Source organism: Streptomyces sp. NPDC006283, from assembly GCF_040613325.1.
GTDB lineage: Bacteria > Actinomycetota > Actinomycetes > Streptomycetales > Streptomycetaceae > Streptomyces.
Genome location: NZ_JBEXRZ010000046.1, coordinates 1 through 41843, shown reverse-complemented (window position 1 = coordinate 41843; position 41843 = coordinate 1). Strand labels below are relative to the sequence as shown.

Below are 41843 nucleotides of genomic sequence, written 5' to 3'. Positions count from 1 at the left end.
GGCACCGGGCGTCAACGCCGAGGCCGACTGGCAGCAGACCATCGACGTCTTCACCACCCGACGGGAACGCCGAAGGGGCCGTCCGCACCACGGATGGCGGACGGCCCCTTCGGAGGGACACCGGTGCTGCTAGGAGGCCTTTGCCTTCTCGGCCTCCGGCTTGGCGACGGCCGGAGCCGGCTTGGCGGCCTCGTAGAACTCCTCGCGCGGCGTCTCCATCGCGCCGAGGGAGACGACCTCGCGCTTGAGGAACATCGCCAGCGTCCAGTCGGCGAACACGCGGATCTTGCGGTTCCAGGTCGGCATGGCCATGCCGTGGTAACCACGGTGCATGTACCAGGCCAGCCGGCCCTTGAGCTTGATCTTCATCTTGCCCATGACGATCATCGCGACGCCCTTGTGCAGGCCGAGACCGGCGACCGCACCCTTGTTCGCGTGCTCGTAGTCCTTCTGCGGGAAGCCGCGCATCCCGGAGATGACGTTGTCGCCGAGGATCTTGGCCTGGCGCAGCGCGTGCTGGGCGTTCGGCGGGCACCAGGCGTTCTCGACACCGGCCTTGCGGGCGGCCATGTCCGGGACCTGGGCGTTGTCGCCCGCGGCCCAGATGTAGTCGGTGCCCTTGACCTGGAGCTTCTCGGTGCAGTCCACGTGGCCGCGGGGGCCGAGCGGGAGGCCGTAGCGGGCGAGCGCCGGGTTCGGCTTCACACCGGCGGTCCACACGATGGTGTTGGAGTCGACCTCGAGGCCGTTCTTCAGCACGACGTGGCCGTCGACGCAGGAGTCCATGGAGGTGGAGAGGTAGACCTCGACCCCGCGGCCCTCCAGGTGCTCCTTGCCGTACTTGCCCAGCTTGGGGCCGACCTCGGGAAGGATCTTGTCCGCGGCGTCGACGAGGATGAAGCGCATGTCCTCGCGCTTGACGTTGCTGTAGTACTTCGCCGCGTCGCGGGCCAGGTCCTCGACCTCGCCTATGGTCTCGGCGCCGGCGAAGCCACCGCCGACGAAGACGAAGGTCAGCGCCTTGCGGCGGACGTCCTCGTCGGTCGTCGAGTCGGCCTTGTCCAGCTGCTCGAGGACGTGGTTGCGCAGGCCGATGGCCTCCTCGATGCCCTTCATGCCGATGCCCTGCTCGGCGAGGCCGGGGATCGGGAAGGTGCGGGAGATCGCACCGAGGGCGATCACCAGGTAGTCGAAGGGCAGCTCGTACGCCTCGCCGACGAGCGGCGAGACCGTCGCGACCTTGCGGTCCTGGTCGATGGTCGTGACCCGGCCGGTGAGAACCTCGGCCTTGGGCAGCACGCGTCGCAGCGGGACGACGACATGCCGAGGCGAGATGCTGCCGGCAGCAGCTTCGGGAAGGAAGGGCTGGTACGTCATGTACGACCGCGGGTCGACGACCGTGACGGTCGCCTCGGCGTAGCGCATCTTCTTCAGAATGCGCCGAGCCGCGTACAGGCCTACGTACCCACCGCCTACTACGAGGATCCTGGGACGCTCCGTGGTGCTCATGCCATCGAGTATCCACCCCCCTCGGAGGGGACGCTCGTGAGCCCCTTCACAAGGTCCTGGGTGCACTCTGCTACACTCCGCCGCCCACGTGACCGAGGTCATGGCGCCGAGGGGGAACCACGGTGTATCCGAGGACGTTGATCACCCCTCTGAGCTGGCCCGCTGAGCCAAAGGGCGGGTGAACCACCGGCCCTTTCGCTCTGGGGGCGGCAGCCGCCGAACGCCTTCGAATGTGCCCGTCCAACACCAACAAGCGGTCAAGAAGGGGCGTTCGGGCCCCGAGAGAGCCCCTCAGGGCCTTTTTCCTTGTGAAGAACTTCACGAACTTTTCCGCCAGAGGCGCGCCGGAGCGGTCCGGGAGGCCCCGCCGAACCCTCCGGACACCCCCGCGAACGGGATCCCGCGGCACGGGGAGGCCGCCCTGCCGGCGGTGGCTCGTCTGCGCGAAGCGGCCCCCGACCGCGTGGGCAGCGCCCCCGGATCAGCGCGTGAGCAGTGCGATCACGCCCGTGCCGTCCTCTTCGCCGTGCCCCTCTTCGAGGTGGCGCGCCATCAGTGCCATGTAGGGGGTCAGCAGCTCCGGGCTGACCCCCTGCTCGTCCGCCGTGCGCAGCATGGTCGTGTTGCCCGAGACCATCATGGCGAGGTTGGAGACGACGCCCGTGGTGTAGTCACCGCTCTCCAGCCGGTCGCCGGTCGTGCGCACCATGGGCGCCATGGCGACGAGCCAGTCCGCGAGCAGCGCGGCGAACTCCTTCGGCGCGATGTCCTCCTTGCGGATCAACGCGAACGCATGGTGGATTCCGGCGAACATCCCCGTCATCGCGCTCAGCAGCGCCACGTCGTGCAGAGCGGCGAAGCCGTGGTCCTCACCCACGTACGTCGCGCCGGTCGGCACGGCCAGGGTGTCCCGGTGCTCCTCGAAGAGGGCGCGTGGGCCGCTGTAGAAGACATAGCCCCCTGAGTCCGGCACGCCGATCATGGGCGGGACCGCCATGATCCCACCGTCCAGCAGACGCGCCCCGCGCTCGGCCGCCCATGAAGCGCGGCCCCGCGCGTCACCGGGGCTGCCGGTGGTGAGGTTCACGAAGTCCTTGCCGGTCAGGTCGGCATCGGCGAGTACCTCTCCGACGGAGGCGTCGTCGAGCAGGCAGAGCACCACGAGGTCGTTGGCAGCGACGGCCTCCGCGGCGGAGGCGGCGACGGTCGCACCCTCGGCCGCGAGCGGCTCGGTCCGGGCGGTGGTGCGGTTCCAGACGGTGACCGGATGCCCGGCGGCGAGCCAGGTGCGCGCCAGGGCGGTGCCCATGGCACCGAGGCCGAGAACGGAAAGGGGACGCTTTTCAACGGCGTTGTCAGTCATGCGCTTTAGCCTTGTCGCAGGCCCCGCGACCATCAAGTACGCACTTTGAAGTGGGTGGTTACCCCGGGGTCAGTGAGCAGGCAGGAGGGCCGTGAGATGGCGAGCGCGCGAAGGCCGGGGGCGTACCAGTGCGGGGTCGACGCAGCGATGGACGTGATCGGCGGGAAGTGGAAGGTGCTGATCCTTTGGGCGCTCCACGACCGGGCCTGCCGCTTCGGCGAGCTGCGCCGGCTGCTGCCGGGGGTGACGGAGAAGGTGCTCGCCTCGCACCTGAAGGAGCTCGAGGCGGACGGCATCGTGCACCGCGAGGAGTACGACGAGGTCGTACCGCGCGTCGAGTACTCGCTCACCCTGCGCGGCAGGACGCTCAACACGGCGCTCGAGCCGCTCGCGGCATGGGGGGAGGAGCATGTGCTCTCGGATGCGCCGGAGGCCGCCGAGGCCGCGTCGTAGCGAAGAGCGCGGCGGCGCCCGGTGCCGGTACGGGCCGCGCGTCGACGCGCGAGCGCCCGTGCCCGGTGCCAGGCTGAGCCACGCAGGATCCCAGACATCTGCAGAGCCCCGGACAAGCCCGGGGAAGTCCCGGAGAAAGGGAAACGCGTGATCACCACTGACTTCGTGCCCGGCTCCCCCTGCTGGCTCGACCTCGGCGCCCCGGACGTCGACGCGGCTGCCGCCTTCTACGGCGCGGTGTTCGGCTGGCAGGCCCAGGCGTTCGACGAGCAGACGAGCAGTTACAAGTCCTTCCGCCTCGACGGCAAGGTCGTGGGCGCGGTCGGACAGCTCACCGAGGAAGGAGCCCGCTCTGCCTGGATGATCTACTTCAGCACTCCGGACATCGACGCCACCGTCAAGGCCGTCGAGCAGGCGGGCGGCTCCGTCCGCTCCGCGCCTTCCGAGGTGTCGAAGGAAGGGCGCTTCGCCCAGGTCACCGACCCGCAGGGCGCCCAGTTCGCCCTCTGGCAGCCCGGCTCGTACGCGGGCGTCGAGGCGGCCGACGGCCCCGGCAGCCTGGGCTGGGTCGAGCTGTACACCACCGACTCGGCCGCCGCCCAGGCGTTCTACGGCACCGTCTTCGGCTGGACCGGCCAGGACATGGAGCTGCCGGGCGGCGGGGGCACGTACACGATGGTGACGCCCGAGGGCCAACCGCCGGAGCGGATGTTCGGCGGTGTCATGGCCGTCCCGGACATGTTCGCGTCCGGGGACGCCAAACCGTACTGGCACCCCGTCTTCGGCTCCGCGGACTGCGACGCGACGGTCGCCCTCGTACGGGAGAACGGCGGCTCTGTGTCTATGGGCCCGGAGGACGCGGAGGGCGTCGGCCGCTTGGCCGTGTGCAACGACCCGGCAGGCGCGGAGTTCGTCGTCCTGACCCCGTCCGAGGGCTCCTGACCCGGCGCGCGGGCGCCTGAAGCCGGAGCTCAGGCAGCGCCCTCGGCAGCGATGCTGTAGGCGATCCCGTCGAGGATGTCGTGCTCGCTCACGACCACCTCGCGGGCGCCGATACGCCGCATGATCGTCAGCAGGACGAGCGCCCCGGCCCCGATCACGTCGACGCGGCCGGGGTGCATGACGCCGATGGCCGCTCGCTCGTCGTGCGTCGAGTCGAGGAGCATGGTGGTGACCTCCTCGACCTGCTCGTAGGAGATCCGCGAGTGGTGGATGGCCTGCGAGTCGTACTCGTCCAGGCCGAGCGCGATCCCGGCGACCGTCGTCACCGAGCCGGCGAGCCCGACGAGGGTGTGCGCCTGACGGATCGGGACCGTCTTCTCGACGGTGTCCAGGGCCGCTTCGACGTCCGAGGTGATCGCGGCGATCTGCTCGGCCGTCGCAGGGCTGCTCGGCGTGTGCCGCTCGGTCATCCGTACACAGCCGATGTCGACGGACAGGGCGGCGCGTGCGTGCTCCTCGCCGTCGACGAACTCGGTGGAGCCGCCGCCGATGTCGACGACCAGATACGGCTTCGCCAGATCGGGGCGCGTCGTCAGCGAGTTGGTGGCGCCGGTGAAGGAGAACTCGGCCTCCTGGTCGCCGCTGATCACCTCGGGCTCGACGCCCAGGATGTCGAGGACGCCGCCGACGAACTCGTCGCGGTTCTCGGCGTCCCGCGAGGCGGAGGTCGCGACGAAACGGACCCGCTGCACGCCGTGCTCCTTTATGGCTGCGGCGTACTCACGGCAGGCCGCGAAGGTCCGCTCCAGCGCGTCGGGCGCGAGCCGACCGGTGCGGTCCACGCCCTGACCGAGGCGGACGATGGTCATCCGGCGGTCGAGATCGACGAGTCTTCCGGTGGCAGGCTCCACGTCCGCGATCAGAAGGCGGATGGAGTTGGTGCCGCAGTCGATGGCGGCGACGCGCGTCATGGGGTGGGTCTCCTCGGGATGGGTTCTCATCCCCACCCGGCCCCTTGCCGGACAAGGGCAGGACATCGCACGGCACGCGGTGGCCTGCCCCGGTCCGAAGGTCGGCAAGGGCCCTGGTGGGGGCGGTCAGGCTTCGGGGGAAACGCAGGGGCCCTTCGCCCACCACTCCGGCAGCATGGCGATCGCCTCGTCGCCCAGCGGGTTCACCCCGGGGCCGGCCGCGAGCGAGTGACCCACCAGTACGTGCAGGCACTTCACCCGGTCCGGCATGCCGCCCGCGCTGGGGAAGCCTTCCAGGACCTCGATGGCGTCGCGTCGCGTGATGTAGTCCTCGTGCGCGGCCCGGTACGCGGCGGCGAGTTCCGGGTCGGTCGCCAGGCGTTCCGTCATCTCCTTCATGACGCCGTTCGCCTCGAGCGTGCCGATCGCGGAGGCTGCCCGCGGACACGTCAGGTAGTACAGCGTCGGGAACGGTGTGCCGTCGGGCAGCCGCGGGGCGGTCTCCACGACGTCGGGCTGCCCGCAGGGGCAGCGGTGCGCGATCGCGCGCAGGCCGCGCGGCGGCCGGCCGAGCTGCTCCTTGAACGCGGCGATGTCCGCGTCGGTGGGCTCGGTGGGTTCGGTGGTGGGAGGAGGGGTTTCCATGCCTGCCTTGTTCGCTGCCTGTTCGCTGCTGGTTTCGCTGCTTGTTTCGCTGCTTGTTCGCCGACCTGCCGGTGCCGCGGGTCTACTCGCGGTCGGCCCCGCCGGCACCGTCGGCGCTGTCCACGCCGTTCCATACGTTCGAGTACCACGGCCGGTCGGCCGCGCCGTCCTCTTCGCGCTGCTCCTCCGCGGCTTCGGGGTCGATCACGGTGTACCCGGTCTCCCCCGGCTGCACGTAGTGCAGGTGCTCGCGGGCGAGCCGCCGGATGTACATGTCGTCCTGGAGGCGCGCCTTTTCGTCCCTGAGCTGCTCCACCCGCTCAGCGGCATCGTCCATCATGCGTTCCTGCTCGGCGATCTCGGCGCGCTGCGAGACGTACTGGCGCATGGGATAGGCGAGAGCCACGACCATCGAGCAGACGACCAGGGCGAGGAAGGCGGCGCGTCCGGTCAGCCGGGAGCGGCGGGCCTGACGGCGGTTCTGGGAGCGGTAGACGCGGGCGGCGGTCTGCTCTCCGAGCAGCCGCAGCCTGGTCGAGGTGGAGAACCGGTCCTGGTCCCCGGGCGGCCTGCGTGCCATGGTCTCTCGCCTCCCCGTTACGCGCGTACGTCCCCGGACACGGTACGGGACCGCGGCCGGGGACGTACGGAGGCGAGGGTGTCAGCCCTCGAACCGACTGTGTCTACTGGTCCCTCTACTGGTCCGCGAAGCGGAACCGCGGGAACGCGGAGCGACCCGCGTACACCGCGGCGTCGTCGAGGATCTCCTCGATGCGCAGCAGCTGGTTGTACTTGGCGACGCGCTCGGAGCGGGCCGGGGCACCGGTCTTGATCTGGCCGCAGTTGGTGGCGACGGCCAGGTCGGCGATGGTGACGTCCTCGGTCTCGCCGGAGCGATGGGACATCATGCACTTGAAGCCGTTGCGCTGGGCGAGCTCGACGGCGTCGAGGGTCTCGGTCAGCGAACCGATCTGGTTCACCTTGACGAGCAGCGCGTTCGCGGCGCCGTCCTCGATGCCGCGGGCGAGGCGCTCGGGGTTGGTGACGAACAGGTCGTCGCCGACGAGCTGCACCTTCGAGCCGAGCTTGTCGGTGATGGTCTTCCAGCCGGCCCAGTCGTCCTCGAACAGCGGGTCCTCGATGGAGACCAGCGGGTAGGACTCGACGAGCTCCGCGTAGTACTCGGTCATCTCGGCGGCCGAGCGGGACTTGCCCTCGAACTCGTACGAGCCGTCCTTGTAGAACTCGGAGGCGGCGACGTCGAGCGCCAGCGCGATGTCCTTGCCGGGGGCGTAACCGGCCTCCTTGATGGCCTCGAGGATGAGGTCGAGGGCGGCGCGGTTGGAGTCGAGGTTCGGCGCGAAGCCGCCCTCGTCGCCGAGGCCGGTGGACAGCCCCTTCTCCTTCAGGACCTTCTTGAGGGTGTGGTAGACCTCGGTGCCCCAGCGAAGGGCCTCGGAGAAGGACTCCGCGCCGATGGGCGCGATCATGAACTCCTGGATGTCCACGTTGGAGTCGGCGTGCGAGCCGCCGTTCAGGATGTTCATCATCGGAACGGGCAGCAGGTGCGCGTTCGGGCCGCCCAGGTAGCGGAAGAGCGGAAGGTCCGAGGCCTCGGAGGCGGCGTGCGCCACGGCGAGGGAGACGCCGAGGATGGCGTTGGCGCCGAGGGAGGACTTGTCCGGGGTGGCGTCCAGGTCGAACATCGCCTGGTCGATCAGGCGCTGCTCGGTCGCGTCGTAGCCGACGAGCTCCGGGCCGATCTGCTCGATGACGGCGAGGACGGCCTTCTCGACACCCTTGCCCTGGTAGCGGTTCTGGTCACCGTCGCGGAGCTCGAGAGCCTCGAACGCACCGGTGGAGGCGCCGGACGGAACTGCAGCACGACCCGTGCTGCCGTCGTCGAGGCCAACCTCGACCTCGACCGTGGGGTTGCCTCGGGAGTCCAGGATTTCCCGGGCTACGACGACGTCGATGGACGGCACGAGCATCTCCTTCTGGGATGTGACGCGAGAAAAAGTGCAGAGGTCTGCTTGGCCTTGCGGCAAGAGCCTAACCGGCCCGGGGGCAAAGGCAGGCCGATGCCCGCCCGCTGGGACGAAAAAGGGCATCAAGACTCTCGTCACCGGACAAACAGGGTCGGATCTACCTGTCGGTAACCGATGTTGGGCCCCTCTCCGGCCTCGGAGGACCCGCAAGCGGGCCGCAGTTCCGGCCCCGGAAGGCCGACCCGGGTCCGCGGTTCCGGCCCCGGTCCACGGTTCCGGCCCCGGACGGACCGAACCCCGGCCCGGCGCGTTCGGGGGAAGGTGCGCCGGACCGGGGTGCTCGGATCCCGTGAGACACGAGGGTGCTCTCCTGCCCTGTCGGTGCGGGAGGTGCCCCTCACTCACCGGGGGAGGTCAGCTCAGGTGGAGCTGCTGGCCCGGGTGGATCACGTCGGCGTTCTCGACGATGTCCTTGTTCAGCTCGAACAGCTTCTCCCAGCCGCCCTTGACCTTCTCGGCCTCCGCGATCGAGCTCAGGGTGTCGCCGGCCTTGACCTTGTACTCGCCGTCGCCCTTCTTGAAGGACTTGGCCTTGCCGGCGGCCGTCTCGGCCTTCTTGGCCGGGGCGGGGGCCTCGGAGCGCTCGGAGCGGGTGGTGGGGACCTCGGAGCGCTCGGCGGAGGGCTGCGACTGCTCGGTGGAGCCGCTCTCGGGCGAGGCGCTGGACAGGCCGACGCCGCAGTGCGGCCAGGCGCCCTTGCCCTGGCCGGCGAGGACCTTCTCGGCTATCTGGATCTGCTGCGACTTGGACGCCTGGTCGGCACTCGAGGCGAACGCGGTGCCTCCGTAGGCGGCCCAGGTCGAGGCGGAGAACTGCAGGCCGCCGTAGTACCCGTTGCCCGTGTTGATCGACCAGTTGCCGCCGGACTCGCACTGGGCGACCGCGTCCCACTCCGAGGTGGTCGCGGCGGAGGCGGAGGTGGCGCCGAGCATCGGTGCGGCGATGGCGGCACCGGCGACACCGGCGAGGGTGGCGATACGGACGGCCTTCGAGGGGCGACGGTGCTTGGCCTTGCTGGAACGCAGCATGAAGCTTCTCCTCACCGACGCCTACGAGGTGAGCTGTCGGGTTCGGACCTGTGAGTGCCCGGCCGCGCGTCCTTGCGCGCGGCTCCACCCCTAGCCGTTCACGGCCGTCCTCCGCGGACGGCCGGGACCGGCACTTACCTTGGGTCCCCCGCTCCTGCCTTCGGCGCTGTGAGCGACGAGTGTTACCCCCGACCGACGGCAGGATTCGGCGTGACGGTCGACGGTGCCCGCGGTGGCGAGCGTTCAGACCGTAAACACAGCGCTCCCCGATGTTCAAAGACGAACATCGGGGAGAAATCGCCCAATTCAACTGCCGGAGTGTGTCCGTTTTTACAGGTGAGGGGCAAAGTGGCCGGAATCGGGGGACGATGGGGGCCAGTTGCCGCAAAGAGACGCTTGTCTCACTGGAACAGAACGGACATAGAGCCGCGAATCACCCCGCCGAACTGACCCTACTTCAGACCCAGGTCGAGCTGCTGACCAGGCAGGATGAGATCGGGGTCGGACCCGACGATCGTCTCGTTGGCCTCGTAGAGCGCCGGCCACCCACCGGGGACCTTCCGCTCGGCAGCGATGTCGCACAGGTTGTCGCCGGGCTGAACGGTGTACGCACCGGGGCCGTTTGCCTCGTCCACGCCGTTACGGGCGGAATCGTCACCCCGTGAGGCATGGCGACCGGTTTCACGCGCTTCGCCTGTATCGCCGCTTTCCGTCTCGTCGTCGGCCGGCTCGCCGCGGTGCTTGCCGGAGCCGCCGGCGGCATCGTCGGCCGGGTCCGCCCCGGTGGCACCTTCCGAGGCGTCGGAAGTGCCCGTCCCGGCAGGGTCGGTCGCGTCGCCATCCTTCGGGGCCGGCTGCCCGGTGACGTCACCCGACGGCTCGGCCGTGCCCGCACGGTCCTCCTTGTCGGCCTCGCCCGAAGAGTCCGAAGTGTTCTCGGATTCGGCCGGCTCAGTCGATTCGGAGGGGCCCGTCGACGGCTCGTCGGCGGGCGCGTCGCTCTGCCCCGGCAGCGGCAGGAGGCCCGGGTCGACACCGGTGTCGGCACTGTCGCCCGTCAGCCCGGCGAGCGGGCCACAGGCGGGCCACGCCTGCGGGCCCTGATCGGCGACCACCTTCTCCGCGACCGCTATCTGCTGGGAACGGCTCGCGAGGTCGGCGGTCGGCGCGTACGCCGTACCGCCGTACGTCTCCCAGGTCTCCTGCGAGAACTGCAGCCCGCCGTAGAAACCGTTGCCGAAGTCGGCGCTCCAGGCCCCGCCGCTCTCGCACTCCGCGACGCGATCCCACACGTTCGCTTCTGCCGCGGACGCCGAGCCCGCACCGAGCAGCGGAATGGCGATGGCGGAACCGGTCACCCCTGCCGCGACAATGAGGGCCGGAGCCTGGCGGGGTCGGCGGTGTCGTCCGTTCCCGGAGAGCATGCGGTTGCCTTTCGCGTGACAGCTGTGGACTGTGCGGCCTGCTGATGCCTGCCGAGTCGTCGGTGAACGTAGCCGCATTCGAACGTGAGTCACAAGTCGATGCAGCGGAGATCACGTGAAAGTCACAGAATTGACAGATCGTCAGTTTGTTTGAGGCGTGAACTCAACGGGCAGAGTGCGCAATCCACGCATAATGAGCCCACCGCGCCACCGCAGATCGGCCGGATCGCCCGCAAGCCGCAAGTCCGGCATTCTGCGGAGCAGCGTGGCGAGAGCCGTCTGCCCCTCGAGACGGGCGAGCGGCGCGCCGAGGCAGTAGTGGATGCCGTGCCCGTACCCCAGATGCTGGTTGTCGCTCCGCGCCAGGTCGAGGGTGTCCGGTTCGTCGAAGCGTTCCGGATCGCGGTCGGCGGCCGCGAGGACGACGAGTACGGGGTCGCCCGACGCGATCCGCTGCCCGCCGACGGTGAGCGGCTCCGTGGCGAACCGCCAGGTCGCGAGCTCCACCGGCCCGTCGTAGCGCAGCAGTTCCTCGACCCCGGTCGCGAGCAGCTCGCTCTCGCCGGCGGCGAGCGACGCCTGGAGGCGCTCACGCTGGCCGGGGTTGCGCAGCAGCGCGTACACCCCGTTGCCGATGAGGTTGACGGTGGTCTCGAAGCCGGCGAAGAGAAGGATGAAGGCCATCGCGGCGGCCTCGTTCTCGGTCAGGTGCTCGCCGTGGTCGGAGGCCTTGATGAGACCGGAGATGAGGTCGTCACCGGGCTCCTGGCGCTTGCGGTGGATCAGCTCCGCGAGATAGCCGCGCATCTTCTTCACGGAGCGGGCCACTCCGCCGCGCGGCCCGCCGCCGTGGCGGATCATCATGCCCGCCCAGTCGCGGAAGTCGTCCTGGTCCTCGCGGGGGACGCCGAGCATGTCGCAGATGGCGTAGATGGGAAGCGGAAAGGCGAACTCGTGGATGAGGTCCGCCTCCCCCTTTCCCGCCCCGTGCTGCTTGTCGAGGATGGCGTCGATGAGCTGGTCCGTCAGCTCCTGCACCCGCGGCGCGAACTCGGCCACCCTGCGCGGTGTGAACGCCTTGGAGACGAGACGGCGCAGCCGGGTGTGGTCGGGCGGGTCGATGTTCAGCAGATGCGTCATCAGCTCTGCCTTGCGCTCGCCGGGGATACCAGTCTTCCCCTTGGCGTGCGCCGGCTCGTCGTGATGCGCGGGGTTCTTCGACAGGCGCTGGTCGGCCAGTGCCTGCCGGGCGTCGGCGTACCGGGTCACCAGCCACGCCTCGACCCCGCTGGGCAGCACGGTCCGGTGCACGGGCGAGTGCTCGCGCAGCCAGGCGTAGGCGGGGTAGGGGTCGGTCGCGAACTCCCAGGTGAAGAGTTCAGGGGCGCTGTTCGGGTCGTTCACCCCTCGACGTTACCGGCCGCGCCGGTGTGCCCCTCCGCCGCTCGGATCGCGTCCCGGTAGACGCGTGCGGCGGCCCGCAGCGCGGCCTCGGGGTCGACGCCGTCCGCCTCCGCGCGTACGGCGAGGGCGAGAAGCTCGTGGCCGACGCCCGCGCCGGACGGGAGGTCGACGCCGAGGCCCGCCGTGCGGACCCGGGACGCCAGCTTCGCCGCGAGCGCCAGACCCGGCTGCCCGAGGGGCACACCGTCGGTGACCGACTCGCGCTGCTTCTCGACCGCCTTGGTGCGCAGCCAGTGGGCCTTGACCTCCTCCGGCGTCGAGGCGGTCTCGTCCCCGAAGACGTGCGGGTGGCGGTGGATCAGCTTCTCGACGATCGTGCCCGCCACGTCGTCGACCGAGAACGGCTCGTCCGGGTCCTCCTGCGCGATGCGCGCGTGGAAGACGACCTGAAGCAGGACGTCACCCAGTTCCTCGCGCAGCTCGTCCCGGTCGCCGTCCTCGATGGCCTCGACGAGTTCGTACGCCTCCTCGATGCCGTATTTGGCGAGGCCCTTGTGGGTCTGCTGCGACGACCAGGGGCATTCGCGCCGGATACGGTCCATGACCTCGATCAGGTCCAGCAGCCGGGCGCCCGGCAGGTCGTACGCGCCCGGCAGCAGCTCCAGGTCCGGCATCTGCACCCGGCCCGAGCCGCCGAGGCGGGCCAGGCCGTCGGTCAGGGCCCGGTCGCCCTCGCCGGAGGCGAGCACCACGACCGTACGTCCGTCGGCGCAGGCGTCCACGAGCTCCTGCGCGCTCGGCGCGGCTTGCTCCACGGCGATGCCCGCCTCGCGCAGATACGACAGCTGCGGGTGCGCGGCGTCGGCGCACAGCACCCGGTCCGCGGCGTGCAGCGTCTGCCAGGCGGGCCAGGACAGGAGACCCGGCGCGACGCGGTGGCTGGCGGTGAGCAGGACGATACGGCCGGCGGCGGATACTTCGGTGGTCACGCCACGAACCTACCTCCCGCCGGGTTCTTTCGTTCGGGCCAGGCCGGATCAGTGTGGGGGCTCCCCCACGCCCGCGGGGCGTGGGGGGAGGGGTCTGATGCGTGCGATCGCACGGCGGAGGTGGGGTACCTCCCACGCCGAAGGCTGTGGGGGTGGGGGCCCCGCCCACGCCGAAGGCTGTGGGGGAGCCAGGGCCTGCCGAGCCCATCCCGAGCCCCTACGCGCCCGCCTCGACCGGCTCCGTGCCCTGCGAGACCTGGGTGATCCAGGGCGCCTTGTAGGCCCCGAGCTCGAGCTTCTTGTCGTCCCAGGCGCCGTACCGCGGGTTCACGTCGATGTCGAGGGACTTCGCGGCGGCGGTGAAGGCCTCGTTGAGCTTCTGCTGGCCCTCGGGGCTGTTCGTCGCTCCGATCGCGGTGGCGATCTTGCCGACGAGGATGTCGCGCCGCACGGCGTCGTCGAGCTGGTTCGGGGCCACGCCGCGCTGCTGCAGATACATGGCGGTGAGCTGCTCCTCCCCGCCGGACTGCTCGGCGAGCTTGTCCCGCCCCTGCTGGATCTCCTTGCGGCTGACGTCGACGCCGGCGTCCTCGGCGGCCCGCCCCACGACGCGGTCGACGATCAGGTCGTACAGCTTGGCGCGGCCGAGCTGTCCGGAGTCCTTGATGAGCTGGGCCGACTGAGGTGAGGCCTGCTGCGCGTCGCGCACGTCCCTGACTTCGGCCTGGACGGTGGACACCTCGATCCGCTGTCCGCCGACGACGGCGGCGGCGCCGGGGTGTGCCTCGCTGCCGCAGGCGGCGAGCAGCGGTGCGGCGGCGAGGAGCGCGGCGGAGAGCGTGAGCGCGGTGCGACGGCGGCGGTGCAAAGGAGCCTCCCGGCGTGATTGTGCTTCTGTGCACAAGACCTTGCGGTGATCGATGGTAGGCAGCGGACGTGACTTGGGCCACTGATTCGCCAAACGATTCGGCAGGCAGTTGGGGTGCGGGCCGGATCCGCGTCGCCCCGTCAGCCCCTGGGTCTCAGCCGGCGGGGGTGCGTTCCGGAGCGGGGGCCGGCGCCGGAGCAGGGGCCGGCACCGGGTCCGGGACCGGGGTGCGGTGGTCCGGGCGGAGCATGATCGTGCGGGAGACGACGAACGTGATCGGGATCGCCGCGGCCGCCGCGATCAGCGGCGCGTAGCGGCTGCCGAAGTGGAGGACGTCCACCAGCAGGTAGACCCCGCACGTCGTCACCACGAAGTTCGCCGCGTTCGTGAGCGGGAACAGCAGGAACTTCCGCCAGGTGGGCCGGGTCCGGTAGGTGAAGTACGACGTCAGGAAGAACGAGCCGATCATGCTCAGTACGAACGCGACGACATGCGCCGCGACGTAGGGCAGCACGGTCAGCAGGGCCAGGTACAGGCCGTAGTAGGTCCCGGTGTTCACCACTCCCACCAGGGCGAACCTGACCATCTGGCCCCGCACCGTCATCGTCGTACCAGTTCCCCCGCGCGCCTGTTTCCGTTGCTGCTCGACCGGTCGTCGTCCTGTCGGGGAAGGCCGGCGTTGGTCGCCTTCACCAGGAAGTGCGGCCGCCGCTTCACCTCGTAGTAGATGCGGCCGACGTACTCGCCGACCACCCCGAGCATCAGCATCTGTACACCGGCGAGCGCGATGACCGCCACGAGTAGGGTGACATACCCGGGGGTGTCGACGCCTTTCACCAGGGCGACACCGACGATCCAGGCCGCGTAGACCATCGCGACGGCGAGCAGCAGCATTCCCAGATAGATCGCCGCGCGCAGGGGTTTGTTGTTGAAGGAGAGCAGCCCGTCGAGGCCGTAGTTGAGGAGCTTGCCGAAGCTCCATTTCGAGCGTCCCTGCTCGCGCACCGCGTTCTCGTACTCGAATGTCGTCGTGCGGAATCCGACCCAGGCGAAGATTCCCTTGGAGAACCGGTTGTACTCGGTCAGTTCCAGGACCGCGTCGACCGTGCGCCGTGACAGCAGCCGGAAGTCACCCACACCGTCGACGAGTTCGATGTCGACGAGCCGGTTGATCAGCCGGTAGTAGGCGCGGGCGGTGATGGTCCGGGTGACCCGGTCGCCCTTGCGGGTGCGCTTGGCGACGACCTGGTCGAAGCCCTCCTCGTACAGCCGCAGCATGCGCCGGACCAGCTCCGGCGGGTGCTGGAGGTCGGCGTCCATGATGACGACCGCGTCGCCCCGGGCATGCTGGAGGCCGGCGAGCATCGCCGACTCCTTGCCGAAGTTGCGACTGAAGGAGACGTACCGCGTACGGGAGTCGGCCTCGGCGATCTCCTGGAGGAGCGGGAGCGTCCGGTCCTGGCTTCCGTCGTCCACGTAGACCAGCTCGAATTCCTCGTCGAGGAGGGCGAGTTCTTTGGTCACATGGTCGTGGAAGCGGCCGATGATCTCCTCTTCGTTGAAGCACGGAACCACTATCGAGATCAGCACAGGAGAACAACAAGCGAGCCGAATGTCCCGTGCCCGTTCTCCACATGACACTCAGGCGACCATTGGATGAACTGGCCCGTTCCCGGCCTCTTTTCGCGGCCTTGCGCTGGCATATTCGCTTCACCATGTTGACTCTGCCCTTCGCCGCGCCCGCCTCGCGCGGCCGTGCCGCCGCGCTCGCCGCGCTCATCACCGTCGGGACCGTGTGCGCGGGCGATGCCGTCGCCCGCACCTTCCCCTTCGGGCCGCGTACCCGCAGCGTGAACGACCTCGGCAACCAGTTCGTGCCGTACCACGCCCACCTGTGGGACCTGCTCCACGGACGATCGGACGGCGGACTGCTGCTCAACTGGCAGTCCGGCTACGGCACCAGCTTCCTGCCTGACCTCGGCACCTATCTGACGAGCCCGTTCTCGGTGCTCGTCGCTCTGTTCCCGCGGGACCAGATCGACCTCGCCGTGTACGTCGTCACCCTCACGAAAATGGCCGCGGCCGGCGCAGCCATGACCTGGCTGCTCACCGCGCTGCACAAGGGCAACGGCCGCCGGTGGGCGGCCGGGGTACTGGGCGCCTCGTACGCGCTCTGCGGCTGGTCGGTCGTCGAGGCGACCTACAACACGATGTGGCTGGACGGGCTGGTCTTCTTCCCGCTGCTGTGCCTCGTCGGCGAATGGGCCCGCACCGGGCGCCGGGCGCTGCTGGGCACGCTCGTCGTGGCGCTCGCCTGGATCGCCAACTTCTACACCGCCTATATGGCGACGATCGGCGCGGCGCTGGTCCTCGCCGTTCGCCTGCTGCTGGAGGAGAGCCGGTCACGGGAGCGGATACGCGCGTTGCTGCGGGCTGCTTGGACCGTGCTGCTCGGCCTCGGGCTCGCCGCGCCCGTCCTGCTCCCCGTCTTCCTCGGGTCGCGGCACGCCTACCCGGGGTGGACCAAGGAGTTCGCGCCGGCCAACTGGACGGATGTCTTCGCCCGGACGCTGCCGGCGACGTACAGCTTCTTCACGCCGGCCGTCTTCGTCGGCGGGGCAGCGCTGCTGGCGGCCTGTGCCCTGGCCTTCAACCGTTCGGTGCCACGCAGGGAGCGGTGGATGTGGACGGGGCTCGCGGCGGCCGTCGCCGTCTCGCTCCAGTGGGGACCCACCCATCTGGTGTGGCATGTCTTCGCCACCCCGAACGGAAGCCCCTACCGGCAGACCTTCGTCCTCGCCGGGATCGTCGTCATCTGCGCCTGGACCTGCCTGTCACGCGGCTGGCCAGGGTCGCGCGCCGTGCTCGGCGGCGGTGCGGTCGTCACCGCGATCGCGCTCGGGGCCGCCACCAGCGAACTCGTGTCGGTGTGGGCCTACTTGCTCTTCGCGGCCGGTCTGGCGGCGGTGGTGGCGGGCCTGCTGCTCGCCGCGCGCGGCAGGCTCGTGGCGCTCACCGCGGTGCTGCTCACCGGCGCGCTGGCGGGACAGGCCGCCGCGACCACCGCGTACGCCGACCGCGAGCGGCCGGCCCGGCTCGACGACTACCCGGCGTGGGGCGGGGCGCACAGTGCGCGGGAGGCGGCCGTCCGCGGCGCCGACGGCTGGCCCGAGTACCGCACGGACCCCGGCCGTGAACGGCTCACCGGCAACGACCCGATGCTGGTGGGCGGGCAGGGCGCCGCGTACTACAGCAGCCACACCCCGGACGTGCTCACCCGCACCCTCGCGGCCCTCGGCACGGGCTGGACGTCCCACGGCCGCAGCCTGCAGTCCCTCGACAACCCGGTCACCGACGCGATCTTCTCGGTCGGCGCCCGAGTGCGGACCGCTCCCGGCGGCTCGCCCCAGGTACTGCAGGAGGAGGCCCCGCCGCTGGTGACCGTACGGCCACCGGCGCCCCAACCCCGCTACGGCTCCGACCCCTTCCGCAACCAGGAACTGCTGCTGGGCGCACGGGTCTACACGGACCCCGTCGCAGGCGCATGCCCGGTCGGCACCGGCGTCTTCCTGTGGGCGCCCGACTACACGGGCACCGCCCGCCTCGGTGACGCCCCGCCGGTCGAACTGCGGGGCGGCCGCCCGAAGCGCCGCGCGACCCTCACCCCGCTCGGCACGGTGACCACCCCTGGCACCCCCGTCGTCTACGGCTCCGGCACCCCTCGGGAGGCGACCGTCGGATGCCTGGACCGCGCCGCCCTCACCGCCGCCGTCGCCGGGCTCAAGGCGTCCGGGGCCGTGCGCGTGGACGTCTTTGGCAGCGGGGTCACCGCCGAACTCCCGCCCGGCACCAGGGGTACGGCCGTCCTGGCGGCTCCCCGGATCGCGGGCTGGAGCTGCGAGGGCCGCCCGGCGGACTCGTACCTCGGCCTGGTCGCCGTACCTCTCGACGGCACACGGACCACCGTCAGCTGCTCGTTCCGCCCCCCGGGGCTGCGCGCGGGGGCGGCCGTGGGCGTGGGTGCGCTGCTCGCGGTCGTGGCGACGGTCCTCGGGCCGGCGGTGGCGCGGCGCCGACGAGGCGTTCACACCCGCGCAACCGAGACTTCATCCGCCCAGCACTGAGGCTTGGTGGGCGGCGGTGCCGTTCCCGCGTACGTTCCCAGTCATGCCCTCTTGGCCCAACCGTTTGACGAAGCGAGCCCTGCGACCCGCCCTCCCCCTGGTGGACCTGATGACCAGGTCCCTGCGGGCCGACATCGAGGAACTGCGAAGAGAGCTCGCGGAGACGAAGCGGCAGCAGTACGCCTACGGCCTGCTCCTCGACAGCACCGGCCGGGGCACCCACCGCATGCCGACGCCCGGCGCCGTCGACACCCTCGTGCGCCAGATCGAGAAGGTGAGCGGCAGCGCGCACGCCCGCCGGAGCGTCGTCGTCGCCTACCGCACCGTCGTCGCGCAGGAAGCCCTCGGCGTCGGCAGGCTCGCCGGGTCCACGTCCAACGTCTGCGGCAAGCTCGCCACGATCCCGCTGCTCGCGCCGCCGAACGGCGACATCCTCGAGATCGGCACCCTGTACGGACAGTTCGCCTCCGCCCTGCTGCGCATGATGCACCGCACGGGCATCGAGCCGGAGCTGACCGTCGTCGACCCGCTGGCCGGGTCCCAGCTGCAGCCCGGCGCCTCGCCGCACGCCGACCCGACGGGGACACCCGTACGGGAGGACGTCGTGCGGGCCAACCTGGCGTTCGCCGCCAGCCCCGGCGCCTACCGGTCCCGCATCGAGCAGGGCTTCTCCTCCGACCCCGGGGTACGGGCCGCCGTCTCGGACCGCGCCTACGGTGTGGTCGTCGTCGACGGCGACCACTCCGAGGACGGTGTCCGGCAGGACCTGGAATGGGTCGAGGAGATCGTCGCCCCCGAGGGCATCGTCGTGCTCGACGACTACGGCGACGACAAGTGGCCGGGCGTGCAGGACGCGCTGGACAAGCACCTGGCGGGGGGCGACTCACGGCTGCGGATGCTGGGCCGGGTGTCCACCTCGGCGTACCTGCGCGCCGGTTGAACCACGCGACGCCGCCGGCTCAGCCCGTGCGGAACTGCTGCTGGCGCTCCAGGGCTCGGCGCAGTTCCGCCGGGAGCTGGTGGTAGGGGCCGTACGCCCGTTCCGCGTCGTAGAGCAGCGTACGGAACTGGTGCTGCGCCGCCGTGTGGTCGCCGACCGCGAGCAGCAGATGCCCGATGCGGTGGCGCACCTGGAGCGCACGGTCGCGGTCGGTGGTCTCGTAGTAGGGCAGGACGGCGCGGTAGTCGGCGAGCGCCGCGGCGGGCCGGCCCATCTGCTCGAGACAGGTGGCCGCGTCGTAGCGGAACTGCAGGGACTGAGGGTCGGCCGGACCGGCCTCCGCGGTGCGGTCGTCGGCGAGGCGGCGCAGCTCGGGCAGGGCGCGGCGGTACTGGCCGTCGTCCATCAGCGTCGCCGCGTACTGCTTGCGCAGGATCCGCACGACGGGTGAGTGCGCCCCGTGCTCGGCCTCCGCGGCGGGGAGGATGCCGCCGAGTATGTCCACGGCCTGGGTGATGCTGCCCTCGCCGAGAAGCCGCTTGACCTCGTCGACGGCGGCCGCGACATCGGGTTTGGACGCGGCGGCAACGGGCGGGACAAGAGGGGGCGGCGGGACGCTCGCCCGGTCCGGCCAGGGGGCGTAGGGCCGAAGGAACGGGCGGGTGGGATCGAGCGGGCCCGACGGGCCGCCGCGCGCGGGCAGCAGGGGCGCCAGCGCCTCGTACACCTCCTGCGCCCCCGACGGACGGTGCTGCGGGTCCTTCGCGAGGAGGCGCAGGACGAGGGCTTCGAGGGGCTCGGGGACCTCGGGGCGCAGTTGGCGGACCGGGAGCGGGGGTTCGTAGAGGTGGCGGTGGAGCACGCCCAGTACGGTGGAGCCCGCGAAGGGGACGTTGCCGCTGAGGAGTTCGTGCAGCAGCACCCCGAGGGCGTACAGGTCGGTGTACGGGCCGACCGCGCCGCCCATCGCCTGCTCGGGGGCCATGTAGGCGGGGCTGCCGATGGGCGAGCCGGTGTGGGTGAGCCGGGTGGTGTCCGTGTCGATGACGGAGGCGACGCCCAGGTCGAGGACGGTCACCGTACCGTCGGGCTTCACCATCACGTTGCGCGGCTTGAGGTCTCGGTGGACGATCGGCACCGCGTGCACGGCGGCGAGCACCGCGCACAGCTGGGCGGCGACGCCGACCGCCCACTCCCAGGGGTAGGGGTCGTGCTCGGCGATGTGGTCGGCGAGGTCCGCCCCTTCGACGTACTGCATCACGAGGTAGAGGTCGTCGCCGTCGCTGCCGGCGTCGTGGACGGTGACCAGACCGGGGTGGCAGACCTGGGCCGTCACCCGGCACTCGCGCACGAACCGGCGGCGCATCTCTTCGGCGGCGGTGGCGGCGGCCATGTGGTCGGGGCGCAGCAGCTTGACGGCGACACGACGGTCGAGGCGTCGGTCGTAGGCCGTCCAGACCTGCCCCATGCCGCCCTGGCCGATGAGCGCGGACAGCTCGTAACGGGTCGCGATGACGCGTCCGTTCACTTGCCCTCTTCCTTGCGGAGCAGGTCGCTGAGCTCGTCGAGCTCCGCGCGGACCTGGTCGATTCGGGCGGGCTGGGGGCGAGTGGGCGCCTGCGGCCCGGGCTGCGGCTCCGGGTGGAGGTGCAGGTGGGGCGGGGGCGTCGCGGTCGGCCGGGGCGGCACCGCGTACGGGTTCTGCTGGGGCTGCGGGGGCGGTGTCGGCATCGCGTGCGGGACCGGGGTCGCGGTCGGTCCGTACGGGGGTGCCGTGGCGGCGTGGGGCGGGTATCCGTAGCCGAACTGCGCCTGCGTCCGCGGGCCGTGGTGCGTCGACGGGCCGGCGGCGAAGTGCCTGGTCTCGGCGAACAGGTAGTACCCCATCACCAGCACGCCCATGGCCAGCAGGAGGGCGATGGCGACGTTCGACCGCAGCATGGTGAGATCCTCCGTGGGATCCGTCATCACCGTGCCGAAGCAGGCCGTCACCCCGACCAGAGTGGCCGCGAACAGGGACCAGTCGAGCGTCCGCCGGGTGACCAGCGAGAGCCTCAGCATCGTCGCCCACGACAACAGCCCGCAGCTGAACAGCGGCAGTATCGCGAAGAGCACGCGCAGCACGACCACCGTCGCGGTGGTCTCCCGCGGGGGCTGCGGCGGCGCGTGGCCGGGGCCGTGCATGAGTGCTCCTGGGTGCCTGAGAAGCGAAGTTCCGGGACGAGCGTATACATCGACACCGACAACGGCCCCCTGGTTGTACGGAACCGTTGTCGAACTGATCAGCTCCCGGAATGCGCGGGCCCCGTCCCGGCCTCGAAGCACCGCGCGGGTGGCACGGCCGGAGGATCAGACGCCGACGGAGCCGTCCGTCAGCCCGTCGTACAGCCCTTGGACCAACCGCTCGCCGAGCCGGTTCGCGAGGCGCAGCGCGTCCTCGAACGCGGCGAGTTCGCGGAACCGGTCCCCGTAGCGCTGCTGGTCGGCGAGGGCCAGGCGGGGCAGTTGGAGGCGGCGCACGTCGAGCCGGGTCGCGGTCGAGGCGTAGCTGCTCGCCTGGCGTTGGTTGGCGCTGCCGCGCAGAAACCCGGCCAGGAACCAGGGGTCGAGCGCCTCGGGATCGGGGCGCAGGAGCTGGAGGTTGCGGCCGAGTGCCGCACCGGCCGTAGGTCCGTCGACGACGCGCACGATCGTGCCGCCGCCCAGGACGGGGACGACCACGTCGCCCTCCTCGACGCGCACGGGCTCCTCGTCCGTGCCGTCGGGAAGCGTGCCCGAAGGGGCCTTGCCCGACAGGACGTCCTGCTCGGTGAGGACGGGCAGGGGGTCGGCCGCCGCCGTGGCGCCGCTGGGTACGGCGCCCGCGTGCAGGACGAGCGCGCCGGAGCGGGCCAGTTCACCGACGGTGGTGGTGGGCCGGTGGGCGGGCTCTGCGGACGGCGGCGCCTCCACGGGTGGGGGTGTGAGCTCTCCGGTACGGCGCAGGGTGTCCGTCAAGCGCACGCGTACGGCGGCTAGTTCGTCGGCGCCGCCGCTCTCGGCGGGAGGTGGCAGGTGGCGGGCGGGGGCCAGGTCCACGTCGTCGTCGAGGAGTTCGATGACCGGGACGGAGCGGCTCACGCCGGGGGTCTCCTCCACGGTGCCCTGCCGCTCGAACGGGTGCCAGGCGTCGAGCACCGCCGTGCGGATGGCCTGCCAGTCGAGATTGTCGCGGCCCGCGGCGGCCGGCTCGGGCTGGGCCGTGTCGACGAGCAGCAGTTCGGGCGAGGGGCGTTCGGCGGCATCGGGTTTGCGCAGGACCCACAGGTGGAGCGGGATGCCGTAGGGGGGAGCGGCGCCGGCGGGCAGCGCCACGACGGCGCGCAGGGCGCCCCTGCGCAGCAGCCCGGCACGGATGCGGCGCCCGGAGCGGCGGGAGGCGGCGGCCGGGGGCATCAGCAGGACGGCGGTGCCGCCGGGGCGCAGCCGGGCGAGGGCATGCTGGACCCAGGCCAGTTCGGACTCGGTACGGGCCGGGAAGCCGTACTCCCACCGCGGGTCGTAGGCGAGCTCGTCGTGGCCCCAGTTGCGCTCGTTGAACGGCGGGTGGCACAGGACGGCGTCCGCGGCGAGCGCCGGGAACGCGTCCGCCCGCAGGGCGTCGCCGGCCGCCGCCCGTACGCCGGCGTCCGTGTGCAGGGCGAGACGCAGCGCGGTGAGCGCGGCCAGGTCGGGGTCGGTCTCCTGGGCGTGCAGCGCGGTGGGGCGTTCGACGGCCCGCAGCAGTGTGCCGGTGCCGGACGCGGGGTCGAGAACGGACTCGGCCGGTCCGACGAGGGCGGCCATCAGCGCGGCGGGTTCGGCGGGGGTGAGCGTGTACTGGCGTGGGTTGGCGTCGAGATGGCGGCCGAGCAGGAACTCGAACGCCCGGCGGGCCCCGCTCTCCGCGGCCAGCTCCGCGACGCCGCGCAGCAGGGGGACGGAAGGGGCGAGCTCGCCGGGGACCGGTGTCCTCACGGCGCGCGGAACAGCGAAGCGCCGGGTCAGCACCTCTTCGAGCGCGACGGGCAGCACATCCGCCAGCCGCTGGTCGGAGACGGCGCTCAGCTCCAGCCAGCCGGCCGGCCTGTCGTGCACGAGGAGGAGCGTGCAGCCGGCGTGCACGAGGGCGGTGACGGCTCCGTCGGGGTGGCCGGAGAGCTGCTGCCAGACCCGTTCACGGAGCGGCACCTCGGCCAGCTTCCCCTGGTCGCGCAGCCAGCGTTCGACATCGGCGAGGGCGAAGGACGGGCTCGTCTCCGTGCCGCCGACGGGCTTGGGGAAGTCGGCGTGTCTGCGACGCCAGTTGCTCACGGCGGCGCGTCCCACGCCGGCGAGCCGGGCGATCTCGGCGGCGGTCACCTCTGCTGCGTTCTCCGGCACCCGGCTGTCTCCCCGTCACAGTTCCGCTTGCTGTGACAGGCAGCGTAACCGCTTCACAGCAGCCGAGCACTTCACAGAGTGAAATTGAAGTTGCAAGGACTTTTATGTTGACTCGGTTCACAGGCTCTGCTGTTATTGACCCATGGCAGCACGGGCTACGGAAGTCGGGCCCGCCACAAAACAATGGGGGGGACCCATGTCGCAGTACACCCAGCCGCAGCCGCCGTACGGCGGAGCGCCCGGCCAGGGCACGGCGCCCAACCCGGCGCGCAACGGTCTCGGCACCGCCGCGCTGGTACTCGGAATCATCGGCCTTGTCTTCGCGATCATCCCGTTCCTCTTCTGGATCGGTACCCTTCTCGGTCTGCTCGCGCTGATCCTCGGCCTCGTCGGCCGCGGCCGCGTCAAGCGGAACGAGGCCACCAACAAGGGCGCGGCCCTGGCCGGCGCCGTGCTCGGCCTCATCGCGCTGATCGCAAGCGTCGTGGTCGGCATCGTCACGGTGATGGCGGTGGACGAAGCAGTCGACGAGCTCAACAAGGCCGTGGAGAACACCGCTCCGAAGGAGCCGTCCTCGGACGGCAAGGACGGCGCGGCCAAGGGCAAGAGCCTCGCCGCGGGCGATTCCTCCGTCTACGACGACGAGTTGAAGGTCACCGTCTCCGAGCCCACGTCGTACTCGCCCAGCGAGTACGCGGTCGGCCACACCAAGGGCAACAAGGCCTACCAGGTCACGGTCACCATCGAGAACGGCGGCAAGGAGAAGTTCGACGCCGCCCTCGTCACCGTCGACGCCCGCGCCGGCAAGGACGGTGTGACCGCCGAGCAGATCTTCGACGACAAGGCGGGCACCGGCTTCGAGGGCTCGATCCTGCCCGGCAAGAAGGCGACCGTCACGTACGCCTTCGACGCCCCGGCCGACGCGAAGAACCTGACGGTCGAGGTCTCCCCGGGCATCATGCACGACGCCTCGCACTGGGAACTGACCGTCTGACCGTCCGCCAGGCAGACGGGCCGACGAGCCGACACGCCGAAGCGCTGAGGTTCGGCCGGCGAACAGCAGGCCCGAGGAGCCGGGGGTGACCGCCGCAAGGCGGCCGCCCCCGGCTCCTGTATGTGCACCGGCCCCTGGCCCGGCAGCCCGCGGACCCCGACCGGGCGCCCGCCAACCCCCGTCTGCAACCGGTACGTTCATCGCATGGGTTCTCCTCGGGCAACCGTCCACCACTCACCGTCGACGTGGCAGCAGAGCTGCCCTCCCCCCGCATCCGCAGAGCGCAGCGCGCTCGTCGCCGAGGTCGCGAAGAGCGTCCTCGCCCTCGGCGAGGGCCGCCTCCTCGTGGGCATCGACGGCCTGACCGCGGCGGGGAAGACGAGCTTCGGTCACGAACTGGCCGAGATCGTCGCCGACGCCGGCCGCCCGGCCCTGCGGGCGACGCTCGACGACTTCAAGAACCCTTGGAAGGACCGGCATCTGTACGACCGGGAGTCGGGCGAGGGCTACTACAGAAACGCCTACGACTACGGCGCGGCCCGGCGTCTGCTGCTGGACCCGTGCCGGTCGCCGGAGGCGACGTCGTGCGCGCTGTGCAGCATCGATCCGCTGACCCAGCTGGACCACTCCGCCGAGAGGACACCGCTGGCGCCGGACTCGGTGCTGATCGTGGACGGCGTCTTCGCGTTCCGGCCGCAGATCGACGCGTACTGGGACTTTCGTGTCTGGTTGCAGGTGGACGCCGAACTGTCCGTCCGGCGGGGTGCGGAGCGCGACCAGGACTGGGCCGGCTCGGAGGCGGAATCGGTCCACCGGAACCGCTACCTGGTCGCCGAGCGCATCTACCTGGACGAGGTCGATCCGCTGCCGCGGATGGACCTCGTCATCGACAACTCGGCGTTCGAGGCCCCGTACGTCGTCTCCTCTGGCTGAACACGGCCCACACCCGGTGCCGCACCCAACACCGTCACCCGCCGCACTGTGTCAGCATCATCCGCTTGTCGGCGGCCGTCACCGGGAGTTCGTACTTCACCGCGACCTGGGCGAAGCGCACCACGTAGGAGCAGCGGATCGGCTTGCTCGGGGGGAGCCAGGAGGCGGGGCCCGAGTCGCCCTTGGCGCTGTTGGCGCGGCCCTCGACCGGGAGCAGGTTCAGCGGATCGTTGGCCAGTTGCCGTCGCTTGGCGTCGTCCCAGCGGGACGCGCCCATCTGCCAGCTGTACGACAGGGGCACGACGTGGTCTATCTGCACCTCTGCGGCGTCCCGTTTGCGCCACTCGATCGTTTCGCCGGTGTACGGGTCGTGGACCGTCATTTCCACGACGACGCAGTCGGAGCCCGATCGGAAGGCCAGGTCCAAGCCGTCCCGGGCGAGCAGGTCGTTCCTGGTGTCGCAGCCGTTCCTCGCCAGCGGCACGCCGTCCGCCGTGTCCATCCAGGCGTAGCCGAACTCGTCGCGGTCGTAACCGGTCCGCGGGCCACGGCCCTTGGTGGTGACCCGCTCGATCAGTTCGCGGGCCTCGGCCTTCTCCTCCTCGGCGGAGAGAGGGGCGAGGCCGGGTTCGGTGCCGTGGGGATTGGCAAGCGGGCTCGTGCCGGTGTCCGGTGCGGCCGTACGTGGTTTGGCTTCCCCGTCGAGGCCGATGCCGTCGCAGCCTGTGAGCAGCACCCCCGCGAGCATCGCTGCTGACGCTCCTCGCCCGACCACCCCGCGTCTGTTCACCGTCCGTACGGTACTGCCGTTCTCAGACCTTGCCGATACCGAGGGTGTTCTGCAGGGGGAGCAGCCCGGTGCCGAGCATCGCGACCCAGTACGCGCCGAGGAGTTCGGACAGCCGGTCCGTGTCGTCCGGGCCGAGCGCGGCCCAAGGCGCGGCCGCCATCTCGTCCGTACGCCGCTCGACGTTGGCGCGCAGTTCCCGGCCGGCAGCACTCGCCGTGCCGTCGGCGTCCAACAGGCCACGTCGTGCGAGCCGTTCTCGCGCGGCCGTCCACTCCGTCCCGCTCCAGCCGCGGCTCGCGAACGCCTCGACGGGGGCCGCCCCGACGGAGGCGAAGGAGACGAGCGCCTCGACGGGGTCGAGCCCGGCCGCCAGGAGCGCGGCGATGTGGCCGTCCCCGCGGTGCTCGCGCAGTCGGGTGGCCGCCTGCCACAGGACGACGTGCGGTTCGTCCGCCCAGGCCGGCGCAGCGTGGGCGGCTGCGAGCGGGCGCCCCGCGGGGTCGGCGCTCTCGGCTGCACGACGGGCGAGCGCGGCGGCCTCCGCCATCTCCTTCGACGCGACCGCCTCCCCGAGCACGTCCCGGTACGTACGGTCGGCGGCGCGCAACCTGGCGGCGATCACGTCCTTCGGTGAGGCCACCCGCCAGGCGGCCGGTACGTACTCGCGCACCATCGCCGGGCTGAAGCTGTAGAACGCCGAGCCGACCTGCACCGCCCCGACCTCTCCGAGCGGCGCGGCCCGCCAGGCGAAGTAGCTGGGCCAGCGCTCGTCGGTCCGGTAGCCGAGCGCGGCGGCCTCGTCGAATGCCTGCGGCGAGTAGTAGAGCACGGCGTGCAGCGGTTCGAGCAGATGCCACATCTGCCGTACGCGTCCGAGTTCGTCGGTCATGTCCGCCTCCCGGTCAGGTGCCGTGGGGAGGTGCAGCCATCCGCCACGAGCCCAGATCTAGTCACTGACCAGATTGCGCCTCCGGTCAGCAACTTGTCAATGGAAAGATTCGGCGTAGCCTGATGTCATGAGCACGAGCCGCACCTACCACCACGGCGATCTGCGGCAGGCGGTCGTGTCCGCGGCCCTCGACGTCATCGGCGCCCAAGGCCCCTCCGCCCTGAGCCTGCGCGACCTGGCGCGCCGCGCGGGCGTCTCGCACGCGGCCCCTGCCCACCACTTCAAGGACCGGGCCGGCCTGCTGACGGCCATCGCCACAGAGGGCTACGACCTGCTGGCCGACGCCCTCTCGACAGCCCCCGGTCTGCGGGAGCGGGGGGTTGCGTACGTCCGGTTCGCGATCGCACACCCCGCCCACTTCCAGGTCATGTTCCAGCCCGACCTGCACCACGGCGACGACCCCCGGCTGGCGGCGGCCAAGGAGCGCGCCGCGGCCGAGCTCAGCGCGGGCATTGCCTCCCTGGCCCAGACCTCCGCCTCGACCCCGGCCCCGGACCCGCACACCGCCAGGATCGCGGCGTGGTCCCTGGCCCACGGCTTCGCGACCCTGTTCCTGACCCACAACCTGGACGACCCGGCGGGCGACCGGGACCCCACCGAGATCTTCCGATCCCTTGCCGCCCTGCTGTTCGCGTCCACCGATCCTCAAGAGGCCCGGGAATAGCGGGAGTCGGCCGCAGCTTGATCCATGCGCGTGCACGCATTCATCAGGACGGGTATCGGAAGAGAACAAGGGGCGGGACACATGGCTTCCACCAACTCCCTGCGGCGCACGGGCATCGCCCTGCTGGCCGCGACCACCCTCGTCGCGCTGCCGGTCGTCGGCACGGAGGGACTGACCGGGACTTCTCGAGCCGAGGCGGCACAGAACGGTGGCGGCGCATGGCGGGGCGGCTGGGCCGCCTCACCCCAGGCGCCGACCGCGCCTTTCGGCCCGAACTGGTCCGAGCAGGGCTTCTTCGACCACACGGTCCGGCAGGTGGTGCGGGTGAGCACCGGCGGCACGAAGGCCCGGATCGAGCTGTCCAACAGGTACGGGAAGACACCCCTGCGGATCACGGGCGCGACGGTCGCACTCACCGACGAGGGCGCGTCCGTGAAGGCCGGTTCGGTACGCCGGCTGTCCTTCGGCCACGACGGCTCCGTGACCGTTCCGGCCGGGGGCAAGGTCTACAGCGACGGCGTGCCGTTCAAGGTCGGGGCCCTGCAGTCGGTGACCGTCACGCTGTACCTGGCGGAGCCGACCGGACCGGCGACCTTCCACTCCTTCGCCTCCGCCACCAGCTACCGGGCGAGCGGGGACCACCGCTCCGACCGGGACGGGACGGCGTTCAAGGAGACCAGCGACTCCTGGTTCTTCCTCTCCGGCGTCGAGGTGAGCGGCGGGAGCGCCGCCCGCCGGGACGGCATCGTCACGTTCGGCGACTCCATCACCGACGGCGTCGGCTCCGGCCTGAACGCCGACAACCGCTACCCCGACGAGCTGGCCGAGCGCTTCGCCGCCGCCGGAAAGCCGCGCAGTGTCCTCAACCACGGCATCGGCGGCAACCAGGTCACCAACGACACGACCTGGGCCGGGGAGAAGGGCATCAACCGCTTCAAGCTCGACGCGTTGAGCGAGCCGAACGTCGGCACGGTCGTCGTGCTCGAAGGCATCAACGACTTCGGCGGCGACACCTGGCAGGACTTCCCCGGCGGGCCGACTCCCGAAGTGTCCGTCGAGCGGCTGATCGAGGGCCACCGCTCGCTGATCCGCCAGGCACACGCCAAGGGGCTCACGGTGATCGGCGCCACCCTGACCCCCGTCAAGGGCTCCCTCTACTACACGCCGGCCGTCGAGGCGAAGCGCGAGGCGTTCAACCACTGGATCCGAACGTCCGGCGAGTACGACGCCGTGGTCGACTTCGACCGTGCCGTCGCCGACCCCGCCGACCCGGACCGCATCCTTCCGGCCTACGACTCCGGCGACCATCTGCACCCGGGTGACGCGGGCTACCGCGCGATGGCCGAGGCCCTGGACCTCGACGCGCTGTGACGGGCGACCGCCGGTGACAGAAAGCCCTTGACCGGCGTGTCGACGGCCGACGTGCCGACGGCCGACGTGCCGACGGCCGACGTGCCGGCGGCCGACCGGTGACCGGCGTGCCGGTGGCCTGGAACCGGCCGTGCCCGCGATGAACGGGCGCGGCCGGCACGGCCGGCGCGGCTACGAGCCGAGGATCGTCGTCAGGAACTCCCCCGTCCACGCCAGCAGTTCCCGGCCCACCACCGGCTTGCCGCCGATCTTGCCGCTCGTCGGGCGCGGGACGAGGATCTGGTGGACGGCCGGCTTGATGACCGTGCGGGGGTAGAGGCGCTTGAGGCGCAGCTCCTGCGATTCGCGCAGTTCCACCGGTGCGAAACGGATGTTGGGGCCCTGGAGCACGATCTCGCCGACGCCGCACGCACGCGCCAGCATCCGCAGCCCCGCCACCAGCAGCAGATTCTCGACGGGCTCCGGGAGCTTGCCGTAGCGGTCGGTGAGCTCCTCGCGGACCGCCTTGATGTCCTCCTCCGTGGTGGCGGAGGCGATCGCCCGGTACGCCTGGAGGCGCAGCCGCTCGCCCGGGGCGTAGTCGTGCGGGACGTGCGCGTCGACGGGGAGTTCGATCTTGACCTCGAGCGGGGGCTCCTCCTCCACGCCGCCTTCCAGCGAGGCGCGGTAGTCGGCGACCGCCTCCCCGACCATGCGGACGTACAGGTCGAAGCCGACGCCCGCGATGTGGCCGGACTGCTCGCCGCCGAGGAGGTTGCCCGCGCCGCGGATCTCGAGGTCCTTCATCGCGACGTACATACCGGCGCCCATCTCCGTGTGCTGGGCGATGGTCGCGAGACGCTCGTGGGCCGTTTCCGTGAGCGGCTTCTCCGGCGGGTAGAGGAAGTACGCGTAGCCGCGCTCGCGGCCACGGCCGACACGGCCGCGCAGCTGGTGCAGCTGCGAGAGACCGAAGTTGTCGCCGCGCTCGACGATGAGGGTGTTGGCGTTGGAGATGTCGATGCCCGACTCGACGATCGTCGTGGAGACCAGCACGTCGAACTTCTTCTCCCAGAAGTCGACGACGACCTGCTCCAGCGCTGACTCCGACATCTGGCCGTGGGCCGTGGCGATGCGCGCCTCCGGCACGATGTCCCGCAGCCGTGCCGCCGCCCTGTCGATCGACTCGACGCGGTTGTGGATGTAGAAGACCTGTCCCTCGCGCAGCAGTTCACGTCGGACGGCCGCGCCGATCTGCTTCTCCTCGTACGGGCCCACGAAGGTCAGCACGGGGTGCCGCTCCTCCGGCGGCGTGGTGATCGTGGACATCTCGCGGATGCCGGTCACCGCCATCTCCAGCGTACGGGGAATGGGGGTGGCGGACATGGTGAGGACGTCGACGTTGGCCCGCAGCTTCTTCAGCTGCTCCTTGTGCTCGACGCCGAAGCGCTGCTCCTCGTCGACGATGACCAGGCCCAGGTCCTTGAACTTCGTCTCGGAGGAGAACAGCCGGTGCGTGCCGATGACGATGTCCACGGACCCGTCGCGCAGGCCCTCCAGTGTCGCCTTCGCGTCGGCGTCCGACTGGAAGCGGGACAAGGCCCTCGTGGCGACGGGGAATTGGGAGTAGCGCTCGGTGAACGTGCCGAAGTGCTGCTGCACGAGGAGGGTCGTCGGGACGAGGACGGCGACCTGCTTGCCGTCCTGGACCGCCTTGAACGCCGCACGGACCGCGATCTCCGTCTTGCCGTAGCCGACGTCGCCGCAGATCAGCCGGTCCATGGGGACCGTCTTCTCCATGTCCTCCTTGACCTCCGCGATCGTGGAGAGCTGGTCGGGCGTCTCCACGTAGGCGAAGGCGTCCTCCAGCTCCCGCTGCCACGGGGTGTCGGGGCCGAAGGCGTGGCCGGGGGCCGCCATCCGCGCCGAGTAAAGCTTGATCAGGTCGGCGGCGATCTCCTTGACGGCCTTCTTCGCGCGCGCCTTCGTCTTCGTCCAGTCGGCGCCGCCGAGCCGGTGCAGCGTCGGTGCCTCGCCGCCCACGTACTTGGTGACCTGCTCCAGCTGGTCGGTGGGAATGTAGAGCCGGTCCCCGGGCTGGCCGCGCTTGGCGGGCGCGTACTCGACGAGGAGGTACTCACGGGTGGCGCCCTGGACGGTGCGCTGCACCATCTCGATGTAGCGGCCGACGCCGTGCTGCTCGTGGACGATGTAGTCGCCGACCTCGAGGGTCAGCGGGTCGATGGTCTTGCGGCGCCGGGTGGGCATCCGCTGGCCGTCCTTGCCGGCGGCCTTCTGGCCGGTCAGGTCGGTCTCGGTGAGGACCGCCAGCTGGAGCGCCGGGTCGACGAAGCCGTGCTCGATCGAGCCGCAGGCGACGTGGACGAGGGAGGGGCTGATGTCGGCCGGGTCGCCCGTCTTCGAATCCAACGCAGAGAGGCGGGCCGCGATGCCCTCGCCGCCGAGCACCTCGACGGTGCGGGAGGCGGGGCCGTGCGCCTCGGTGACGAACACGGTGCGCCAGCCGTCGGCGAGCCACCCCTTGGTGTCGGCGAGCGCGCGGGCGGTGTCGCCGCGGTAGCTCTCCGGGGCGCGCATGCCCAGTTTGAGGGTGTCGTCCTCGAGGTCGGAGGCGTCCGCCGCGAACGGGGAGACGGACCACCACATCATGCCGAGCTCGCGCGCCCGGTCCCGTACGTCCGCGATGCCCCACAGCGAGGCCGCGCCGACGTCGATCGGCGCCTCTCCCCCGCCCGCCGTCGCCGCCCACGACGCCTGCAGGAACTCCTGGCTGGTGGCGACCAGGTCCGCGGCGCGCGTGCGCACCCGCTCCGGGTCGCACACCACGGCCATGGAGCCCTTCGGCAGGACATCCAGGAGCAGCTCCATGTCGTCGACGAGGACCGGGGCGAGGGACTCCATGCCCTCGACCGCGATGCCCTCGGCGATCTTGCCGAGCAGTTCGCCCAGCTCGGGGTGGGCCTCCGCGAGGGCGGCGGCCCGCTGCCGCACGTCGTCCGTCAGCAGCAGCTCGCGGCACGGCGGCGCCCACAGGCCGTGCTCGGCGACCTCCAGGGAGCGCTGGTCGGCGACCTTGAAGTAACGGATCTCCTCGACGTCGTCGCCCCAGAACTCCACCCGGAGCGGGTGCTCCTCGGTGGGCGGGAAGACATCGAGGATGCCGCCGCGGACCGCGAACTCGCCGCGCTTCTCGACCAGTTCCACCCGGGAGTAGGCGGCGGCCGCGAGGCCTTCCACGACCTCGTTCAGATCGGCCTGCTGCCCGGTGCGCAGCGCCACGGGCTCCAGGTCGCCGAGGCCCTTGACCTGCGGCTGCAGTACGGACCTCACGGGCGCGACGACGACGCTGACCGGCCCGGCGGCCGGGTCGTCGGGCGACGGGTGCGCGAGGCGGCGCAGGACGGCGAGCCGGCGGCCGACGGTGTCGGAGCGGGGCGAGAGCCGCTCGTGCGGCAGCGTCTCCCACGACGGGTATTCGACGACGCCCTCGCCGGGCAGCAGCGAGCGCAGCGCCGCGGCCAGGTCCTCCGCCTCCCGGCCGGTGGCGGTGACGGCCAGCACGGGGCGGCCCGCGTCACGGGCGAGGGCGGCCACGGCGAAGGGCCGCGCGGCGGGCGGGCCCACCAGATCCACATGCATCCGGCGTCCGTCCCCGGCCGCCCCGACCGCTTCGGCGAGCGCCGGGTCACGTACGACGGCATCGAGCAGACCGTGCAGGCTCATGTAGGACATCCATCCGGAAAGCAGCGGGGGGTGGACAACGCGAAGGGCCCGACACGTCTGGGATCCCCTGTCGAAGACCAGGGGCGGGCCGGGGTCTCCAGCGTACGACGTGGGTGTGTCACTCGCGCGAGGGATTGAGGCCACTCTGAAGGGTGAACGGGCCGGCTCGGACACCGAGCGGACCAGTAGGCTAAGTCCACCACTTAGTCCACACTCGTCTGTGAGGCCGCGATGGAAGCAGCCCGGCAGTACAACGTCCACGAGGCGAAGACGCACTTCTCGAAGATCCTCGAGGCGGTCGCCACCGGCGAAGAGGTCATCATCAGCAAGTCCGGCTCCCCCGTCGCCAAGGTCGTCCCTCTCGCTTCGAAGGTCCGCAGGACGGCCCGAGGATCGCTCACCGAGCCGGTCGTCTTCCGTGACGACTTCGACGACATGTCAGACGACGAGGGCTTCACCGACGCCTTCGGCCTCTCCGCGGAGGACGGCCGGTGAAACTGCTCGCGGACACCCATGTCGTGGTGTGGTGGTTGCTGGACTCTCCTCAGTTGTCCGATGAGACAAAGGACCTCCTCGACACGGAAGCATTGGCGTACGTCAGCGCCGTCACTCCGTGGGAGCTCGCCGTCAAGCAGGCATTGGGAAAGCTGGACGGCCCTGAAGACCTGCCGGAACGAGCCAGGGACTGCCAGCTCAGACCCCTTCCCGTGACCGGGTTGCACGGCATCCGCGCCGGACAGCTCCCGCCCCACCACCGCGACCCGTTCGACCGGATTCTGGTCGCCCAGGCGCAGACCGAGGGCCTGACCCTGGTCACCCGGGACAAGTACATCCCGCTGTACGACGTTCCCGTCCTCCAGGTCTGAGACCACGTACACCCGCGGCCCCGGGCGTCCGCCATGGACACCCGGGGCCGTTTCACGGTGCGGTGGATCCGGACCCCCGTACCGGGCCCCCGCGGTCGCTACTCGGTCGCGATCGCGTTCAGCACGTTCATCCGGCCGGCACGGAAGGCGGGCACCAGTGCCGCGAACAGGCCGACGAACGCCGAGCCCACGAAGACCGTGAGGATCGTCGGCCACGGGATCTCGAGGACGCCCAGGCCCTCCAGCGCCAGCAGCTTCTGTGCGGACGTTCCCCAGCCCATGCCCAGGCCGAGGCCGAGCAGCGCGCCGAAGAGGGCGATGACCACGGACTCCAGGCGGATCATGCGGCGCAGCTGGCGGCGCGAGAGGCCGATCGCCCGCATCAGGCCGATCTCCCTGGTCCGCTCGACCACCGACAGGGCGAGGGTGTTCACCACGCCCAGCACCGCGACGATGATCGCGAGTGCCAGCAGGCCGTAGACGATGTTCAGCAGCTGCCCGATCTGGTCCTTGAGGTCCTGCTTGAAGTCGGTCTGGTTCTGCACCTTGTACTGCGGGTACTTCACGAGCGACTTCTTCAGGGCGGCGTACGCCTCCTTCTCCGAGCCGTCGACGGCCTTCGCGAACATGATCATGTTCTCGGGCATCTTCTCGGCCGGGACGTACCGCGCGGCGGTCGTGATGTTCATGTACATCGCGCCCTTGTCGACGTTGGTGTCGTCGGACGTGATCGCCGCGACCCTCAGCTCGGCGGGGCTGCCGTTCTTGAAGGCGACCTTGATCGTGTCACCGACCTTCACACCGTGCCGGTCCGCGTAGTCGCTGCCGACGGACATCGCGTCCTTGCCGTAGGCGGCGGACAACTCGCCGGCCACCGTCTCGCGGCGCAGGTCCTGCGCGTACGTCGGGTCGGCGGCGACCAGCTGCTCGTCCTCCGTCTTCCCGTTCGGCGGGGTGATCCTGGCTTCGACGCCCTTGTACTCGGTGACGTGCTCGAGGCCCGGCGTCTCCTTCAGGGCCTGCTGGGCCTGTGGCACGATCGGCCCCATGGTGGCGGACTGCACGATGAAGTCGGCGCCGACCGACTTGTCGAGCTCCTCCGTGGCCGACGCGACCATGGAGGAGCCGACCACCGACAGGCACGCCACCAGGGCGAGGCCGATCATCAGGGCGGCGCCGGTCGCTCCCGTACGGCGCGGGTTGCGCAGCGCGTTGCGCTCGGCCAGCCGGCCGACGGGGCCGAACATCCGCAGTACCAGGACGCTGATCACGCGGACCACGGCGCCCGCGAGCAGCGGGCCGATGACGATGAAGCCGATCAGGGACAGGACGACGCCGAGGCCGAGGAACATCGATCCCTCGCTCGCCTTGTCCGCCCGGGTGGCGACCAGCAGCGCGGCCGCGCCGGCGGCGGTGAGGAGCAGGCCGATGCCGCCGCGGACCCGGCCGGCCCTGGAGTCGGCCGGCATGCCGGTGTCGCGCAGGGCGGCCATCGGGGAGACCTTGCCGGCCCGGCGGGCGGGGACGTAGGCGGCGAGGACGGTGACGACGATGCCGAGCGTCAGGCCGACGACCGGCGTCGTCCACTTCACGGTCAGATCGTCGGTGGAGAGGTTCATTCCGACGGCGGACATCATCTTCATCAGGCCGACGGCCAGTCCGACACCGGCCGCGACACCGGCGATCGAGCCGACGACGCCGAGCAGTACCGCCTCGACGAGCACGGACCGGTTGACCTGCGCGCGGCTGGAGCCGATGGCCCGCATCAGGCCGATCTCGCGGGTGCGCTGGGCGACCAGCATCGAGAAGGTGTTGACGATGAGGAAGATGCCGACGAGGACGGCGACTCCGGCGAAGCCGAGCATCGCGTACTTCATCACGTCGAGGAACGAGCCGACCTCCTCGCGGCCCGCGTCCGCCGCCTCCTTCGCGGTCTGCAGCTTGTAGGAGGCGTCCAGCGCACCCGCGATGTCCTTCTTGAGCTGTTCGTCACTGAGGCCGGGCTCCGCGGTCACAAGGATGTTGGTGAACAGGCCTTCTTTGCCGAGCAGTTCGCGCTGGGCGGTGGCGGTGTCGTAGTAGACGACGGCCGCGCCGGGGTTGGTGACCTTGAAATCGGCGATTCCGGAGATCTTCGCGGTGAAGTCGCCGGTGACGGCGATGGTGCGCAGTTCGTCGCCGAGCTTCAGGTGGTGCTTCTCGGCGGTGTCACCGTCGACCATGACCTCCGTGGGCCCGCGCGGGGCGTGGCCGGAGGTGATCTCCATGGATTTGAGGTCGTTCTGCGTCCAGTTGCCGGCGATCGTCGGGGCGCCGGTGGTGGAACCCATGTTCTTGTTCTCGGAGTTGACGACGGTCACGCTGAAGCTGGCGACCGAGCCCTCGGCGGACCGGACACCCTTGACCGACTTCACCTCGTCGACGAGCGAGGCGGGCAGCGACGCGGGCTTGCCCGTCGCCGGGTTCTCCGAGTCGTCGCCCGATCCCTTGGGGCTCACCGTGACGTCGGACGCGGAGACGGCGAAGAGCTTGTCGAAGGTCGTGTTCATGGTGTCGGTGAAAACGAGCGTGCCCGACACGAAGGCCACCGACAGGAGCACCGCGACCGCGGAGAGGGCCATCCGGCCCTTGTGCGCGAGGAAGTTGCGCAGGGAGTTCCTGAGCACGGTCATGACGTGCGCCCCCGGGCGTCGAAGTCCTTCATGCGGTCGAGGACGGCGTCGGCGGTCGGCCGGAACATCTCGTCGACGATGCGGCCGTCGGCGAGGTAGAGGACGCGGTCCGCGTAGGAGGCGGCGACGGGGTCGTGCGTGACCATCACGATGGTCTGGCCCAGCTCGTCGACGGACCTGCGCAGGAAGCCCAGCACTTCGGCGCCGGCCCGCGAGTCCAGGTTTCCGGTCGGCTCGTCACCGAAGATGATCTCGGGGCGGGCGGCGAGGGCGCGGGCCACGGCGACGCGCTGCTGCTGGCCGCCGGAGAGCTGTGTCGGCCGGTGCCGCAGCCGCTCCGCCAGGCCGACGGTCTCGACGACCCGGTTCAGCCAGGCGGCGTCCGGCTTGCGTCCGGCGATGTCCATGGGCAGCGTGATGTTCTCCAGGGCGTTCAGCGTGGGCAGCAGGTTGAACGCCTGGAAGATGAAGCCGACCCGGTCACGGCGAAGCTGTGTGAGCTTCTTGTCCTTGAGGCCCGTGATCTCGGTGTCGTCGAGGTGGATCTGACCGGATGTGACGGTGTCGAGACCGGCCAGGCAGTGCATCAGGGTGGACTTGCCGGAGCCGGACGGTCCCATGATCGCGGTGAACCGGCCGCGGGCGATGTCCACATCGACGTGGTCGAGCGCGACGACGCGGGTCTCACCGGCGCCGTACGCCTTGACGACCTGCCGCGCCCGTGCGGCGACGGCCGTGCGCCCTCCGGTTTCCCCGTGTGCGGGGGTGGTTACAGCCGTGGTCACGGTGGGTCTCCTCAGTTTCGGGAATCAGCGAATGGCGTCGCCGCGGGGCACAGGGTCGAGTCTCGCGACGGAAGCGGTCCGGCGCGCTGGTGCGCAGCGCAGTCTTGGTCCGGGGGTTTACCCCACCCCCGGCCGGTACTGCCTTCGGTGCGGGCTTGTCGGGCCTCAGCTGCGGCCGTAGGACCAAGCTAAAGAACGGGTCCGTGCCTTCTCGTCGTCCGCCGGGACGAACGCCCCCTGCCCACAAGTAAGGAGAAGCCCCTAGGGGGGACTCCACCCCCGGGTGGACCCGTCGTACGACGAGCCTGCACCCTCCCCCTGCGTGAGCCTCAAGTGAGAAGGTGGCCCCCGGAAATAGGTGCATGGGGAAAGGAACTGAGGGCTCATGGGAAGCACCGGCCGTACGGAACGCATGCCCGGCGCCACGGCGCTCTCGGCCACGCCCCGGCGGGGGCCCGTCGTCGCCGCTCTGATGCTGGGCATGGCACTCGCCGCGCTCGACGGGACTATCGTCTCGACCGCGGTGCCCCAGATCGTCGGCGACCTCGGCGGCTTCGCCGTCTTCTCCTGGCTGTTCTCCGGCTACCTGCTCGCCGTCACCGTCAGCCTCCCCGTGTACGGCAAGCTTTCTGACACCTTCGGCCGCAAGCCCGTTCTCGTCGCCGGCATCGTGCTGTTCCTCGTCGGCTCGCTGCTCTGCGCCGCCGCCTGGAGCATGGCCTCGCTCATCGCCTTCCGCGTCGTGCAGGGACTCGGCGGCGGGGCGCTCCAGGGGACGGTGCAGACCATCGCGGCCGATCTTTATCCGCTCGAGGAACGCCCCAGGATCCAGGCCAGGCTGTCGACGGTCTGGGCGGCTTCGGCGGTCGCGGGGCCGGCGGTCGGCGGGCTGCTCGCCGCCTACGCCGACTGGCGCTGGATCTTCCTCATCAATCTGCCGGTCGGCGCGGTCGCGCTCTTCCTCGTCGTCCGCCACTTCGCCGAACCGACCCGTCCCGCTCCGGCCGCCCGCCCACGCGTCGACTGGGCGGGCGCCCTGTGCGTCTTCGCGGCGGGCGCACTGCTGCTCACCGCCCTCGTCCAGGGCGGCGTCGCCTGGCCCTGGCTCTCCACGCCGTCGCTGGTCCTGTTCGGCGGCAGTGCGGTGCTCGTCGCCGTCACCGTGGTCGTCGAACGCCGCGCCGCCGAACCGATCATTCCCGGCTGGGTCTGGCGGCGCCGGACGATCGCCGCGGTCAACCTCGCGCTGGGCGCGCTGGGCCTGCTGATGGTGGCGCCGACCGTCTTCCTGCCCACCTACGCCCAGTCCGTCCTGGGCCTCGGCCCGATCGCCGCCGGTTTTGTGCTTTCGGTGATGACCCTGAGCTGGCCGGTCAGCGCCGCCCTGTCCGACCGCGTCTACACCCGCATCGGTTTCCGGTGGACCGCGATCATCGGGATCGGTCTGGCGCTGCTGATACTGCTGGCGTTCCCCCTGCTCCCGTTCCCCGGCGAGCCGTGGCAGCCGGCCCTCGTCATGCTGCTGCTCGGGGCCGCGCTCGGCCTGTTCCAGCTGCCGTTGATCGTCGGCGTCCAGTCCACCGTCGGCTGGTCGGAACGCGGCACCACCACCGCGTCCGTCCTCTTCTGCCGCCAGGTCGGCCAGTCCCTGGGAGCAGCCCTCTTCGGCGCCGTCGCCAATGCCGTTCTGGTCTCCCGCCTCGGCGGGGGCAGCCTCGACTCGGTCTCCCACGCCCTGGAGAACCCTGCCGCCCTCACCGCCTCGGCCACCGAGCACCTGCGCCGCGCGGTGGACGCGGCGGTCGACCACGTCTATCTGGGGGCGGCGGCCGCGGCCGGACTCGCCCTGCTGGTGCTGGTGTTCGTCGCGCCGCGGCGCTTTCCGGTCATCCGGGACAAGCAGGACGTTTGACCGAGGTTACCGCGGGTCCGTCCGCACCCGCACAGGATCGTCACCGAACCGACATACCGCGCGGTCGGAAACCCCTTACGTATCGCTCTACTGCTGAGTAACGTACGCGGACCACCAGCACCATCCGCCCCGGCCACCAGGGGCGGCAAGGAGCAAGCACGATGTCGTACCACCAGCTCTTCCCCGATCCACCGCCACAGCCCCGGTCCCCCGGCCGCCACCGCCAGGAGGCGGCGCCGCAGCCCTGGGACATGGGCCACCCCGGACAAGGACCGTCGGACGCCCCGTCCTCCTACGACGACCACGCCGATCTCGGCGGCCTGCGCTCGGCCTACCGGAAGCTGCGCCGCGTCGCGACGCTCACCGCGCTCGGCTACTTCGTCGTCTTCCTCCTTCTCTCCGGCTACGCCCCCGGGATGATGACCGGCAGGGTCAGCGGTGGACTCACCACCGGAATCCTGCTGGGACTCGTGCAGCTCCCGGTGGCGCTCGCCGCCATCGCCGTCTACGAGCGGATCGCCCGCAACCGGGTCGACCCGCTCGCGCGATCCGTACGGGAACAGGCGGAGGCGGCCACGGCCGCGACCACCGGCCGTCCGGAGCGTTCCGCGTGGCCGCAGCCGTCGGGAGGTGCGCGCGCATGACCGGCTTCAGCTCCGAGGCCCAGACGATGTCGCTCATGGCGTTCATCGCCGTCATCACCGTCACGCTGCTGCTGTGCGTGATGACCGGGCCCGACCGCGACGACCTGGGTGAGTTCTACACCGGCTACCGCTCGCTCTCCCCCATCCAGAGCGGCCTCGCCATCGCCGGCGACTACATCTCCGCCGGCACCGTGCTCGGCACCATCGGCATCATCGCGCTCCTGGGCTACGACGGCCTGTCACTCGCCCTGAGCACCGCGCTGTCGCTGGTCCTGATGATGTTCCTGCTCGCGGAACCCCTGCGGAACGCGGGCCGGTTCACCATGGGCGACGTCTTCGCCCGCCGCAACCCCGGGCCCGTCGTACGGATCACCGCGGCCGCGGTCACCCTGACCGCGCTGCTGCCGCTCGTCATCTTCCAACTCGCGGGCGCGGGCGACCTGCTCGCCGTCGTCCTCGGTTTCCACGCCGACGGCTTCAAGACCGGGGCCATCGTCTTCCTCGGCCTGCTGATGATCGTGTACGCGGCGATCGGCGGCATGAAGGGCACCGCCTTCATCCAGATCGTCAAGACCGTGGTGCTGCTCGGCGCGGCCACCGCCGTCGCCGTACTCGTGCTGAACCGCTTCGACTTCAGCCTGCCCGCCCTGCTGGAGGGCGCGGCGCGCGGCAGTGGTGCGGGTGACGCGTACCTCGCCTCCGGGCTGCAGTTCGCCGGTGACGAAGTCGACATGATCAGCGCCCAGTTGACCGTCGTACTCGGCGCCGCCGTCCTGCCGCACATCACGATGCGCATGTTCACCGCGCGCAGCGCGACGGCCGTGCGGCGTTCGATGTCCTGGGCCGTGTCGACGGTCCTGGTCACCTGTCTGCTCATCGTGGTGATCGGCTTCGGCGCGGCGGCCATCGTCGGACACGAGGGGCTCGTCACCGGCGACCCGCAGGGCAAGACCGCGTTCCTGATGGTCACCCAGGCGGTCATGGGGACGGACCCGAACACCGTGGAGACCCTGCTGTTCACGGCGGTCGCCACGGCGATCTTCCTCACCCTGCTCGCCTCCGTCGCCGGCGTCACCCTCGCCTGCGCCAACACCCTCGCGCACGACCTCGTCGCGCACGGACTGCGCAAGGCGACGCTCCAGCCCTCCACGGAGATGGCCATCGCGCGCACCGCGGCGGCGGGTGTCGGCCTCGTCGCGCTCGCCGTCGCCGCCGGGGCGAGGCACCTGAACCTCCAGGCGCTGCTGACCCTGTCGTTCTGCATCGGCGCTTCCGCGGTGGCCCCGGCGCTCGTCTACAGCCTCTTCTGGCGCCGCTACTCCCGCACGGGCCTGCTGTGCACGCTCATCGTGGGAGCGGGCTCCGCGGTCCTGTTCATGACCGGGACCAACCTCGTGTCCGGATCACCGCAGGCGGTCTTCCCCGACTCGGACTTCAACTGGTTCCCGTTCACCACCACCGGCATCGTCTCGGCCCCGCTGGGCTTCCTCGCCGGCTGGCTCGGCACTGTCCTGTACGAGCGCGACACGGACGAGGAGCGGCTGCGCTACGAGGCCGCGGAGCCGGCCATCCTGGCGGGCGCGCCTCCGACGTCCTGACGCGGCTGCGAGGCGGCTCTGAGGCGGCTCTGAGGCGCGTCGCGAACGGGCGTCGGCGGGTATGCGTACCGTCGGCGCCCGTTCCTGTGCGAGCAGCCTCGATCGCGTCCCCCACCTTGTACCGACAGGGCATTTCGTACCGTTTGACTTCTTTATGACGTGGTGCCTAATTTGGGATCATATTGAACGATCCGAGGGGCGGATGCCCCGCCGTGGGTCACCCGATGCCGCGCGTTCGCGTGCGTGTCGGTGGTGGCGCTTCCCGCCACGCGTTCGCCGGCACACCGGGTCCCTCCGGCGAACGCATCACGCCGCGCCTCTCGCACGACGCGGACGCGCGCGTGAAAGGCGTACGGGCCATCGGCCCCGTCTACGCCCCGGGAAGGAAGCACCATGCGGGCAGGGACGACAAGGATTCTCCAGCTCTCCGTCGGCCTCGTGGCAGCTCTGGGCCTCACCCTCGGCGGAGCCGGTGTCGCGAGCGCCACCAGTCCGTCGCAGGCGCCCTCGTCCGGATACTGCGACTACTGGAGCGGCTACTACGACGAGTGGTGCTACTACGACGGCCGCGGCGGCGACCGCGGCAGGTTCTTCGACGACCGGTTCTTCGACGACCGGTTCTTCGACGACAGGCACCACCACCACCACGACTGGTGGTACAACGACTGGGACAACCGTGGCGACTGGGACCGCGGCCGACGCTGACGCCTGAGAGCTGACAGCACGTCACCACGCAGCCCGCCGGGGGCCGGGGGGGGGGCCCCGCCCCGCCGGCGGGGGGTAGGCCCCCCAAACAATTCACAAAACAAAACAGCCCCCAACAACACACCAC

Annotated in this window: 35 protein-coding genes and 1 riboswitch; of the genes, 14 read left to right on the top strand and 21 right to left on the bottom strand. The window is 70.9% G+C overall.

From position 1 onward, the window contains the following. Positions 1–129 precede the first annotated feature (129 nt). Both ABZ070_RS12905 and ABZ070_RS12900 read right to left on the bottom strand, forming a co-directional pair. The gene (locus ABZ070_RS12905) at positions 130–1509 is read right to left on the bottom strand and encodes an NAD(P)/FAD-dependent oxidoreductase (protein WP_356632951.1); all 1380 of its coding nucleotides are present in this window, start codon (positions 1507–1509) and stop codon (positions 130–132) included. Between the two features lie 481 nt (positions 1510–1990). After that, positions 1991–2872, bottom strand: a complete 882-nt coding sequence (locus ABZ070_RS12900; protein ID WP_356632949.1) for an NAD(P)-binding domain-containing protein — start codon at positions 2870–2872, stop codon at positions 1991–1993. Positions 2873–2968: 96 nt separating this feature from the next. On the opposite strand from ABZ070_RS12900, the gene ABZ070_RS12895 reads away from it, so the two are divergent. Together ABZ070_RS12895 and ABZ070_RS12890 are read left to right on the top strand one after the other, a co-directional pair. Then, positions 2969–3325 (top strand): helix-turn-helix domain-containing protein, encoded by a 357-nt coding sequence (locus ABZ070_RS12895; RefSeq protein ID WP_356632957.1) that lies wholly within the window; start codon positions 2969–2971, stop codon positions 3323–3325. Between the two features lie 147 nt (positions 3326–3472). Beyond that, positions 3473–4267, top strand: coding sequence for a VOC family protein (locus ABZ070_RS12890; RefSeq protein ID WP_356632947.1), 795 nt, complete (start codon positions 3473–3475; stop codon positions 4265–4267). A gap of 29 nt (positions 4268–4296) precedes the next feature. On the opposite strand, the gene ABZ070_RS12885 is transcribed toward ABZ070_RS12890, so the two are convergent. The 11 genes from ABZ070_RS12885 to ABZ070_RS12835 all read right to left on the bottom strand — a co-directional run bounded on the left by ABZ070_RS12885 (position 4297) and on the right by ABZ070_RS12835 (position 15235). Next, positions 4297–5238, bottom strand: coding sequence for a Ppx/GppA phosphatase family protein (locus ABZ070_RS12885; RefSeq protein ID WP_356632955.1), 942 nt, complete (start codon positions 5236–5238; stop codon positions 4297–4299). Between the two features lie 126 nt (positions 5239–5364). Then, on the bottom strand, positions 5365–5883 hold the full coding sequence (locus tag ABZ070_RS12880; protein WP_356632945.1) for a DUF501 domain-containing protein: 519 nt from the start codon (positions 5881–5883) through the stop codon (positions 5365–5367). An 82-nt stretch (positions 5884–5965) separates the two neighbouring features. Then, entirely contained in the window at positions 5966–6463 is a 498-nt protein-coding gene (locus ABZ070_RS12875) for a septum formation initiator family protein (protein WP_356632943.1), read from the bottom strand. Between the two features lie 115 nt (positions 6464–6578). Continuing rightward, a complete protein-coding gene (gene eno, locus ABZ070_RS12870) occupies positions 6579–7868 on the bottom strand; it encodes a phosphopyruvate hydratase (RefSeq protein ID WP_356632941.1) in 1290 nt (429 codons plus the stop codon). 417 nt (positions 7869–8285) lie between these two features. Further along, positions 8286–8960, bottom strand: a complete 675-nt coding sequence (locus ABZ070_RS12865; RefSeq protein WP_356632939.1) for a transglycosylase family protein — start codon at positions 8958–8960, stop codon at positions 8286–8288. A gap of 3 nt (positions 8961–8963) precedes the next feature. Beyond that, a riboswitch (cyclic di-AMP (ydaO/yuaA leader) is annotated at positions 8964–9136 on the bottom strand. A gap of 276 nt (positions 9137–9412) precedes the next feature. Beyond that, entirely contained in the window at positions 9413–10318 is a 906-nt protein-coding gene (locus ABZ070_RS12860; protein WP_356632937.1) for a transglycosylase family protein, read from the bottom strand. Positions 10319–10525: 207 nt separating this feature from the next. Then, positions 10526–11788, bottom strand: coding sequence for a cytochrome P450 (locus ABZ070_RS12855; RefSeq protein ID WP_356632935.1), 1263 nt, complete (start codon positions 11786–11788; stop codon positions 10526–10528). Next, a complete protein-coding gene (locus ABZ070_RS12850) occupies positions 11785–12777 on the bottom strand; it encodes a nucleoside triphosphate pyrophosphohydrolase (protein WP_356632933.1) in 993 nt (330 codons plus the stop codon). The genes ABZ070_RS12855 and ABZ070_RS12850 overlap by 4 nt, the downstream gene beginning before the upstream one ends. Positions 12778–12994: 217 nt before the next feature. Beyond that, positions 12995–13645, bottom strand: a complete 651-nt coding sequence (locus tag ABZ070_RS12845; protein ID WP_356632931.1) for a SurA N-terminal domain-containing protein — start codon at positions 13643–13645, stop codon at positions 12995–12997. 154 nt (positions 13646–13799) lie between these two features. Continuing rightward, entirely contained in the window at positions 13800–14249 is a 450-nt protein-coding gene (locus ABZ070_RS12840) for a GtrA family protein (RefSeq protein WP_356632929.1), read from the bottom strand. After that, positions 14246–15235 (bottom strand): glycosyltransferase family 2 protein, encoded by a 990-nt coding sequence (locus ABZ070_RS12835; protein ID WP_356632927.1) that lies wholly within the window; start codon positions 15233–15235, stop codon positions 14246–14248. The genes ABZ070_RS12840 and ABZ070_RS12835 overlap by 4 nt, the downstream gene beginning before the upstream one ends. A gap of 125 nt (positions 15236–15360) precedes the next feature. On the opposite strand from ABZ070_RS12835, the gene ABZ070_RS12830 reads away from it, so the two are divergent. Together ABZ070_RS12830 and ABZ070_RS12825 are read left to right on the top strand one after the other, a co-directional pair. After that, positions 15361–17769, top strand: a complete 2409-nt coding sequence (locus ABZ070_RS12830; RefSeq protein ID WP_356632925.1) for a YfhO family protein — start codon at positions 15361–15363, stop codon at positions 17767–17769. A gap of 43 nt (positions 17770–17812) precedes the next feature. Then, positions 17813–18709 (top strand): class I SAM-dependent methyltransferase, encoded by an 897-nt coding sequence (locus ABZ070_RS12825; RefSeq protein ID WP_356632923.1) that lies wholly within the window; start codon positions 17813–17815, stop codon positions 18707–18709. 19 nt (positions 18710–18728) lie between these two features. Here ABZ070_RS12825 and ABZ070_RS12820 read toward each other — a convergent pair whose 3' ends face one another. The 3 genes from ABZ070_RS12820 to ABZ070_RS12810 all read right to left on the bottom strand — a co-directional run bounded on the left by ABZ070_RS12820 (position 18729) and on the right by ABZ070_RS12810 (position 23110). Beyond that, complete coding sequence (locus tag ABZ070_RS12820) at positions 18729–20237, bottom strand: serine/threonine-protein kinase (RefSeq protein ID WP_356632921.1); 1509 nt, start codon at positions 20235–20237, stop codon at positions 18729–18731. Next, positions 20234–20893 (bottom strand): hypothetical protein, encoded by a 660-nt coding sequence (locus ABZ070_RS12815; RefSeq protein ID WP_356632919.1) that lies wholly within the window; start codon positions 20891–20893, stop codon positions 20234–20236. The genes ABZ070_RS12820 and ABZ070_RS12815 overlap by 4 nt, the downstream gene beginning before the upstream one ends. 165 nt (positions 20894–21058) lie before the next feature. After that, a complete protein-coding gene (locus ABZ070_RS12810) occupies positions 21059–23110 on the bottom strand; it encodes an N-6 DNA methylase (RefSeq protein WP_356632917.1) in 2052 nt (683 codons plus the stop codon). A gap of 196 nt (positions 23111–23306) precedes the next feature. Between ABZ070_RS12810 and ABZ070_RS12805 the strand changes: the two genes are divergently transcribed. Together ABZ070_RS12805 and ABZ070_RS12800 are read left to right on the top strand one after the other, a co-directional pair. Continuing rightward, on the top strand, positions 23307–24104 hold the full coding sequence (locus tag ABZ070_RS12805) for a DUF4190 domain-containing protein (RefSeq protein WP_356632915.1): 798 nt from the start codon (positions 23307–23309) through the stop codon (positions 24102–24104). Between the two features lie 204 nt (positions 24105–24308). Next, a complete protein-coding gene (locus tag ABZ070_RS12800; protein ID WP_356632913.1) occupies positions 24309–25037 on the top strand; it encodes a uridine kinase in 729 nt (242 codons plus the stop codon). Positions 25038–25071: 34 nt separating this feature from the next. On the opposite strand, the gene ABZ070_RS12795 is transcribed toward ABZ070_RS12800, so the two are convergent. Both ABZ070_RS12795 and ABZ070_RS12790 read right to left on the bottom strand, forming a co-directional pair. After that, complete coding sequence (locus tag ABZ070_RS12795) at positions 25072–25785, bottom strand: HNH endonuclease family protein (RefSeq protein WP_356632953.1); 714 nt, start codon at positions 25783–25785, stop codon at positions 25072–25074. Between the two features lie 64 nt (positions 25786–25849). Beyond that, the gene (locus ABZ070_RS12790) at positions 25850–26716 is read right to left on the bottom strand and encodes a hypothetical protein (RefSeq protein ID WP_356632911.1); all 867 of its coding nucleotides are present in this window, start codon (positions 26714–26716) and stop codon (positions 25850–25852) included. A gap of 127 nt (positions 26717–26843) precedes the next feature. Here ABZ070_RS12790 and ABZ070_RS12785 point away from each other — a divergent pair, with 127 nt between their 5' ends. Both ABZ070_RS12785 and ABZ070_RS12780 read left to right on the top strand, forming a co-directional pair. Beyond that, positions 26844–27440, top strand: coding sequence for a TetR/AcrR family transcriptional regulator (locus ABZ070_RS12785; protein ID WP_356632909.1), 597 nt, complete (start codon positions 26844–26846; stop codon positions 27438–27440). A gap of 81 nt (positions 27441–27521) precedes the next feature. Beyond that, positions 27522–28811 carry an SGNH/GDSL hydrolase family protein gene (locus ABZ070_RS12780; RefSeq protein WP_356632907.1) on the top strand — a complete coding sequence of 430 codons (1290 nt, stop codon included), beginning with the start codon at positions 27522–27524 and terminating at the stop codon, positions 28809–28811. A 171-nt stretch (positions 28812–28982) separates the two neighbouring features. On the opposite strand, the gene mfd is transcribed toward ABZ070_RS12780, so the two are convergent. Continuing rightward, positions 28983–32534, bottom strand: coding sequence for a transcription-repair coupling factor (mfd, locus tag ABZ070_RS12775; protein WP_356632905.1), 3552 nt, complete (start codon positions 32532–32534; stop codon positions 28983–28985). Positions 32535–32765: 231 nt separating this feature from the next. On the opposite strand from mfd, the gene ABZ070_RS12770 reads away from it, so the two are divergent. Next, positions 32766–33029 carry a type II toxin-antitoxin system prevent-host-death family antitoxin gene (locus ABZ070_RS12770; RefSeq protein WP_356632903.1) on the top strand — a complete coding sequence of 88 codons (264 nt, stop codon included), beginning with the start codon at positions 32766–32768 and terminating at the stop codon, positions 33027–33029. Further along, entirely contained in the window at positions 33026–33400 is a 375-nt protein-coding gene (locus ABZ070_RS12765) for a type II toxin-antitoxin system VapC family toxin (protein ID WP_356632901.1), read from the top strand. The genes ABZ070_RS12770 and ABZ070_RS12765 overlap by 4 nt, the downstream gene beginning before the upstream one ends. Before the next feature lie 98 nt (positions 33401–33498). On the opposite strand, the gene ABZ070_RS12760 is transcribed toward ABZ070_RS12765, so the two are convergent. Both ABZ070_RS12760 and ABZ070_RS12755 read right to left on the bottom strand, forming a co-directional pair. Further along, positions 33499–36072 carry an FtsX-like permease family protein gene (locus tag ABZ070_RS12760; protein ID WP_356632899.1) on the bottom strand — a complete coding sequence of 858 codons (2574 nt, stop codon included), beginning with the start codon at positions 36070–36072 and terminating at the stop codon, positions 33499–33501. Then, positions 36069–36857, bottom strand: a complete 789-nt coding sequence (locus ABZ070_RS12755) for an ABC transporter ATP-binding protein (RefSeq protein ID WP_356632897.1) — start codon at positions 36855–36857, stop codon at positions 36069–36071. The genes ABZ070_RS12760 and ABZ070_RS12755 overlap by 4 nt, the downstream gene beginning before the upstream one ends. Positions 36858–37242: 385 nt before the next feature. On the opposite strand from ABZ070_RS12755, the gene ABZ070_RS12750 reads away from it, so the two are divergent. The 4 genes from ABZ070_RS12750 to ABZ070_RS12735 all read left to right on the top strand — a co-directional run bounded on the left by ABZ070_RS12750 (position 37243) and on the right by ABZ070_RS12735 (position 41716). Continuing rightward, the gene (locus ABZ070_RS12750) at positions 37243–38769 is read left to right on the top strand and encodes an MFS transporter (RefSeq protein ID WP_356632896.1); all 1527 of its coding nucleotides are present in this window, start codon (positions 37243–37245) and stop codon (positions 38767–38769) included. A gap of 161 nt (positions 38770–38930) precedes the next feature. Continuing rightward, a complete protein-coding gene (locus ABZ070_RS12745; RefSeq protein WP_356632894.1) occupies positions 38931–39413 on the top strand; it encodes a DUF485 domain-containing protein in 483 nt (160 codons plus the stop codon). Continuing rightward, the gene (locus ABZ070_RS12740) at positions 39410–41011 is read left to right on the top strand and encodes a cation acetate symporter (RefSeq protein WP_356632892.1); all 1602 of its coding nucleotides are present in this window, start codon (positions 39410–39412) and stop codon (positions 41009–41011) included. The genes ABZ070_RS12745 and ABZ070_RS12740 overlap by 4 nt, the downstream gene beginning before the upstream one ends. Positions 41012–41404: 393 nt before the next feature. After that, positions 41405–41716 (top strand): hypothetical protein, encoded by a 312-nt coding sequence (locus ABZ070_RS12735; protein WP_356632890.1) that lies wholly within the window; start codon positions 41405–41407, stop codon positions 41714–41716. Positions 41717–41843 lie beyond the last annotated feature (127 nt).

Excerpts from the sequence above, each read along its gene's own strand:
- ABZ070_RS12905 (WP_356632951.1), bottom strand. The coding sequence starts at position 1,509 with ATGAGCACCACGGAGCGTCCCAGGATCCTCGTAGTAGGCGGTGGGTAC.
- ABZ070_RS12900 (WP_356632949.1), bottom strand. The coding sequence starts at position 2,872 with ATGACTGACAACGCCGTTGAAAAGCGTCCCCTTTCCGTTCTCGGCCTC.
- ABZ070_RS12895 (WP_356632957.1), top strand. The coding sequence starts at position 2,969 with ATGGCGAGCGCGCGAAGGCCGGGGGCGTACCAGTGCGGGGTCGACGCA.
- ABZ070_RS12885 (WP_356632955.1), bottom strand. The coding sequence starts at position 5,238 with ATGACGCGCGTCGCCGCCATCGACTGCGGCACCAACTCCATCCGCCTT.
- ABZ070_RS12880 (WP_356632945.1), bottom strand. The coding sequence starts at position 5,883 with ATGGAAACCCCTCCTCCCACCACCGAACCCACCGAGCCCACCGACGCG.
- ABZ070_RS12875 (WP_356632943.1), bottom strand. The coding sequence starts at position 6,463 with ATGGCACGCAGGCCGCCCGGGGACCAGGACCGGTTCTCCACCTCGACC.
- ABZ070_RS12865 (WP_356632939.1), bottom strand. The coding sequence starts at position 8,960 with ATGCTGCGTTCCAGCAAGGCCAAGCACCGTCGCCCCTCGAAGGCCGTC.
- ABZ070_RS12840 (WP_356632929.1), bottom strand. The coding sequence starts at position 14,249 with ATGACGGTGCGGGGCCAGATGGTCAGGTTCGCCCTGGTGGGAGTGGTG.
- ABZ070_RS12830 (WP_356632925.1), top strand. The coding sequence starts at position 15,361 with ATGTTGACTCTGCCCTTCGCCGCGCCCGCCTCGCGCGGCCGTGCCGCC.
- ABZ070_RS12825 (WP_356632923.1), top strand. The coding sequence starts at position 17,813 with ATGCCCTCTTGGCCCAACCGTTTGACGAAGCGAGCCCTGCGACCCGCC.
- ABZ070_RS12815 (WP_356632919.1), bottom strand. The coding sequence starts at position 20,893 with ATGCACGGCCCCGGCCACGCGCCGCCGCAGCCCCCGCGGGAGACCACC.
- ABZ070_RS12805 (WP_356632915.1), top strand. The coding sequence starts at position 23,307 with ATGTCGCAGTACACCCAGCCGCAGCCGCCGTACGGCGGAGCGCCCGGC.
- ABZ070_RS12800 (WP_356632913.1), top strand. The coding sequence starts at position 24,309 with ATGGGTTCTCCTCGGGCAACCGTCCACCACTCACCGTCGACGTGGCAG.
- ABZ070_RS12795 (WP_356632953.1), bottom strand. The coding sequence starts at position 25,785 with ATGCTCGCGGGGGTGCTGCTCACAGGCTGCGACGGCATCGGCCTCGAC.
- ABZ070_RS12790 (WP_356632911.1), bottom strand. The coding sequence starts at position 26,716 with ATGACCGACGAACTCGGACGCGTACGGCAGATGTGGCATCTGCTCGAA.
- ABZ070_RS12785 (WP_356632909.1), top strand. The coding sequence starts at position 26,844 with ATGAGCACGAGCCGCACCTACCACCACGGCGATCTGCGGCAGGCGGTC.
- ABZ070_RS12780 (WP_356632907.1), top strand. The coding sequence starts at position 27,522 with ATGGCTTCCACCAACTCCCTGCGGCGCACGGGCATCGCCCTGCTGGCC.
- mfd (WP_356632905.1), bottom strand. The coding sequence starts at position 32,534 with ATGAGCCTGCACGGTCTGCTCGATGCCGTCGTACGTGACCCGGCGCTC.
- ABZ070_RS12770 (WP_356632903.1), top strand. The coding sequence starts at position 32,766 with ATGGAAGCAGCCCGGCAGTACAACGTCCACGAGGCGAAGACGCACTTC.
- ABZ070_RS12760 (WP_356632899.1), bottom strand. The coding sequence starts at position 36,072 with ATGACCGTGCTCAGGAACTCCCTGCGCAACTTCCTCGCGCACAAGGGC.
- ABZ070_RS12750 (WP_356632896.1), top strand. The coding sequence starts at position 37,243 with ATGGGAAGCACCGGCCGTACGGAACGCATGCCCGGCGCCACGGCGCTC.
- ABZ070_RS12745 (WP_356632894.1), top strand. The coding sequence starts at position 38,931 with ATGTCGTACCACCAGCTCTTCCCCGATCCACCGCCACAGCCCCGGTCC.
- ABZ070_RS12740 (WP_356632892.1), top strand. The coding sequence starts at position 39,410 with ATGACCGGCTTCAGCTCCGAGGCCCAGACGATGTCGCTCATGGCGTTC.
- ABZ070_RS12735 (WP_356632890.1), top strand. The coding sequence starts at position 41,405 with ATGCGGGCAGGGACGACAAGGATTCTCCAGCTCTCCGTCGGCCTCGTG.